Below are 57,671 nucleotides of genomic sequence, written 5' to 3'. Positions count from 1 at the left end.
CCCGCTTGCATCGGCGCCCGGCGACGCCAGCGCAGCCTGGGGCGAAGGCATTCCACAATCGGCTCGATGGAGAACATGGGCTTGGCGCGCCCGTACTAACTTAAAGACTGAGACGACCACTCAAGCCCCCGAGCAAACCAGCGCGCATCCGATCGTCACTGCGCGCCGGCCTACCCATCGCGCCAGACCCTCAACACCGAGAGGCAGATCGCGGGGGCAGGATTTGCTGGCTGAATACGCAAGTAAAGGTCCCCGTTCGCGGCATGACAAGATGTCCACCATCGCTGCAAATCAGTCGGTGCCCCTCGGCAGCCCGCGGCGCTCATTCCAAGCCACCACATAGCCTTGGTTGCTGACATAAACCTGACTTGCTCGCAACGTCCCAAAAGGGAAAACCGGTTTGCTTCTCTTCGGACGCTCAAATCACTGTTTAGGAAGTCGGCCGGAATATTGTTGGCGAGTAGCGCCGTCTCGGCATCAGGCAGGATTAGTGGCTCGTCTTCAACTACCAGAACCGCTCGATGTCGGAAACGTACGGCGCTGCCCATCCGTAGCAGGCCTATCCGAAAGCCTCGCTCCGGGGCGGGACTCAGGGATCATGCATAGAATGCATTCCTCAGCCCGGTTCACGACCAGCGTAATTGGTCATGACAGCTTAACCGGCAAATTGATCGGCCCTCGAAAGCCGAAGCCGCGCCACTGCACCACCTGAGGATCCGGCAGCGTCATATTTGGAAAACGCTCGAATAGCATGGGCAGCATGATTGCCCCTACGGTTTGACGCGAGATTTGCGCGCCTGCACAGTGATGCGGCCCCGAGCCGAAGGACTGATGCGAAATCTTTTGGCGGAAGACGTTGAAGCGCTCTCCGTCTTCGAAGAACTCTTCATCGCGATTGGCCGAAGCTTGGATGGTCATCACGGTATCGCCCTTCGAGATAAGAAAACCGCGAATCTCCGTGTCCTCCCGCACGAGGCGGGAACTCGCCTGAATCGGAGCAATCCACCGCACGCCCTCCTCGAAGGCCTGCCCCCAGCATTGCTGCCTCTTGACCTCCTCGAACTGTTCGGGGTTGGTCAGCAATCCGTAGACGATCGTACCGAGAGCGTCGCGGGGCTCGTTAATTCCCCCGCCAATGGCGATCTTGATGTTGGCATACATCTGACTCATGGGTATCGGATCAGGCGCGTTCACCATGATCGCGAATGCCGAGGGGTTCGGTTCCGCCCTGTGCTTTTCGATTAGGTTGTCGAAGAGCCTGTTCATCTCGGCATTGGCTTCGTCAGATCGCTCGAATGGCTCCGGTTGCCATCCAAAATTGCCCGCCCCGTCGATCAGCCGCTGCGACCAGCGTATCATCTCTGCGTCGGATGCTCCGCAAATCCCGAGGATATGAGCGAGAATGCGCGCGGCCACCGGGCCGCAGATCTCTGCAAACAGATCCACTGTGCCGCCGCGCGGAAGGCGATCCAGATACTCGTTCACGATGTCTCGATAGATTGGCGCCCAATGTTCCGCGATAGTCTTGGGGGCGAAAGCCTTCGCCATGGCCATTCTTTCGCGGGCGTGTTCCGCGCCATCCTTTCGCATCAGAGTATGGGCCTGAAAGGCCGGCTTCATCGGTGTGTTGGGATCATCCGAACTGAAGAGCTCGGGCTGGTCCTTCACCATCTTCGTGTCGGAGGCCTTAGTGAGAAACGTCCGCTTCACGGAGGCAACGTGCACCACGGGGGTCTGCGCGCGCATCCGGCGATAGATCGGATATGGGTCGAATGTAAGCTCGTCGATCGTGGATACCCGATCTACTGGCACCAGTCGCATGGCGGGACTTCTCCTCTTAGTTCATTTGATATCAGCCGATGTACGCTACATCCACGGCGGTTACCGCGATTGAGCACACCAAGCCGGGGGCCTTCGACCATTAGGGCGCGCACGACTGCGTGTCCGATGAAGCCTGATCCCTATCGCCATGGTTCAAACAGGGCTGCGGCTCTCCGGGTATGCCTCTAGTTTCGGGCGGGGAAAGTTCTGTCAGCCGCCCCAACCCATGGCCTCTTCCTCCGATTTGAACGCTCGCGTTAGATCTCGCGTATTTGGACAGCGCCGTCGGCAAACGCGATTTTTCAAACCGCCATGCCAGCCGGTGGCCTTATCACCGAAGAACGCTTGCAGATTCGTCACTTTAACCGCTGTCCGGGGATCGACTCCTGCATTCTCTGCGAGGGTGGCCTTGAAGTGTTATTGGCTTTCGCAGACTTCTCTGAACTCAGAAGCTCGCTCGCCTGCTCAATCTGCTTCAATTCATCGGCATCTGCTTCAATTCATCAGCCCTTTGGGCAGCACGCTCCTTCACGCGCGCCACGATCGCATCCAAATTCCTTTGTCACTCAGAACCAGGTATTTTTTCGGCCAGTTCAGATTCGCATTCGGCGCCGAGTGCTCTGACGCCACAGGTCTCGGCAGGCAAAAGACGCGAGCGGGGCTGCGCAAGCGCCGAGCGAACACTGAACACAACACGCAACGGCCTCGCATCATGTAGTGGTCGGAAGGAACATGCGTGGCAGGGCTTCGGCCAGGAGTCGCCAATCCTCGCGCTCGCCCTCGCCTTCATTGCGCTTGCCGAAGACCTGGATGATCATCTTGCCCTCGGAGTCATAGGCTTCGAGCGAGGTGACGTGGCCGTCCTTGGTCGGTTTGCGAACGGCCCAGACCTCGCGAATGTGATGGGTCCCCAGATGCAGGTGGAAGCTCTCGTCGAGCACATTTATGCACTGTCCGATCGGTTTGACCGACTTGATCGGGCCGGAATGGATCTGGGCGCATCCACGATTGCCGACTAGGCACATAATCGGCATCTCGTCTTCGGCCACCTGTTGAAACATGGCGCCAATGGCATTCTTATCGAGCGCCCAAGCGTAGTCCTCGCCGACCATACGCATCGCCTGGCAGCGTCTGAGCTTCAACGTCTTCAACATGTCGAGGAACTGATGCTCATCGTTCAGCCGGCTCCAGCGATCGCGCAAGTCCTCCCCCCTGGCGGCTTGATCCGGAATCTCTGCTTCGCCTTCTGCTCGGCTCCCCTTGACCAACATGATTGGTTCCTGGCTTGAGGTTTCGAGTTGCGCCAGCAGCTCCTTATATCGATGGAGGTCTGAGGCGGGCCCGAGATACACCTTGTGCACCGCCTCTCCGGTGGCATCAAAGAATTGCATGCTGCGCCGAATGTCGTCGCCATCGCGCTCCTCGATGCCAAAGCCGTATGCCCAAGCTTTCGGGAAGATGCGCAGCCCGATGTCGTTACCGAGCACCATGGCATGGTGACTGCCTGTGACGACCTTGTCGTAGACGCCGATCTTTTCATGCACGGCGCCTTCATTGCGGGTCTGCGCCATCACCTCGCCGACCGTTTCGAGGCCGATCAGAACAGTGTTTACGCTTGGCGCAATGCGCACCCCGCCAAAGCCACAATGCGCGCCGACCAGTTCCGCTTCCGTTATGCCCAATTTGGCGGCGAGATCGTGCGCGCGTATTTTCGGGTTGTCTTGCCGCGCTTGGCGGATTTCGTGCGCCGATCGTCTCTCGCGCTGGTCCATGTCCTGCCTCTGCTTTCACCTGCTTGTTGAGGATCGGTTGTCTGCCCGATGTTCAATGGACAAAGCACCCCGCAATGCTCGATGCCGACCTGGTGCTCGTCAGGAACAGCGTTTTGCAGGGGAGCGTGCACGATCGCGGTCCCGGCCGTGCCGTCTGAGCAGCAAAAGCGGATTCCGTCGACGCAGAGGACCTGACCGACATGACATGTTGTTTTCCTTCCTTCTTTCCATCGATCGCGAGCGCACGCGCGGGATGATCATGGTCTCTGCGGTTCTCGCCGCATCGCTAACTTGAGTTTCAAAAGTCATGCCAGTCCGGCTGAACCGCGCAGAAATCCTTCTGCCCACCCGTCAATGATCTTACCTGCGAGTTCAGCGGCAACCGAGGCCGGACAATCTGTGACGAACTCGACAAACCCGACATTGCGTGTCGGTTGCGCGACGTCTTTCCAGCAATGGCGCACAAGATTGATGGCTGCGTTTGAGAGATGGCGCCGTGCTGAAACGGTTTTTCCTTTTGGCACGGTTCATGCGGCGCGGCCCGCGAAAACGTCACAAGCTGGGGAGAAGTCTCGCCATGATTACGCTCACCGACAATGCTGTTGCCGCCGCCAAGTCCGCTCTTTCCCGCGCCAGCGAGCCGGCGGAGGGCTTTCGCATTATGGTCCAGGCCGGCGGCTGCGCCGGCTTCAAATACTCGATGGGCCTTGAGAGTGTCTCGCGCCAAGGCGATGTGATCACTGAGACAGATGGGGTCAAGCTGTTTGTCGACGCAGACTCCCAACCCTTTGTCGCTGGCACGACCGTGGACTTCGTCGCTGGGCTCGAAGCTTCCGGCTTTGTCTTCGACAACCCCAATGCGCGGGAGAAGTGCGGCTGCGGCAAGTCGTTCAGTTAACTGAGATCGTAGCTATGCGGCCTGTCTACCTCGACAACAACGCAACGACACGGGTCGATCCTGAGGTCGTGCAAGCGATGTTGCCGTTCTTCTCGGATGAATTCGGCAACCCTTCTTCGGCGCACGCTTTCGGCGCCTCGGTCGCGGCGGCTATAAAGAAGGCGCGGCGGCGGTTGCAAGCGCTGATTGGCGCGCAGTTCGACGATGAGATCACCTTCACCTCGGGTGGAACAGAAAGCGACAACACAGCAATTCTTTCGGCGCTTGAGGCGTTGCCCAACCGAACCGAGATCGTCACGTCGTCGGTCGAGCATCCCGCCGTGCTGTCGTTATGCGCGCATCTTGAGCAGACCCGCCGTGTGAAGGTCCACAGGGTCCCGGTGGACCGCTGTGGCCGGCTTGACCTCGATGCCTACAAAGCCGCGCTCACCCCACACGTGGCAATCGTCTCGATAATGTGGGCGAACAATGAGACTGGTATGATCTTCCCCGTGGCCAAGCTTGCGGAGTTGGCCAAGGAAATCGGCGCGCTATTCCATACCGATGCGGTGCAGGCGGTCGGCAAGATTGAGATAGACCTGAAATCGACGGAAATCGACATGCTGTCGCTCTCCGGCCACAAGCTTCATGGTCCCAAAGGGATCGGCGCACTTTGGGTAAAGCGTGGCGTGCACTTCCGCTCGCTGATCAAGGGCGGGCACCAAGAGCACGACCGGCGTGCCGGCACCGAGAACACTCCCGGCATAGTCGGACTCGGTATGGCAGCCGAGCTCGCCTTGAAATTCTTGGACGACGCCGCGACGCGGGTAAAATCGCTGCGCGACCGCCTAGAGGACGGGATCCTCCAGCGCATCCCAGATACTTGCGCCACTGGCGATCCGATGGAGCGGTTGCCAAACACAGCGAACATCTCATTTGAAAATACCGAAAGTGATGCCATCCCACATCTGCTCAGCCGCCTGGGCATCGCCTGCTCCTCCGGCTCCGCCTGCACCTCCGGCTCAATGGAACCGAGTCATGTCCTGAGCGCGATGAAGGCGCCACACGCTGCGGTCCGCTTCTCATTCGCGCGCGACAACAACGAAGCGGACGTCGACCGGGTGCTTGAGGTTATGCCGGCGATCGTGGAGAAGCTGCGTGGCTCTCCCAGTTCCGGCCCGCGTGGGCGGAGGCCAGAAGTCGTGCGAGCAGATCTAACCCTGAGCGGCGGCAGAACAGGACACTATTCATGAGCCGTGACGTCTTCCTCAACGATACGACCTTGCGCGATGGCGAGCAGGCGCCAGGCGTCGCTTTTACGATGGCGGAAAAGCTGGAGCTCGCCCGGTCTCTTGCGGCCGCCGGCGTCCCGGAGATCGAGATCGGCACGCCGATTATGGGCGCCGAGGAGATCGAAACAATTCGCGCCGCGGTCGCGCGGCGTCTCCCGGCTCGGCTCACGGCCTGGTGCCGGATGAAGTCGCGGGACCTCGAGGCAGCGATTGAGAGCGGCGTCGGCGCCGTCAATCTGTCGCTACCCGCCTCGGACATTCAACTTGCGGCCAAGCTCGGCCTCGATGAGGCAGGAGCGCTCCAGGTCATCGAGGATATGGTCCGGCGTGCAGCCGCTGCTGGCTTCTTCGTCGCTGTCGGCTGCGAGGATGCTTCGCGGGCTGATTTGGATCATCTTGGCCGAGTCATTGAAACTGCTGCGCGCGCCGGGGCAAGCCGCGTCAGGCTGGCCGATACGCTGGGAATTCTCGATCCGTTTTCGACTTTCGAACTTGTAGCCCAACTCATGGCGAAGTCTGAGGTCGACCTCGAATTTCATGCACACAATGATCTTGGTCTTGCTGCCGCCAACACGCTGGCCGCGATCCGCGCAGGTGCGAGCCATGCCTCCGTCACCGTCCTCGGGCTCGGCGAGCGTGCGGGTAATGCCGCGCTGGAAGAGGTGGCAGTCGCGATGGCCGTGATCGACGGCGCGGATACCGGGATCGACCTGACCGCATTGCCCGACCTCGCTGCCAAGGTGGCTTGCGCTGCCCGCCGGCAAACCGCGCCTATGAAGCCGGTCGTCGGGGCCGATGTTTTCACCCACGAATCCGGCACTCACGTCGCGGGGTTGCTGAAGGACTCGCGCGCCTATCAGGGGCTCGACCCGGCCCTTGTGGGCCGCTGCAATCGTATCGTCATCGGTAAGCATTCCGGCGCCACCGCGATTACCCGGGTGCTGAGCGACAACGGTCGCGATCTCGATCCGGATCTGGCAGCCGCGATGGTGGCCCGCGTCCGCCGCAAGGCGTCCGAGACCAAATCTGCCGTCACTGCAACTCAACTGGTTGAGCTCTACGATAGTCTGCACAGCGAGGCATGTTCAGAGGGCTCTGCGGATCCAGTTGTGGGACGAACGCACCACAGTTGCCGACGAGGGAGAATGCAATGAATTGTTCCGCTGACAGCCGCTCCATCGATGTTAGCGACATCCTCGCGCGACTGAAAGGCCTGTCGGCCGCGGAGGAGTTCTTCGCAGTCCTTGGGGTCTCTTATGATCCGAAGGTGCTGAATGTCTCCCGGCTTCATATCATGAAACGCGTGGGCCAATACCTTGCGGAAGAGGATCTATCCGATCTGCCTGACCAAGTTATCGCCGCGCGGGTGCGCGCTACACTGCAACGCGCCTACGAGGACTTCGCGACCTCCTCGCCGCTTACGCACCGGATTTTCAAGGTGCTCAAAGACCACGATCCGAACAAGCCTCCCACGTCGGACCGCACATTCGTCCCGTTCGACTCCGTCGTGAAGCGGTTCGCAGAAGAATGAGCGCGCGAGATGGTTGCAACGCGCCAATGGCGAGAAGCCTACAAATCCTGTCACCACGAAGGCGATCCCGGAAGGAACCAACCGAGTATCCAGGAAAAGGAGCACGAAAAGCGGTTGGCGCGAATGTTGCTACAAAGGATCAACTGCCAGGCTCAGATCCGGACAGAAGCCCCAAGAGACCGCCAATGCACACCGTAGTCTGCATCAAGCAGGTGCCGGACTCGGCACAGATACGCGTCCATCCCGTTACGAACACGATCATGCGCCAGGGCGTACCCACTATCATCAACCCTTACGACCTATTCGCCCTGGAAGAGGCACTCAGACTGCGTGACGATTATGGCGGCGAGGTCACCGTGCTCACCATGGGTCCGCCGATGGCAGAGGACGCGCTGCGCAAGGCGCTCGGTTACGGCGCCGACCGCGCGGTGCTCCTAACCGACCGCTATTTTGCCGGTTCCGACACGCTGGCGACCTCCTTCGCTCTTTCCCAGGCAATCGCGAAGGTTGGCGAGACGTTCGGCGCGCCAGATATCGTCTTCACTGGCAAGCAAACGATCGATGGCGACACAGCCCAGGTGGGGCCGGGCATCGCCAAGCGCCTCGATCTCCTGCAACTCACTTATGTCGCGAAGATTCCCCGCGTTGATCTTGCTGCGCGCGACATCCAAGTCGAGCGCCGGTGTGAAGGCGGCACGCAGATGCTGAAGAGCAGGCTCCCTTGTCTCGTCACCATGCTGGAAGGCACCAACGAGATTCGCCGTGGCTCGCTCGAGGATGCCCTGCGCGCCGCGCGCAGCCCGGTTTTGAGATGGAGTGCGGCCGATGCCGGCATTGATGACCTGACCAGATGCGGCCTGCGCGGCTCCCCGACGGTGGTCAAGCGCGTTTTCGCCCCTACTGCTCGGGCGCAAAAAGCGACACAAATTGACACCGCCGAAAAGCCCTTGCGCGATATAGCAGACGAGCTAATCGCCGCAATCTTAACCCGCCAACCAGCGCTGGAACATGAGCTGGCCTTCAACGGCGGCGCGTGAGGCAAGGAGAGACGATGTCGAGCGCGAACCGAGAAACCCCTCGCCCTACCGCCGGCCGCGCCGGCATAAAGAAGGAACTGCCCGAGCATTTCAAGGATTACCGCCACGTCTGGGTTTTCATCGAGCTCGAACGCGGCCAGGTCCATCCCGTTTCGTTCGAACTGCTCGGCGAAGGCCGCAAGCTTGCCGACAAGCTTAATGTGGAGCTTGCGGGAATCGTGCTCGGACCACCGGCCGAGGCCACTCAGTCTGCGGTCGCCGAAGCTTTCGCTTATGGCGCCGATCTTGTCTACAACGTCGAGGCGCCGCTGCTCGCCGACTATCGGAACGAGCCTTTCACCAAGGCCATGACGGAGCTCGTCAACACCCACAAACCCGAGATATTGCTTCTCGGGGCGACCACACTTGGCAGGGATCTTGCCGGTTCGGTGGCAACGACATTGCAGACAGGGCTCACGGCCGACTGCACCGAACTCGACGTTGATGCCGACGGTTCGCTCGCCGCGACCCGTCCGACTTTCGGCGGTTCCTTGTTGTGCACCATCTATACGCTCAATTACCGGCCGCAGATGGCGACAGTGCGACCGAGGGTCATGCCGATGCCGCAGCGGTTGAATAAGCCGGTCGGACGCATCATCCAGCACCAGCTGTCGGTAGCCGAGGAGGACATCGTCACCAAGATCCTAGGCTTCCTTCCCGATAGTCAGTCGGCAAAGGCAAATCTTGCCTATGCCGATGTTGTTGTTGCGGGAGGCCTCGGTCTAGGCGCGGCGGAGAACCTGCAGCTTGTGAAGGATCTCGCACGGGCAATCGGCGCCGAGCATGGCTGTTCGCGCCCGTTGGTCCAGAAGGGTTGGCTGTCGGCAGATCGGCAGATCGGCCAAACAGGCAAGACCATCCGTCCCAAGCTTTACATAGCGGCTGGAATTTCCGGCGCCATCCAGCACCGGGTTGGCGTCGAAGGGGCGGATCTCATCGTGGCTATCAACACTGACCCAAACGCGCCGATTTTCGATTTCGCCCACGTCGGGATTGTCACCGACGCGATCCGCTTTCTGCCCGCGCTGACAGAGGCCTTCACGCGGCGACTGTCGCCCCACAGTCGCGATAAAATTGCGAACTAGGGAGCTGGACATGACCAAGGAAAAATTCGACGCCATTGTTGTGGGGGCCGGCATGTCCGGAAACGCAGCAGCTCACACCTTGGCAAGCCAAGGCCTGAACGTGCTGCAGTTGGAGCGGGGAGAATATCCGGGCTCCAAGAATGTCCAGGGTGCAATCATGTACGCTAGCATGCTGGAGAAGATCATCCCGGATTTCCGTGATGACGCGCCTCTCGAGCGGCACCTGGTTGAACAGCGGCTGTGGGTGATGGACGACACATCCCACACCGGGATTCACTATCGGTCGGACGATTTTAACGAGGCGAAGCCCAACCGCTATACGATCATCCGCGCCCAATTCGATAAATGGTTTTCGCGTAAAGTGCGGGAGGCCGGTGCGACGGTTCTGTGCGAGACGACCGTGACCGAACTCGTCCGCGATGCCCAGGACAAGGTAGTCGGCGTCCTCACAGACCGGACCGGCGGAGCGATTTTCGCGGACGTTGTCGTCCTCGCAGAAGGCGTGTCCGGACTGCTCGGCACGAGGGCGGGCCTTCGCGAGATGCCGAAGCCGAAATCCGTGGCGCTCGCCGTCAAGGAAATGCATTTCCTGCCCGAAGAGGTCATCGAGCAGCGGTTCGGGCTCAAGGCCGGTGAAGGCTGCGTGATCGAGGCCGTGGGTACGATCTCTCGCAGCATGGCTGGGCTCGGCTTTCTTTACACAAACAAGGAGTCGATCTCACTGGGCATCGGCTGCCTCGTTTCGGATTTCGCTGCGACGATGGAGAGCCCATACGCCCTTCTCGATGCGTTAAAAAACCATCCTTCGATCCGGCCGCTGATCGCCGGCTCGGAGGTGAAAGAATATGCCGCGCATCTCATCCCGGAAGGTGGCTACAAGGCGATTCCGCAGTTGTTTGGCGACGGTTGGGTGGTGGTCGGCGATGCAGCGCAATTGAACAATGCGGTGCACCGCGAGGGTTCGAACCTCGCCATGACCTCAGGCCGTATCGCGGCTGAGGCGATCGTGCACATCAAGAGCCGCAAGCGTCCAATGACCAGACAGAACCTTGTCCTCTACAAGACCATGCTCGACAAGTCCTTCGTGGTCAAAGACCTAAAGAAATATAAGGATATGCCGGCGCTGCTCCACACCAATTCCCGAAATTTCTTCACGACCTACCCGCGGTTGATGTCGCAGGCGGCTCAAAACGTCGTGCGGGTCGACGGCACTCCGAAGATCGATAAGGAAAGGGCGACCACTGCTGCCTTCATCAAGGCGCGTTCGCGCTGGGGGTTGCTGAGTGACGCGGTCCGCTTGGCATTGGCCTGGCGCTAGGAGACACGAGATGACAATCACATCGGCACGCATTGAGGAGAAACTTTACCAGAACCGCTACCTGGTCGACTCGGGGCGCCCGCATATAAAAGTGCGACCGCACGAGAAACCAAGCACAAACCTGCTTGCGCTGACCCGCGTCTGCCCGGCCCAATGTTATGAATTGAACGACGAGGGCCAAGTGGAGATCACCGCCGACGGCTGCATGGAGTGCGGCACCTGTCGGCTATTGTGCGAGGCCAGTGGTGAGATCGAGTGGAATTATCCACGCGGCGGCTTCGGTGTTCTCTTCAAGTTCGGATGACCTACGAACCTACGCTTCGTTGCCATGGCCACAATTTCCGCAATTGCAGCCGGACAATTTGCAATTGAACAGGGGCTCGTCAATACTGAGGACTCACGACTCGGCAGACCAAAAGGCGCTTTGTGAGGAGCACCCATGCAACCCCTGAGATGTTTCTATGGCTCAAATAGTGCGGGAACGGGTGGATGAGATTGGGCTTCGCAATAGCCGCTCACCTATCGAAACCCCGCAAGGGATGAACATATCGCTCAGGGGAATCTATGAGATATCCGAGATCCTGACCGCACCCACGCGGCTGGAGATTACGCTTGCCAATGTCGTCAACATTCTCGGCTCGTATCTGCAAATGCGACATGGAGCAGTGATCGTCCTAGACGCGAAAGGAGAGGTGGAGATTGCTGCAACTACCGGCGATAACCTCGCACCTCAATCAGACCATCGGCGCGTCATACCGCAAGCCGTGGTAGACCGAATCCTCGCCACAGGGACGCCGCTCGTCATAGACGACGTCCGCAAGTCCGAATTATTTCCGGGTGACCTTCAAACGGCTTCGAGCGGCGCCACCGTGCCGGTCACCTTCATCGGAGTGCCAGTAGAGGCTGACGATGAGATTCTTGGGACATTGTCGATCGACCGTATCGGGGGCGGCGCAACCGGCGTGCGTTGCGACGAGGACGTACGCTTCCTGATGATGGTCGCCAACCTTGTCGGCCGGACCATCCGTCTCCATCGTATCCTAAGCACAGATCGCCTGCGGCTTATCGAGGAGCAACGGAGACCGGAGAAATCGCTCGACGAGGAAACCCGCCCTGCCCGGCATCGGCATGTCAAAATCGATGGGATCATCGGGGAAAGTCCCGCACTCAAGCAGGTGCTTGAAACCGTCGCAGTCGTAGCAAGGACCAACTCCACCGTGCTTTTGCGCGGTGAAAGCGGCACGGGCAAGGAATTTTTCGCGCAGGCCATCCATAAGCTTTCATCTCGCAGTAAGAAGGCCTTCGTCAAACTGAACTGCGCCGCGCTGCCTGAAAGCGTTTTGGAATCGGAATTGTTTGGCCATGAAAAGGGCGCCTTCACCGGAGCTGTCTCGCAGCGCGCCGGCCGTTTCGAATTAGCGCATGGCGGAACCCTGTTACTTGATGAAATCGGTGAGATTTCACCTGCTTTTCAAGCTAAATTGTTGCGCGTCTTGCAGGAAGGCGAGTTGGAGCGCGTCGGCGGCACCAGGACGCTCACGGTCGACGTCCGGCTTATATGCGCCACGAACAAGGACCTTGAGACGGCTGTCGTGAATGGCGAGTTCAGGGCCGACCTTTACTACCGTATCAATGTGGTGCCAATCGTGCTGCCGCCGCTCAGAGAGCGACCAGGCGATATTCCACGCCTTGCGAAGTCCTTCCTTGATCGATTCAATAGGGAGAACGATCGTGAGCTCGCGTTCGCGCCGTCAGGGCTTGACCTGATCTCGCAATGCTACTTCCCCGGCAACGTCCGTGAGCTGGAAAACTGTGTGCGAAGGACGGCCACGCTTGCGCGTTCGAGCACGATCGCCGCTTCGGATTTCGCCTGCCAGAATAGCCAGTGCTTATCTTCGCTCCTCTGGAAAGGAGCCCGCCGTCCAACTGGCAGCAACGCCAGCGATGAGTTCGGCCGCAACAGCACGCCGATTGCATCGCCGCTGGAGCCCGGGCGCATCTGCGCGTCAGAGGGCGAGGTGGTGCCCGTCAATGCCCCCCGTCCAAATGATCCTGCTTGGGGCGAGACAGGCATGCGTGTGACAGATCGCGCCCGGCTGATCGACGCGATGCAGAAGGCCGGCTGGGTTCAGGCCAAAGCTGCTCGCATCCTCGGCCTCACGCCGCGGCAAGTCGGCTATGCCCTGCGTCGGCATAATATCGAGGTGAAGAAGTTCTAAACGCCTTGCGATGTCAAAATCTCCTCGCTGTGTGTGGATGATGCCTTTGAGACGGCGCTGGCGGGTTCAAGTCGCAAGCCCGACAAAACTTGTGGCGTAGCGAACAGACGTAATCGCACATGAAATCCGACATGTTGAACTGAAACAGCCTTTTTCGAGCTGGCACAACATTTGCGAACTGAACTGCGACGTCCACCCACGAACGGAGCCGTTCAATGTCCATACCGGCGATTTCGCTTGAGAGTTTGGTCAGTACCAAATCCTTCGACCAGTCGTTGGCGACCGCGAAATCCGCCGGCTGCACATCTTCATGCTGCGGCTCGTCCGAAAAACCGACCGAGATGGACCCCGCCGTCTGGCAGAAGATCAATGACCATCCATGCTATTCCGAAGAGGCGCACCATTATTTCGCGCGCATGCATGTAGCGGTCGCGCCAGCCTGCAACATCCAGTGCAACTACTGCAATCGCAAATATGACTGCGCCAATGAAAGCCGGCCCGGAGTGGTATCGGAAAAGCTCGCCCCGGACCAGGCGCTACGCAAGGTTATCGCCGTCGCCAATGAAGTGCCCCAACTTTCCGTGCTCGGGATCGCGGGACCGGGCGACGCCTGTTACGACTGGCAGAAGACAAAGGCGACACTAGAACGTGTCGCCAGGGAAATCCGCGACATCAAGCTATGCATCTCCACCAACGGACTCGCGCTACCGGATCGTGTTGCCGAGCTTGCCGACCTGGATGTCGATCACGTGACGATCACCATCAACATGGTTGACCCAGAAATCGGGGCAAAGATCTATCCCTGGATCTTTTACAACCATCGCCGCTACGCCGGCATTGACGCTGCCAGGATCCTGCACGAGCGGCAGATGCTGGGCCTGGAGATGCTGACCGCGCGCGGCATCCTCACCAAGATCAATTCGGTGATGATCCCGGGCGTCAACGACAACCACCTGATCGAGGTCAATAAATGGGTCAAGGAGCGCGGAGCGTTCCTGCACAATGTCATGCCGCTGATTTCCGACCCGGCGCACGGTACGCATTTCGGCCTGACGGGGCAGCGCGGCCCGACGGCCTTGGAACTGAAGACGCTCCAGGATCGCCTCGAAGGTGGCGCCAAGTTGATGCGACATTGCCGGCAGTGCCGGGCCGACGCTGTCGGCCTGCTTGGCGAGGATCGTGGCCAGGAGTTCACGATCGACCAGATTTCGCACGACATCACCTACGACGCCAGCAAACGCACGTCCTATCGGGAGGTGGTTGCGAGCGAGCGCGGCGATCACGTTGCGGCCAAGAGCCAGGCGGTCGCGACCGTCAAGGCAGCAGGTTCCGGCAAATCGCTCCTCATCGCAGTGGCGACCAAGGGCGGCGGCCGGATCAACGAGCATTTCGGCCATTCGAAGGAATTCCAGGTTTATGAGGCCTCTCCGAGGGGGATCAGCTTCATCGGGCATCGCAAGGTCGAGCAGTATTGCCTCGGCGGCCGAGCCGCTGACGGCGCCCTCGACGGCGTCATAGCTGCCCTCAAGGGCGTCGACATAGTGCTGTGTGCCAAAATCGGAGATTGCCCCAAGGATCAGCTCGCTGGAGCTGGAATCCGGGCAATGGACGTTTATGGCTACGACTATATCGAAACCGCCATCGGCTCGCTTTACGTCGCCGAGTTTGGGAGCGAACCAATGGCGGCGACGGCCTGATCGTCTCGTCCTAACCGAATCAGGAGTTGATAAATGGCCTTCAAGATCGTTGCCTCCCAATGCACGCAATGCGGTGCTTGCGAGTTCGAATGCCCCTCGAGCGCAATCAAGTTCAAGGGCGAGAACTACGTGATCGATCCGGAGCAGTGCACTGAATGCAAAGAGGCCTTCGATACGCAGCAATGCGCCTCCGTATGTCCGGTGCCGAAGACCTGCGTTCCCGCCTGAGCTGCATCCCTTGTTGACAAACTGGAGACGCGGGAAAGGAAGGAAGGGGGATGGGCCTCGGACGCGAACAGGAGGTTGAGATCCGCAAGCCTCCACGATTTGTGCCGGGCGAGCGGGTCCGCGCCACACGACACGTAAAGAACGACGGTACCTATCCCGGTAGCGAGATAGGCGCAAACCTCGTGCGGAAGGGCGATGAAGGCTATGTTCGCGACATCGGCACTTTTCTCCAACAGTTCTACATCTATGCGGTCGAGTGGCTCGATCGCGGCACCGTCGTTGGCATGCGCGCCCACGAACTGATCAGCCTTGACAAATCCGGAGAACCTTGCAGTGCCGAAATCACCTGTGGTCACTAACAATGGAACAGCCCAATGAAGCTAATGATCCGCAGGACCGATGCCGGCCTATCGGCCTATGTGCCGAAGAAGGATCTCGAAGAGCCGATCATCAGCGCAGAGCATGAAGAGCTATGGGGAGGGTCCATAACGCTCAGGAACGGCTGGCGGCTCGTCCTGCCCGACCTGCCGCCAGATACACGTTTGCCGATCACCGTCGAGGCTAGGAAGATTTCCGACGAAGAGTGACGCCAACAGGTCGGCAATCTGAGAGCGTCAATGGGATACGAGCATGGAAACCATCCTGGCCTTGCGCCACCTCAAGATCAATCGGGACAGTCATGCCGCAAAGCAGCTTGCACTGCTGAAGAAAGCACTTTGCGCCGATGAGATCATCCCATACCTCGGTCCGGACCTGCTTCGGCTTAGGCACGGGGATCCACCGGTACCGCGCACGCCGCAAGCCGTCGCCTTGGCACTCAACGCGCGGGCGCCAGCTCCTTCGAAGATTCGTACCAATATGTGGTCGGTCGCTCAATTCATCGAACAGCGTCGGCATCGGCGGACGCTCCAGGCCTGGATGGCCGAGATATTCGCGGGGCCGGTGGCGCCGACCGTCTTTCATGCCTGGCTCGCGACCCTTCCGCTCTCCCTGATCGTCGATAGCTGGTACGACGGCGCCATGCGCGCTGCCCTGGTAGCGACCGGGCGAACTGATGTCGTGGAGGTTCAAGGCGTACCGCGCGCGGACGCAATTGGCGACATTTGGACGAGAACCTACCATTTGTCTGGAATGGAACTCCAACCAGACTCGACGGCAGCGACGGTCCTCTATACGCCGCACGGCAGCATCAAGCCGGCGGCAAACTTCCTCATCGCAGATTCGGATTACGTCGAAGCCCTAACCGAAATCGATATCCAGACGCCTATCCCTCAAGCCCTGAAGGAACGGCGCACCAAGCGCGGTTTCTTGTTCTTCGGGTGTCGGTTCGACGATCAGATGCTGCGCATATACGCCCGACAGGTGATCAAGCGCTCAAGCGGCCCACACTTTGCGGTTATCGATTCGGCAACGTTGACTAAGAACGAGCGCCGCTTCCTTGCAGCAAACGCAATTACGGTCATAGACATGCCCGCATGCGAAGCCGCCGCTCAACTGGTAGGGACAGGTATCTAGCAGATGGTGGCCAGCTTTGCACATCAGCGGCATTTGGTGGGGGAGTCGTGCGGTTCAAGGCCCTCCAAACGGCACAAGGCCGCTGAGCTGCCTCCTCCAACAGTAAGGCTATTCGTGGCGTGACGAAGCCCGAAAATTGGGCGGCGATCGGAGAAGTGGCCGGTTCAGTCCGGGACTGGAGCACGATCGCGCGCATTACCCGGATGAATTTGCGGCACCCGTGGCAGGTCACCGGAGCGATCGGCTCGACGCTCGTTGCGGCATCGCTCCAATTGCTCATCCCTGTGCTCCTCGGTAAGGCCATCGACCAGACCCAGACAGCCGTCGGCGGCGGACTAAGCGGAGCGGCAGCGCAAGAGGCGCTGCAGAACTCGGCCCTCCTGCTGCTCACCGTTAGCGTGCTGCGCGGCCTGTTCACGCTGGCTCAGAACTATCTTGCCGAAGCGGTCGGACATCACGTCGCGTATGCACTGCGGGTCGCTGTTTATGAGAAGATCCAGCGGCTCAGCTTTTCTTTTTATGACCAGGCGCATTCAGCCGATCTGATCACTATCGGCATGCTCGACCTGGAAGGCGTGCGTATGTACTTCGCTGCCTCTCTGGTTCGCGCGGTCCTGCTCGTCATGCTGATCGGGATTGGTGCCTACATATTGATTTCAACCAACGTGGTTCTTGGTCTTCTCGCGCTGAGCTTCGTGCCCTTTGTCGCGTGGCGCTCATCAATCACCCAGCTCAAGCTGCGTGCCACCTGGCTTGATCTGCAGGAGCGGCTTTCCGTCCTCAGCCGTGCGATGGAAGAAAATCTCGTGGGCATCCGGGTTGTCCGCGCGTTTGCAGCGCAGGCTTACGAGATGCTGAAGTTCGACCGCGCCTCTAAGAATGCGCTTGGTCTCATCCTCGAACGGGTCGAGATTTACGTGCGCAACATTTCCGCGATGAATTTCTCGTTCTTTCTCGCCATGGGACTGGTCCTGTGGATCGGCGGCAACAAAGTTACCGCAGGCGAAATCAGCGTGGGCAAACTTGCCACGTTCCTTTCATTTATGACGATCCTCCAGATGCCGGTTCGCCAGATAGGCGTGATAGTCGATGGCTTCGCCCGGGCCTCAACATGCGGTTCGCGCCTCTTCGGCTTACTTGACCTGGATGTTGCGATCAAAGACGCAGCAGACGCCAAACCGCTCGAAATCAGCGAGGGCACCTTGCGCTTCGACCATGTTTCATTCGCCTATCCGGCTGCCAAGGAACGCCCAATCCTGAAGAATATCAGTTTTGAAGCCCGCAAGAGCGAGACGGTTGCAATTGTCGGCCCGCCCGGCGCCGGCAAATCGACGGTGGCTCATCTGATCCCTCGTTTTTACGACGTCACCGGCGGTGCCATCACGCTTGACGGCCAGGATATCCGCGACGTCACCCTGGCCACGCTCCGCAGAGCCGTCGCGGTCGTGCAGCAGGATGCATTCGTTTTCACCACGACGATCGAAAACAATATCGCCTATGGCGATCCCTGGGCCAACGCACAGCGGATCGAGCGCGCGAGCGAGTCGGCTCAGCTTCACGACTATATTCTCCGGCTGCCGGCCGGCTATAAGACGGTCGTGCGTGAGCGCGGCGTATCCTTGTCGGGCGGACAGCGTCAGCGCCTGGCGATCGCCCGCACAATGATGCTGCGCCCCTCGGTCATTGTCTTCGACGACTCGACTGCCGCGATCGATGCAGCCACTGAACAGCGCATTCGCTCCGCCATGCGACTCTTTGCCAAGGATCGCGTGACCATCATCATCGGCCACCGGCTGAGTTCGCTCATGCATGCCGACGCAATCCTGTTGATCGAGAACGGCGAGATTGTCGAGCGCGGCACTCATGAAGAGCTTCTGGCGAAAGGCGGACGCTACAAGGCTCTTTACGACCTCCAAGTGCGCGCATTTGATGACATGCTGCCCGACCAGGAGGGGGCGAGCTGATGCTCCAGGCCGGCGAAGTCGAGGCGGAACGCAACGATGCTCGAGACGACGACCGGCGCCCGCCGCATGCCGTCGTCGGCTCGCACCGCTTCGAAGAAGAGATGTTCGGATCGGCGTTTGACAAGAATATTGTCCGGCGCATTTGGGCGTTCGTCAGGCCCTACCGCGCCAAATTGATCATCTCGGTTGCCGCGATGTTGATCCTCACCGGTTCACAGCTTCTCGTCCCCCTCATCATCCGCTTTGCGATCGACCATGGAATGCAGCCGGGAAGTGGGGATCGCTCAGCCCTGCTTGCGGCCGCCGGCGCTTTCCTTTTCACGATCTCAGTCAATTTTGCTGCCAGCTACACGCAGGAGATCATGGTCTACAAAACGGCGGAGAAGGCTCTGTCCGATATTCGCCGCGCCACGTTTGGTCATCTGCAAGACGTAGCGCTTTCCTTCATGGACAAGACAGAGGTGGGACGGCTGATGTCGCGCCTGCAGGGCGACGTCAATTCCATGCGGGAATTCTTCGAAACCGCGGTGTTTTCGTTGGGCGACATCGCCCTTCTCTTTGGCATCGTCTTCATCATGCTGTGGCTTGATGTTCGCTTGGGGCTCCTTACGTTCTCGGTATTGCCTGTTCTCTTCGTGGTGCGCCTCTTGTGGCTGCCGCGCGCCCGCGATGCCTTCATGGCCGCGAACGAGGCCAATTCGATTTCCAATGGCGCGCTGGCTGAAGCCATTCATGGCGTACGCGCAGTGCAGTCCATGGATCGGCAGCAGGTCAATTTGATGCTTTATGATGATAAAGCTCACGCCAATCTCAAGACACATCTGACCGCTGCCAAGTACGCACAGATCATGGTGCCGATCGTCGATGGCCTGACGGGCGTTGCCGTAGCTGTCGTCATCGTTGTCGGCGGTTCAATGGTGATGAACGACCGCATCGATGTGGGTGTGATAGTCGCTTTCCTCTTCTACATTCAGCGCTTCTTCGATCCGATCCGCTCGCTCACCTTGCAATATTCGATCATGCAACGGGCGATGGCGTCGGGAAAGCGGCTGATCGAGGTTCTTGATATCAAGATCGAGGTCCAGGACAAACCGAATGCCAGGGTGCTTTCAGCCGACATGGACGGCTCGATCGAGTTCAGGAACGTTACTTTCGGCTATGATCCCGAGCATCCGGTGTTGAACAACGTGTCGTTCCGGGCCGATCCCGGCGAAACCGTCGCCTTGGTCGGGCCGACGGGTTCAGGTAAATCGAGTGCAATGGCCCTGGTCCACCGCTTCTATGATGTCCAGAAGGGCCAGGTGCTGGTCGGCGGCTACGATGTGCGAGATATCACCCAGAAATCTCTTGGCCGTCAGGTTGCCATGGTGCTACAGGAGCCGTTCCTTTTTACCGGCACGGTCTTTGAGAATATCCGCTACCATCAGGCTGAAGCCACGCGGGAAGAGGTTATCGAGGCCGCCATGGCCGTTGGCGCGCACAGCTTTATCGTGCGCCTTCCTGGTGGATACGACGCCGCTCTAGGTGAACGCGGCGGCAATCTCTCGCTGGGCCAGCGCCAGCTTATCAGCTTTGCACGTGCGCTTGTCGCAGACGCCAAGATCCTGGTACTCGACGAAGCGACCGCCAATATCGACAGCTACACGGAAATGCTGATCCAGAAGGCACTCGTCACGCTTCTCGAAGGCCGAACTGGCCTCGTTATCGCCCATCGTCTTGCCACAGTGCAGGGCGCCGACCGTATTGTCGTTCTCCAGAACGGCAAGGTCGCCGAAAGCGGAAAACACGACGAGTTGATCAGAATGGGCGGTGTCTATTCCAAACTTTACAGGCTCAACCACGCCTCGTTCGACACCCCCGATGAGCAACTCGATACCTCCGAACCAGCGGGCTACAGATCTGAGGCGCGAAACTCCGAGGAGCCACCGCAATGGTGCAGGCGCATTGCCGAGCGGCGATAGCCCGCGCGTCGCCCCACCACCCATGACGAGCATTTGATTGTCCCGAAAAATCTCCCGCGATTTTTACCCATGCTACACGGTGTCCCCCGAGGTGCGCGTCATAGACAGGTGAACAAGCTAACGAGGAAGTGCCGGCGTCCTTCGGTTTCATCGGAGGCATTTGTTTTGGATGTTGGTTGTGGAGACGATTGCGAAGATACGCCGGCTTTCGCTGGTCCAGGGGAGGTCTATCAAGGAGATCTGCCGCGAATTGAGGATATCGCGGAAGGTGTCCGGAAGGTGCTGCGCTCGGACGCGACGGAGTTCCGCTACGAGCGTGAGCATCAGCCGATGCCGAAGATCGGCCCCTGGCAGGATCAGCTCGACGGGCTTTTACGTGGCAACCACGGCAAGGCGGCGCGCGAGCGGCTGACTCTGATCCGGATTTACGAGGAGCTTCGCGGGCTCGGATATGAAGGCAGCTACGATGCGGTCCGTCGATACGCAAAGGGCTGGGCGAAGGAGCAAGGATCGGCAACGGCGGAAGCCTATGTGCCGTTGTTGTTCGCGCCGGGCGAGGCCTACCAGTTCGACTGGAGCCACGAGATCGTCCTGATGACGGCGTGACAGTGACCGTGAAGGTCGCCCATGTCCGGCTCTGCCACAGCCGCATGATGTTCGTCAGGGCCTGTCCGCGCGAGACGCAGGAGATGGTGTTAGACGCCCACGACCGGGCCTTTGCCTTCTTCAGCGGCGCCTGCACGCGCGGCATCTACGACAACATGAAGACGGCGGTGGAAACGATCTTCGTTGGCAAGGACCGCCAATACAATCGCCGCCTCTTGCAAATGTGCAGCCATTATTTGGTGCAGCCGGTCGCCTGCACGCCGGCATCGGGCTGGGACAAGGGTCTGGTCGAGAACCAGGTCGGGCTGGTGCGCGAGCGCTTCTTCACGCCGCGACTGCGCTTCAAGACCTATGAGGAACTGAACGCCTGGCTGCAGGACAAGTGCGTCGCCTACGCCAAGGCGCACCGTCACATCGAACAGCCGGAACGAACGATCTGGAACGTGTTCGAGGAAGAGCGCGGCAAACTGATCGAGTATCGCGGCCCCTTCGACGGATTCCACACGGTGACGGCCTCGGTGTCGAAGACCTGCACGGTTCGCTTCGACACCAACAAATACTCGGTCCTGTCGACGGCCGTCGGCCGCCCGGTCGAGATGCATGCCTATGCCGACAGGATCGTCATCCGCCAGGACGGCGTGGTCGTCGCCGAACATGCCCGCTCCTTTGGGAGGAACGAGACGGTCTACGATCCCTGGCATTAGGTCGCTGTACTTGCCCGCAAGCCCGGTGCACTGCGCAATGGCGCGCCATTCCGGAACTGGGTTCTGCCACCAGCGATGGAGCGAATCCGACGCCGATTAAAAGCGGCGCATGACGGCGATCGGCAGATGGTGTCAATCCTGGCCACGGTGTTGACCGACGGCATCGATGCCGTGGAGGCTGCCTGCCAGGACGCGCTCGATCAGAATGTCTGCTCATCCGCCGTCATCATCAACATCCTGGCGCGGCAGCGCGATCCGGCGCCGGCAGTCACCATTCTCACCCCGGACACTCTTCGCCTGCAGCACGAACCGCAAGCCGACTGCGCCCGCTACGACAGCCTCAGGAGGGCAAGCTGATGGAACGCACGCAGGTTCTGGAACTGATGGGGACGCTGAAGCTCCGGGATGCGCGGCGCCTATGACGAGGTCATGGCGACCAGCATCAAGCGCCAGCACGAGCCGCCGAAGATCGTCGGTGATCTGCTGTCGGCGAGATCGCCGAGAAGCAGGCCCGCTCCATCAAATCCAGCTCACTGTCGCCAAGTTGCCGATCCCCAAGGGATGAGTTCGACTTCGACGGCACGCCGGTCAACGAGGTGCTGGTCCGGGACCTTGCCAACGGCACCTTCGTCGCCGATCAGCGCAACGCCGTGCTCATCGGCGGCACCGGAACCGGCAAGTCGCATCTGGCAATCGCCATCGCCCCGGGCCCCGATCCGCAACGGCTCACGTGGCCGCTTCTTCAACGTCGTCGATCTCGTCAACCGGCTCGAGACCGAGCACCGCGGCGGCAAGCAGGGCCGTATCGCTGACTACCTGACCAGGCTCGACTTCGTCGTGCTCGACGAACTCCAGGCCGGTGGGCAGTTGCTCCAAAAGCGCTTCACACTCTCAAACAAATCATCCCAACAATGGCACCCGCGACAGAACAAACGCCCAATTCTTTGGATTTTTCAGTAAACTGCTAGGCTCGTCATCCAGTGGATCGTTGCCACTGTCTCAGCAGGCTGTTGTCATCCGAAAGACGGCAAACCCGGGCGCGGCCCGCCTTTCTCCTTGAGCTCGTCAGCTTCTCGAAAGCCAACCTTCCTAGCATTCGCACCCGGTCTCCTAGATGCCAATGCCGCCTATGCTGAACTAGGGTACCCGCTGGGCGGATCTGCAGGAGACTTTGTTATCATAATCGAAAGGAGAGCTTTATGTATTCCAATCGGATAAATGGTGGCGGCGCGCAAGGGTTCCCTCCGGGGTACGTCCGGACACAGGAGGATCATGATCTATTTAGGCAGGCCGCGAATGAAGCCGGGTCATTATCACCTGCCGCGCTTGTATCGGCGCAGGCTCCGATTTGGAGTTCGAGCGCTCCATACGGAAGCTTTTCACGCGATGGCTACTCTTGGAACAACGACGTATGGGGTCCGCGCCCTGGGCCTCAGACGATTTCGGTGAGTGGCGTCAACCGGTGGAGCGTATGGTCGAACCAGCCTAATACGCCGGGCATCAAAAGCTATCCGCACGAGGCTTTTAGTATCGGGAAACCGCTCAGTTCAATCAACACTCTGAGCTCGAGCTTCAATCAGGAGGTTCCTACTGGCGGCGCCTGGGATGTCGCCTACGATATCTGGGACAGGTCAAACCAGCATGAGATAATGCTCTGGACAAACTACACCGGAAACTCGGACGGGAGTGGCAACGTTAAGCCCATTTCATATCATTATGCCCCTTCCGGTGCGGCGATTCCGGTCTACAGCAATGTCAATGTAGGCGGAGCGACTTGGAACGTGTTTGAAGGTGAAGGCCCCGACGGTCACAAGGTCATCTCATTGCTGCGCACTTCGAAGACCAACAGCGGGACAGTGGACATCAAGAGTATCCTGGAGTGGATCAAGTCGAAGGGGTACTTTGGCGACATAAACGTCGGTAGCGTTCAATACGGCGTCGAGATTACCTCGTCCCCGGGGGGAAAGAACTTCAATTTCAACAACTGGTCTGTGACCTCGAAGTGAAGATTCGTGTGCGGGCGGCAAGTTGAGCTGCGCTTATGCCAATGAGCCACGCTGGCTCACGGCCTAGGTGTCGTGGACAAAGGGCATCCAGAGCTTGATTGACGCGAGCGCAACAAAGCCCGAGATATGACTCGCTGGTCTTGTCATATCGAGTTGCGACGCGCCGCCAGTTCTTGAGCTTGTTGAAGAGCCGCTCGATATGATTGCGCCATCTGTTGCCCGGGCGTCAGCACGAAGCCAAGCGGGCGGCCTTTGGTATCGCATCGGGCACGAAGTTTTGTGGTGAAGCCGCCACGCGATCGGGATCTCGTCAACCGGCTCGAGACCGAGCACCGCGGCGGCAAGCAGGGCCGTATCGCTGACTACCTGACCAGGCTCGACTTCGTCGTGCTCGACGAACTCGGCTATCTGCCATTCGCACAAGCCGGTGGGCAGTTGCTCTTCCACCTGATCAGCAGGCTCTACGAACGGACCTCGATCATCATCACCACCAACCTGGCGTTCGGGGAATGGCCCGCCGTCTTCGGCGACGCCAAGATAACGACAGCGCTGCTCGACCGTCTTACCCATCATTGCGAAATCATCGAGACCGGAAACGAATCCTGGCGCTTCAAGAACCGCGCCTGATCACGCCACCAAGCCGATCCGCGTTCGCCGGGCTGCACAATCCCGACCAGTTCCGCCCGGCGAACGCTGACCGTCGTGCGCCAAAAACGCGCCGATCCAGGGTCCCAATTGCGGGCCGATTGACAGTCTCGCCTTTCGCCATGATGCCATCACCTTGAGAAATTCTGGAACCTCTCTCTAATGATTGCGGTACTCGACCATTACAATGATCGGACCACTTCGTGGTCGCAGGTCTGCAGGGGCTGGTTCGCAAAACGTGTTAATCGGAAAACACCGCGCTGCGGCTTTTGACGCTCAGGCATTCCGAGCCGAATGCACCCACGCCCGTTGCGTTGCCGCCCTTCTCCTCGCGCGGCGGGTGTACGCTCAGCCCGCTTGAGAGCAGTGCCGTGACCGATGTCACTTGCTCGTCGAACGACTATTACGATAAAGCTCCGCGCTAATCAGGAAGCGCTGGGAATTCGAGCGGCGACTTCATTCTTCCACTCGTTTTTATCAGACGGGAACTATGAGGCGGCAAACGCGACCATTCACCGTGGAAGTCAAACAGAAGCGCCGTTATCAAAAAAACGCGCGTTCCGTCTGGGGCGATTTCGACATGGCCGCGGCGAGGGCCGAAACCACAGAGGAACTCCAGAAGAGCCGGCAGCCAACTCGTCAGCTTGTTGACCCTACTGTTGTAGCCCTCAATGCTGAACCTTTGCAAAAACCACAGATGGAGAATTTCATGGCAAATCGCCTGGCAACCGAAACAGTAATTCCTATCGAAACGGCAGCCGAGGCGGAGACGTCAAAACCGGGGGCGAGAACGCCGCGGACGCGGAAGCCAAAGGCTGAGCCGAGCGCGCCGGGCCGGAAGAACGGCGCCAAGCCGATATCCGCGACCACTGAAGCACCGCCATCGGCAGCGATAGGCCGCAAGGTCCACTCTGCAAAGGAGCGCGGCCAGAAGTTTGCTCAAATCGAGACGTTGATTGGTGGCGGCGCTACTCTCAAGAGCGCGGTGAAGCATGCTGGCATCTCGGAACAGACATATTATGTTTGGAAAAAAGCAGCGACGCCTGCAGCGGACAGTGACGAGCTGAAGAATCTCGTCGCGCTCGAAGAAGAAAACAAGCGACTAAAGAGCCTGCTTGCGGATCGTCTGCGCAAGGAAAATGCGGAACTGAAGAAAAGGCTTGGGCTAGATTAATCAGACGAGCGTGCGGCTTTCTATATGGCACGCTCCCGGGCGTTTCCATCCTTCGCTGCTGGGCTGTGAACGACTGGTTTAGGCTACTGGGTTCACCGTCCGCCGGCGGCGGTTGGAACGATTGAGATTGTCCTCGAGGCGGCCAGTTTTTTTGCGGCAGTAGACTGGCAAACGATCGGGTTCCTCCCGAGGATGAATGCCGCTTTTCCTTGAAGTGTCATAAGGCTGACAACGCATTCTGCAATGGTCGGCGGTGTCGATGAGGCAGCATTGCGAGTCGGCTGTTCAGCAGGTCGGGAGTAGACGAGATGAAGGCGAAGGCCTTCGGCAGCCCTATTTTTGTGAAGCGTGCCGCTTATGTCGTGCAAGAGATTGCAAGTCTCGAGGACGCTATCGATTTTCTCGATGAGTGGCCCGAGGATCGCAGAGACCTGATCCACGAGACTGCCCTAAAAGCATGTTTTGACGCCTACGATGGGCACAAGCCCTTAAGCACCGCCCGCGCTGCATTCTACGGCTTCGCGAAGCGGGCCGCCATATTGGAAGATCCAACCTCGGCAATGCAGTGGATTGCAGCGGGCAGAGTCACACGGTCGGTGTGAACAGCCGGGACGCGCATCCAGGCGTAGCGTGGAATCCCCACCTGTGGACCATGCGCTGCCAGGCTATGTCTGCCAGCGGGCTTGGCGCTGGCGTAGGGCGACTCCTTGGAAGCGCCCTACGCCACGGATTCACGCTCAGGCAAATCGGGCCATGATTTCGGAATGAATCGTCACTGCAGTGTATAGGGACGCTTCCAGAGGTAAGTCTCCAAACGCGAGCTGGCAAAGAAGATAATTGGCGCCAGCCATTTCCAATTGACCAAGAAGGGTGTCCCGCACGAACGCTGCCGTTCCCGCTACGCATAGCTCACTTTCAATCGCCGCTTCGAAGGTCAGCGGTAGGTTTGGCGGGGTCGGGATGCCATTGAGGACGTAAAGAAACTTGAAGCTCTTGAGCCATGTTTCATAAGCAGGTGCCGCGATCGAATAGGCATGCGCATCAGAACGACCAATCACGACCATGCGCAGCAATCCAAGAAACGGCACGGGATCATCTTTGTCCATAGTCTTCTTCCGGCTGGCGCGGAAGGCATCGGTTACTTTGCGGACGGAGGAGCTATGTCCTACGCATGCGAGATTTGCGCCGTTCGCGGCGGCCCAACTTGCAGATTCGGGTCGATTGGTGGCGACCCATGTCGGCGGATGCGGACGCTGATGGGGGCTAAGCGTCAAGGGAACCTTATTGAGCTCAAAGTGACGGCCTCGATACGATAACTTCCCGCCTTTCATGGCAGCGATTAGGATTTCGCAGGCTTCCGAATAACGGCCCGGCACTGTGTCCGTGCCAATCCCAAAATAATTCAATTCGGCCGGGAGAGAGCCTCGGCCTAGACCGAGCTCCAACCTGCCACCACTCAGCTGGTCGAGCATACAGATCTCTTCGAACGCACGAAGCGGATGGTACAAGGTGAGAAGCATGACGAGCGGCCCTATACGCAGCTGGCGGGTGCGCTGTGCGACGCTCGACAAGAAGAGATTTGGCGACGAACCTCTCCCATGTGGGGTGCAGTGGTGCTCTGCGAGATGATAACCATAAAAACCGAGATGATCGCACGCCTCCGCCAGCTTCAGGCGATCGGCATATTGTGGGCCGATGTCGCGACCGTCGTCATCCAGGTGATCGAATATGCCGAAGGTCGGCTTCGAAAGAACGTTTTTCACTCTATTTTCTCCAGGATTTTGACGCGGAAAATCCTCGCTCCAGACCAAGGCCTAAGCGTCAGGTAAACTAAGTACTTTTAGATATAACGTTTTCCGCGATGTAATTATTACTTAAATAGGTCTCGTAGCCCTATTCTATTTCCGACGGCTTTATCAGAATACTTGTGATCTCATCTAGAAATAAGTCCATCTGCTGCCGTGTGCCTATGCTTACTCTTATGCAATCTTGCAGAAATTCTTCGGAAGGGACGGTGACAAGTACTTTACGCCGCTCTAGCGACTGCTGCCACCATCTACCGTCTTGTCCTGTCGGCACGCGGGCCAGCAAGAAATTTGCATGGGAGGGGGTTACGGAAAAACCCAGTTGCGAGAGCGCGAAGGACACGCGCTCCCGCTCCTGCTTGATTTGCCGGTGGTTCTCTTCATAGGCGGCGCGATGCGCAAGGATGCTGATGCCAACCGCATGGCCGATCACGTTCATGTTGAAAGCATTTTGGATGTTGCGCAACCTTCCAACGATTTCAGGATGACCAAATCCAAAACCGATACGAATACCGGCGGCGGCATAGCTTTTGGAAAATGTCCGTAGGAGCAGAATATTGGGACAACTATCGATAAGGCGCAGGCCATTATCCGGCGCGAAGTCGACATAGGCCTCATCCAAAACGATCAGATGATCCGATTGCAACGCGAGGCGTTCGATCTCGGCCACCGGAACGAATGTTCCAGTCGGATTGTTCGGATTGGCTAGAAGAATGAACTTGGCGCCTTTTGCTGGACCAGAGAGCAATTCCTCTACTGGCAGGGTATTAGATTGACCGCACTCGATTTCGATAAATTGAGCCTCCTGCAACATGGCGAGTTTGCGGTTGAACCAAAAGCCGGGCGATAGCATTGCCACGCTGTCGCCAGGGGCAAGGAAGGCCTTGTAGATGAGTCCCAAAAGTTCGGAGGATCCGTTTCCGACAATCACCTGATCCTTGGTGAGGCCATAGGTGTCGGCCGCGGCTTCCCTCAAGCTGATGTTGTCGAGTTCTGGATACAGATACTGCCGTTCAAGGGCGGCAATTCCACTTTGCATTACGACTTCCGGTAACGGAAATGGATTCTCATTCGAATTTAGCCTGACGTAGCTATCGTTCAGCGAAGGGCGACTGGACGGTAAAGGCTCTAGTTCCCTTGCCACCTGCGAAAACGACGAAAGCACGCTTTCCAGTTTTGGTTCCAACATATCCTCTCCTTTTTTGAGGGCGAAATTATACCCTCTGCTTGCTAAGGTTTATCCCCGCCGATTTCGCTGCACTTAACGTGCCGATTCCAGTATCATTTCATCTAAAGTCATTTCAAAATGGGCTTATACTTTCTGGGTGAGGCGAATTATTGTTATTCTTGCTGTAGGTAAGGTTCATCGGCCCGCGCGGCCTGTTTTAGGCAGCGCATAGAATACCCTCTCTTCCCGACGCAATGCTTCGGTCACGCGTGCCTCGTCATTCTTGGGCCGATGTATTGCAGGGTTGCGATCCGGTTGATCTGCGCCAGACTGTTTTTCGCTCACGGCTAACGAGGCGCCACGATATCGCTACGGAGCGCGTCAACAGCCGACCAGGACCTCCCGATCCTTGTGCTGGATTTGCCAGGGTCAACTCGTTTGAATCCCTCTGGTCGAGACCGTACCGGTGAGCAGCGCTCCAAACGAAAACCCGGCGCGTATTGATGCTCGTTGTTGGCTCAGGCGCGGTGGTGCTGCTTTCAGCGCTTTGGGTTGCTCAATCCGCAAGTCCTCGCTTGGTGTCTGCGGGTCGACCTCGCTGTGTTTGCGACCGACTGGGCGGATGGACGAGTCGCAACGATGCGGCGTCACTCAGTGGCGGTGAGACGGGCGGTTGATCGGCCAGGGTCTCGGCAAGATGATGCCCCGCAAAGGCAGCTTCCAACCGCGCCTGATCCAATTCGCCTTCCCAACGGGCGACCACGAGCGTTGCCACGGCGTTGCCGATGACGTTCGTGAGGGCCCGGCACTCGGACATGAACCGGTCGATACCGAGGATCAATGCCATGCCAGCCACCGGAACGGACGGCACCACAGAAAGTGTGGCGGCCAGCGTAACGAAGCCGGCGCCGGTGACTCCCGCCGCTCCCTTAGAGGAAAGCATCGCAACGAGCAGCAACAGGATCTGATCGCTGATCGAGAGATCGGTATTCGTCGCCTGGGCGATAAAGAGGGCCGCAAGCGTCATATAGATGTTGGTGCCGTCCAGGTTGAAGGAATATCCGGTCGGAATGACGAGCCCTACGACTGAACGATTGGCGCCAGCCTTCTCCATTTTCTCCATGAGAGTAGGCAGCGCGGCCTCCGAGGAGGACGTTCCAAGGACCAAGAGCAGCTCTTCCTTGATGTATCGGATGAGAGAAAGGATCGAGAATCCGTTGTAACGGCTGACAGCGCCCAGAACTAAAAACACGAAGAGAAAGGCCGTGATGTAGAACGTCCCGACCAGCATCGCGAGATTGACGACGGAGGCGATGCCGTACTTCCCGATTGTGAAGGCCATGGCACCGAACGCGCCGATCGGGGCCGCCTTCATCAGAATGCCAACCAGCGCGAAGACCGGCACGGTGAGTGCCTGGAGGAAGGAACTGATCGGCTTTCCCATCTCTCCGACCATCGCAAGGGCAATGCCAAACAGCACCGAGAAGAAAAGGACCTGCAGGATGTCGCCGTCAGCGAATGCGGCCACAATCGTGGTCGGAATGATATTCATCAGAAAGCCCGTCACGGACTGCTCATGGGCCTTCGCGGCATAGGGATTGATGGCCTGAACGTCGAGCGAGGCCGGATCGATGTTGAGGCCGGCGCCCGGTTGGACGACATTGGACACGATGAGGCCGACGATCAGTGCCAGCGTCGAGAAGGTGAGAAAATAGACCATCGCCCTGCCGGCTACCCGGCCGACCTTTTGAAGGTCGTGCATGCCGGCGATGCCGGTCGCGACGGTCAAAAAGATCACCGGTGCGATGATCATCTTGACGAGCTTAATGAAGGCGTCACCAAGCGGCTTCATGTTTTCGCCGGCTTCGGGGTAGAAATGGCCGAGCGCGACGCCCATGGCGATGGCGGCAATCACCTGCACGTACAGCCGTGCATAGAAGGGCTTGCGAGGCGCGACGTTCACGCTAGCGTTCTGTGGGTTCGACATTGATCTCTCTCCCAGACCCGGAAGTTGGCACTGCCTCTCCTCCCCGGGCTTTCTTGATCGCTGCGCTCCGGTCGAACGCTGCTGCGGTGTTTTCCGCAAGAGCCATGCCAAACCGACAGGCCGAGCGGATGGCGCGGTTTCGGTTCTTGTCGGGCGGGTCGCGCCATGTAAGTGTGTGGATTTCCGCACTTTTGGGTTTCATCTGGCGAAATCCGGCACTAGTCTGGAGCACTCGGTAGAAGACGACTGCATCAGCGAGGGTGGCTTGCAAAAGGCCCCATTAAACTTCCTTGGCAGATTGAGCGCCGGCCGATTTCTCTGGCTTGCGGCTTTGTTTGCACTTCTTGGTCCGGGCATCGGGTTTTTTGTTTTTGCAGCCGGCAGGATTGCCGGCACCAAAGCTGAGGCGGACCTACGCGACCGCGCTCTTGCGGCGCGCCCACTTGCAGCCGACACTTTGAAAGGAGACGTCGAGAAGCAACGACTGATTCCGCGGATCCTGGCTCGTGACGGTGCGGTTCAGGAGATGCTTCGCAGTCCGAGCACCGGTGGGGAAGCTGCGCTGGATGACAAGCTGCGCGCCGTCGCGCGCGACGCCGCCTCTTCGGTCATTTACGTCATCAACAGTGAGGGAACGACGGTTGCTGCGAGCAATGCCGGCGAGCCCACCAGTTTTGTCGGCCGGGACTTGCGTTTCCGTCACTATTTCGTTGAAGCGATGGCGAGCGGCATGGCCACGCAATACGCACTTGGTACCGTCAGCAAGCGCCCCGGCCTCTTCTTGTCGAGCCGAATCGATGGACCGGAGGGACCACTCGGTGTCGTCGTGGTGAAGGTCGAGCTGGACCGTGTGGAGTCGAGCTGGCGCGAGAGCGGTTTCGTGGTCTTCACGAGCGATGAGCACGGCGTCGTCCTTTCAACCGGCGTGCCTCAATGGCGTTTTAGCGCTCTCTCCCCGCTGTCCAAGAAAGAGGCGGAAATCGCCCGCGATCATCTGCAACTGCCTGGCGCGATGTTCGAGCCCGTCCCGCTTTCGCACCGCGGCGGCACGCTGGTTACCGCAAGTACCGCGGACAAGGCGGCAGGCTTTATCGCGGTTTCTCAGGATCTCGGCAAAGTGGTCCCTGGTTGGCGGCTGTCACTGCTCATTCCTGCCGATGTAGAGATTTCCGCGGCGATGATGACAGCCCGCACGACAACACTGCTTGCCCTCATGCTCGTGGCATTTGCTGTTTCCGTTATGGTTCGACGGCGGCAGGCGATCCGGCAACGCCAGGACGCGCTTGCGAGCATGAACGCGGAACTGGAACATCGCGTCAACTTGCGTACCGCAGAGCTCCGCCGTTCGAACGAAACCCTCGCAGCTCAGATAGCCGAGCGGGAGAATGCCGAGGCAAGAGTGCGCCGGTTACGTGATGAACTCTCTCAGGCGAACCGCCTCTCAATTCTTGGACAGATCGCAGCCGGAGTTGCCCACGAGATTAACCAGCCGGTGACAGCAATTCGCACCTATGCCGAAAATGCTACACGTCTTCTCCAAGGCGAGAGGCCGCAAGAAACCGCGGGGAATTTGAAATCGATCATTGCCATAACGGGACGCATCGGGGCGATCACCGAGACGCTGCGGTCGTTCTCCCGCCGCGCAACAGGTTCTGTGGGGCCAGTATCGGCGGAAGAAGCGATCGACGGGGCGCTTTCGCTGCTTTCGGGCCGAATCCGCGAATCTAGCGTGACGATCGAACGGAAGCGGACAAATCCGTCTCCGATGGTGATGGCAAGTTGCGTTCGGCTGGAGCAAATCCTGGTCAATCTTCTGCAGAATTCGCTCGATGCCCTAAAGGGCCTGCCGGAGCCGCGGATTGAGATAGCGCTTGCCCAGAACAGAGAAACGGTCACCCTATCGGTTCGAGACAACGGTACCGGCCTCGCCCCTGAAATTCGCAAGAGCCTCTTCATGCCATTTACCACAAGCAAGGAAAAGGGGCTGGGTCTTGGCCTGGTTATTTCAGCTGAGATCGCCCGGGAGTTCGGCGGCTCGCTGCGACTCGATGCCAGCCACAAAAAGGGGACTTCCTTCACCATCGAACTGAGGCGTGCTGAATGAGTGACGAAAAAGGGAACGTCATCTTCGTTGACGACGATGAAGATCTGCTGCCCGCTGCCGCGCAGATGCTGGAACTTGCCGGCTTTAGCCCTATCGTCCTCAACTCCGCCGAGGCCGCACTCGCCAAAATCGACGAGAACTTCAATGGTACCGTCGTCAGCGACATCCGCATGCCTAGAATGAATGGCCTTCAGCTCTTTGAGCGGGTGAAGGCAATCGATCCGAACATCCCTGTTGTCCTTATCACTGGGCACGGCGACGTCGAACTCGCCGTTGCCGCCATCAAGGACGGCGCTTACGATTTCATCGCTAAACCATATGAGACTGACCGGCTTTTGGTGACGCTGAATCGCGCTTCCGAAAACCGGCACCTGGTCTTGGAAAACAGGCGCCTTAGGGATGCGGTCGTCCGATCCGCGGGTGATATGCCCCTCTTAGGCAACGCACCGAGTATGACATGGCTGCGCGAAACGCTCCGCCAGATCGCCGATACGGATGTGGATGTCCTTGTCGAGGGTGAAACCGGCGCGGGTAAGGAGGTGGTCGCGGACCTGCTTCACCGCTGGAGCAGACGAAGCACGAAGCCGTTCGTGGCCTTGAACTGCGGGGCGCTGCCCGAAAGTGTTATCGAAAGCGAACTTTTCGGCCACGAAGCAGGCGCGTTTACCGGCGCGCATAGGCGCAGGATCGGTCGTCTCGAATACGCGAATGGCGGCACCCTATTTCTCGACGAAATCGAGTCCATGCCGCCTGCACTCCAGATTAAACTCCTAAGGGTACTGGAGACCCGGCAGGTCACGCCACTCGGTACCAACGAAACCCGCAGCATCAATGTTCGTGTCGTGGCTGCGACGAAGGTCGATCTGGGCGACCCGAACGCTCGCGGTGACTTCAGGGAAGATCTATATTTCCGCCTAAACGTCGTCACGGTCCATATCCCGCCGCTTCGCGAGCGGCGCGAGGACATCCCGATCCTCTTTGCGCATTTCTTGGAACGCGCTTGCAAACGCTTCGGCAAGCCAGTGTGGGAGATAACCGCGGCCGTGCGTAATCATCTCATGGGTCACGACTGGCCCGGCAATGTTCGCGAACTTGCGCATTTCGCCGATCGGGTCGCGTTGGGACTTGAAGGCGCGTCGAATTCGCTTCCTGGAAAAAGAGAAGCCGAATTAAGTCTCTCTCTTTCCGAAAAGGTTAGCATTTACGAGGCGACCGTGATCCGCAACGCATTGCGGGAGTGCGATGGCGACGTGAGGAGGACGACCGAGTTTCTGCAGGTGCCCCGCAAAACCTTCTACGACAAGCTGAAACGTTATGGAATAATCCCGGGCATGTATCGAAGCAGCAGCGATTGTTTGAAATCTTCTTGAGCTCGCTCGACGCGGAAAGGGTGCTATGGGCTTCTTGGGACCGGGAAAATGAAAGCTGCTTGCGCCCAAGAGAATACACTTCCCCTTTGCGGGTACGTCAGTGGCGCGCCCTGCGGTATGCGGATCGGGTCGTCAAAGGGGCGCCTGATGATCGTGCCGTTTGGGATCAGTCCTTTCTGGTTCAGAGGCCTGAGAGACCTCGTGCTGCATATCTGTTCTTTCGGTCAATGCGTGCCACGGAGCTGCGTCGAAGTGCCAACGGGCACGCGCCGTTACCGCCGAGTTCACCAAGAATCTGCTGCGACATTGGCGACATCAAACCGGGCTGACACATTCTGTCAAATTCCGTAACCCGTCCTCTATGTTCCCCATCACGTCCTGTTAGATTCGATCATGACTAAGCGCCCCACAATTGCAGATCTCGCCCGCGAAGCAGGGGTTAGCGTAGCGACGGTCGACCGGGTATTGAACGGTCGCCGACTGGTGAAGGAAGAGACTGCACGGCGGGTCTGCGAGGCGGCCCGCGCCATCGGCTACAACGCAGCTGGTCTGATGCAGCAACGCACGCAGCGAATTTTGCCAGAGTACCGGCTAGGTTTTATTCTCAGAATGCCAGCCGAACATTTCTATCAGGATTTCGCGCGCGAGATTAAAGCTGCTGTCAGCGCGGCACAGTCCTTCCGGGGCATTCCATTCGTTGAATTTGCGCCGTCGCATAGGCCTGGCGACCTGGTCTCGCTGCTCGAGGACATGGGTGCACGCTGCCACGCGATCGCGATGATGGCGCCGGATCATCCAACCGTCACGGCAGCTGTCGAAGAACTCAAATCGAACGGAACCCCGGTTTTTTCGTTGCTTTCTGATTTTGCAGCTGGCGTGCGCGAGGGCTATCTGGGCCTCAACAACCGCAAGGTTGGGCGGACAGCAGCCTGGATGTTTTCCAAGGTTGCAAAAAGGCCCGGCAAGGTGGCGGTGTTAGTCGTCAGCCATCGTTTTCACGGACCAGAATTGCGAGAAATCGGCTTTCGCTCATACTTCCGTGAGAAGGCGCCAACGTTCGAGGTGTTAGACACGCGCGTGAATCTCGACACGCGGCAAACCACCTACGACGCTACGCTCGATGTTTTAAGACGCGAACCCGAACTTGTCGGCTTGTATGTCGCCGGCGGAGGCACGGAGGGCGCCATCGCTGCGCTCCGGGAAGAGGGCGAAGGTCGGAATCTCCTTGCGATCGTCAATGAGATCACGCCGGAGTCGCGGGCAGCCCTCGCGGACGACGTCATTACCATGGCGGTTGCCACACCCTTGCGCCCGCTTTGCCAGGAGTTGGTAACGCTGATGGCCAAGGCAATCGAGACAGGCACTGCCGGGGCGCCATGGCAGACATTCTTGCCGTTCGAGATCTATCTGCCGGAAAATATTTGAGGCGAGATTCGCTTTCTCTGAGCGGTTCGGTCGCGCAGCGGAACTGAAGGACGTCGGTGATCAAGCTCCGATGCGCGGGTTAGCTACCGCATTCCCGATTGTGCGTCCGGGGCTGCCTATTTTACTGCGGGCGTCGGCAGTTTGCCGGCCACAAAGCGTCTGACGGCATTCCCCTGCCGTGGTCCCGCCTCCTCCCATGCGCGACATGTGCGCCGTCGCGGCGAGCGATCAGGTGACGCGCGCCTCCCCTGCGACTGCCCAGACGAACTCTTCGATCACACGCTCCAGCCGGTCGACCCGTTCTTTCGAGACGCGCACCGCCTCGACCATCTCCTGGAGTGCGATCTGATGCGCGGGATGATCGAACCGCTGTTCCTGAAGCCAGCGTAGATGCGCATCGTTCAGCGCTTCCTTCGCGGATGGCTGCGGCCGTGCTTGTGCACGAATGCGCTCGCCTGCTGGCGATGGACCCGCAGCGCCTCGACCGCGGCCTCCCGCGAGCGAATAAGATCCCGTATGGACTCATGTCCTTCATCGGGAGCCCACACCGCGGTCAGCTCGCCGGCGCGCAATAGCCGGGCAAGGGAAATGGCGTCTCGGCGGTTCGTCTTCACCCGATCGCTGGCTTCCTCGGGGTCAATGACGCTGCAACCACGGCGCACTCATGCCCGAGCGACCGGATCAGGCGATAAAGGCCGTACCCGGTCGGACCAGCCTCGCAGCGGAAATGCACGTAATCAAAGCGGCTAGCGATCCGGCCTATGACCCGCCGCATGCTGGTCGCCGACGCGTCGACCTCACCGAAGAACCGAACCTTTCCTTCCGGCCTGCCTCCGCAATCGCAATAGCGTTCTTCAGCTTCGCAACGTCGATTCCGACAAATTCTCTATAATCCGCCACGGCTCATCCACCTGTAGTGAGAATCGGCTCGGCCCGCCCGAGCAACCCTGCGACGAGCAGTGTAGGGCGAGCCACCTCATCGGCAGAAGCGGACAGACAGTCTTACGATAAATCCCCGCTTTGTGCGTCCATGAGACCGGCGGCGAGCCGGATGGTGCGCCTTCGGAGCTTGACGGGGAAGATGATTGAATTATACAGCGACGCAAGCAGTTAGGAGAATGCCATGCCTGCTTTCGGCCAGCGCCTTCACTACTGTTCGGTCTGGCTCGCTTGATGAAACGGGCCATCCCCTGGGCATTGCCAAATTGAGCCTGCCCTCGCGGATACCGTTCACGATCGCGGTGGCGGGCTGCCCGATTCTGGTCCTTGGAAACCGTTAAACGGCCGCCGCGAGATTTGTCACCGCAATCCTCAGACTGGCAACCTCGAGCACAACGATGTTCTTTTTGTTCGACGGACGCTTGCTGATGAGATCGCGCCAATGTCGCAGGAGGATATCGAACAACGTCGATGGTTAGGTTGTCGCAGAGCCAATTGAAGAGCAGTCTGTCTCTCGTCGTGGTTCCATGATTAGGCCAGACCTGCCGTCGAGGGAGCGAAGGAGAAGGCTCCACAGTTCGACTGCAGCCAGATATTAGGCTGGAGGAATGTTTCCTTCGGCCGCTCGGAGCGTTTTTCACGATGCAGTCCAATAACGACGGCAAGATTGTTCCGGTCATCATGGCGGGTGGGGCAGGCACGCGCCTGTGGCCGATCTCGCGCGAGAAGATGCCGAAGCAGTTCGTCGCCCTGATGCAAGACGGACTGTCAACCTTTCAGGCAACCGTGAAGCGGGTTTCGGGACCGGAATTCGCGCGGCCGATCGTCATCACCGGCAATGACTTCCGCTTCATCGTCGCCGAACAGATGCAGGCGATAGGCATTGAAGGGCAGATAGTGCTCGAACCGGAACGGCGCGATTCCGCCGCTGCTGTGGCAGTTGGCGCATTGCTGACCGAAAGCACCGGTGGGGACGCGGTCTGCCTCATCCTGGCATCAGACCATGTGATTTCAGACGAAGCCAGTTTTGCGGCCGACTGCGTACTGGCAGCCCGCGCCGCTTTGAGCGGCCGCATCATGACGCTCGGCATCGCACCAACCGCGCCGGCAACCGCCTATGGTTATATCGCCGTTGGTGAGCGGCTGAAGGAAGAAAACGCCTTTGCGGTCGACCGTTTCGTGGAGAAACCTAACGCCGAGACAGCTGCCAAATACATTTCCGAAGGCATGCTCTGGAACAGCGGCAACTTCCTCTTTGCGCCGGCAGTGATGCTGCAAGAACTCGAGGCGAACACGCCGGAAATCCTGGCTGCCGCCAGAGAGGCGGTGGAGAAGGCCGTGGTTGATCTCGACTTCCTGCGCCTCGACCCCGAAGCGTTCCGCAAGGCGCCGACGAACTCCATCGACTATGCCGTGATCGAGCGCACGCGCAACGTAGGCGTGGTGCGCGCTTCGTTCGGATGGTCGGACGTCGGCGCCTGGGATGCGCTCTACGATATCGCGACGCGCGATGAAAATGGTAATCTGCTGGAAGGTCCGGTTGTTGCCATGGACACGACCGGCAGCCTCGTGCGCTCCGAAGGCGCGCTGACGACTGTCGTTGGTCTGGACAACGTCGTCGTCGTGACCACCTCCGACGCCGTGCTCGTTGTGTCGAGGAACAAGGCGCCCATGGTCAAGGATCTCGTCGCCGGCCTAGTCAGGCTGGGACATGCGGCCGCGACAGAACACCTGCGCATCCATCGCCCCTGGGGCTGGTATCAGCGCATTGACATCGGCGCCCGCTTCCAAGTCAAACATATCTGCGTGAAGCCGGGCGGTACGCTGTCGCTGCAGCGGCACCATCACCGCGCAGAGCACTGGGTGGTGGTGCACGGCACTGCCGAAGTTTCCATCGACGGTGTTGTCAAGCTATATCACGAGAATGAAGCGGCCTACCTGCCGATCGGTTGTGTGCACCGCATGCGCAATCCGGGGAAGATCGATCTGAAGATCATCGAGGTGCAGGTCGGATCTTACACCGGCGAGGACGACATCGTGCGCATCGAAGACATCTACGCGCGGGTCTGATGTCCAGCCTTAAATTCGGCACCAGTGGCCTGCGCGGCCTCGTCACCGAGCTCGCCGGTCAACCCGCGCGCGACTGGACAAAGGCGTTTCTCGCCTATGTGGACGACGCCGGGCTGGCAGGCCCCAGGGCCCTCTATGTCGGGCGCGATCTGCGGTCATCCAGCCCCGGCATTACCACCGACTGCCTGGAGACCGCCCGCCAGGCCGGCTGGCACCCGGTCGATTGCGGCGCGCTGCCGACACCGGCGCTGGCGCTGGCCACAATCGCTGCTTCGGCGTCGGCAATCATGGTCACCGGCAGCCATATCCCAGACGACCGCAACGGCTTGAAGTTCTATGTCGCCGGCGCGGAAATCAATAAGGACGACGAGACCGGCATCGCTGCCAGGATCGGCGCTCTCGCCGAGGCCGGCGGGCCGACAATCGCGGGGAGCAATCTGCCGGTCACCTCCAAAGCCGCCGAGGCGCTGGACGGATACAGGCGGCGCTATCTCGACTTTTTCAAGGGTGACAGCCTGTCGGGCCTTACCGTCGGCCTCTACGAGCATAGCTCCGTGGCGCGTGACCTGTTACGCGACATCCTGGAGGCGCTCGGCGCGAAAGCTGTTTCCTTCGGCCGGTCCAGCGAATTCATTCCGATGGACACGGAAGCACATCGTCCGGAGGATCTGGCGCTGCTGCTCGAGTTTGCGGTGCGCAACAAGGTTGACGCGATTGTCTCTACCGATGGCGACGCCGACCGACCTCTGGTGGCCGACGCTGACGGCACTGTGGTTCGTGGCGACGTGCTCGGCCTGCTCTGTGCCGAGTTCCTGGGCCTGCGTACAATCGTCACGCCGCTGACGTCCAGTTCAGCGATCGAAAGTTCCGGCATCGCAAGTTCCGTCATGCGCACGAAGATCGGATCGCCGTTCGTCATCGCCCGCATGAAGCAGGCGCAAGAGAGCGGCAAGGCCGACGTGATCGGCTTCGAGGCGAATGGTGGCGTGGTTCAGGCGAGCCCGGTGTCGCGCGACGAGTTGACGCTCGACGCGCTGCCGACACGAGACGCCGTCCTGCCGATCGTCTGTGCCCTGGCCCTTGCCCGTCGTGACGGGCTGTCCGTGGCAGAAACGGCGCAGCGGGTGGGGGTGGGGCATGTGCTGGCTGACCGGTTGAAGGAGATCCCGTCCGAGCGGAGCGCGGCGCTCATCAAACGCCTTGTCAGCGAATCAGACTTTGCCGCTACCTTCCTGGCCGAAGCCGGCACAATTTCCTCAATCAACACGCTCGACGGGATCCGCTTCGTGCTAACCGATGGATCGGTATTGCATTTTCGTGCTTCCGGAAACGCGCCGGAGTTCCGGTGCTATGTCGAAGCATCGACACTGTCTCGAGCCCAGCAACTTCTCCATTGGGGATTACGAACTGCAGAATCTTCGCTGGGATAACCTGCAACCAGGTGATGAGGTCATGTGACCTCATCGGCAGAAGCGGGCATACGGTCTTACAGTGGATTAAAACTGGAGCCGCATATCACCAGACTACTACCATGCTGATGTGGCAGCTTGCCCACAAAGATGCTCCACGATCATATGATTGTAGCGAAAGCAGAAAGACGATCCGAAGCCGCCTTTCGGCGGCCTGGGTCGAATGGAGCCAACGGTCTTCGAATTGCCCAGGCCATCACTTCTGTACTCGGTGACCGAAAGGATCGTCTTCAATCGCTCAACCGACCTACAATTCATGCCGTGGATGAGTTGTATCGAAACAATTGATTTTTGGAATTTTTTGAATGGGGCAAATTTCCGTCTGGTTGATTTGAAGGCACGGTCGAGCGCGCCTAGGCAAGCTCGCCTGATACGATTTGCCGAAAGGCTGATTGCGGCTGCTCGTTAGGGTCGTCCCATCGTTCGAAAGCTAGAGGGCGAAGCTTCGGCAGCTGGGGCCCAGTGTCGGGGCTTTGATCAACCTCGCTGGATCGAATGTGTCTGTCGTCGAACTGCACTTTCTTTCAATTGGAAGAGCATCAGTTCGCGTAAGGAAGGGAAAGCAATATGCATCGTCGTCACCTGATCAAAGGGTTCGTTGCACAGGGCGCCTGCCTCATCTGTGCCGCTGCCGCGCGTGCGGATGAGGCCCATTGGGGATACACTGGCCAGGTGGCGCCCGAGCACTGGGCTGATATGGACAGGGAAAATTCCGTCTGTTCGGCGGGCACGCAACAATCACCCATTGATATCACCGACGCCGTCAAGGCCGACATACCGCGTATCACAGTGGATTGGCACAAAGGCCGCGGCAAGATGGTGAATAACGGCCACACCATTCAAATCAATATGCCGCAAGGCAGCACGCTGACCCGCGGGAATCGCACTTTCGAATTGATCCAATTCCATTTTCATGCGCCAAGCGAGCATCGCCTAGCTGGCATGAATTTCCCGATGGAAGCGCATTTCGTGCACAAGGACACAAAGAGCGATAGCTTTGGCGCCCTGGGCGTTTTTCTGATACCGGGCGCGACAAATGCCAGCTTTGCAGGGCTGGCAGCGGCCTTCCCCCCGCAGCCTGGTGCGGCAATGGCCCTCGATATCGATCCCAGTGGGCTTCTCCCGGCCTCGCTCAACTACTGGACTTATGAGGGATCATTGACCACGCCGCCCTGCACCGAGAACGTCGAATGGATGTTGGCAAAAGAACCGGTAGAGGTCGATGCTGCAGATATCGCGCGATTTGCCTCCCTCTACCCCCAGAACGCGCGGCCTATCCGTTCACCTAGCCGGCGCTTCATCCTAGACTTCAACTGAGGCCACACAATGTGGCAGTAAAGAACGTTGGCCGCAGCGGAGGTGGCCGCAGACCGCGAAAGGGGACCGCCTTTGTTGTCGCTCCCGATAAAGATGAAAGGGGGCGGACCATTGCGGCCGAGATAGCCGCAATGCAGGCCGGTTAATTCGCCAGCGGCGTGTCATCGGCACCAGAGCATTTCGCCCATATGATCTTCGGACCGCAGACTTCAGGAGGCAGGTCTGCACACCCTATTATTTCCGTTGGCAAGCCAACCTGAGGATCCTGATATCGCTCGAATACCGCCTAACGAGTGCGTCAGTAATCTCGGGAGACGGCATCGAACCCAGGGCTGGTCGAATCCTTAACAAAGAAAAAGCCCGCTGCCGAGTAAGGGGGCAGCGGGCTTGATTTGGCAGTGCCGGCGAAGAGGGACCGCATTCAGCTCCGGGGTCGTATCTGCGAGGAGCAGATTGCTGCGCAAACTAAACGGCAAGGGCCCATGGCTTACACGCCCTGCCGCCCTCTCATCCCAACAGCTTCCTTCAGGCGAGCAGCTTCCGGTTGGCTGCGGGCGTCATAAACATGGGATGGTTCGCCCGTCCTCCTCGCTCAAGAAGCCGCTTCAGGCGTCCTCACTTGATCCCCGCGAGCAACGTGTGGGGGATGGAGCCGAACAAGACGCTTCTCCCATAATTCGCGCAATTCTTGGAGGAGTGCTTCATGCCTGACCACATCGTGCGCAATCATGTCGAGAAGATCTGCGAGCACCGCTTCGCCTTCGATACGCATCAGCAGATCGAACACGTCATGTGAAATACGAACACCGTCACGGCTGGAATGATTTGCACGGATTTCGCAGACCGTCTCTTGGCGATCTGGGGCTGTGAATGCGCGGGTTCGGTGCAGCGATACATAAGCTGGCAATGAAACCGCGAGCGCAGTCCAATCCTGCAGCGTTGCAGCCCGCTTTTTGACGAGGAACGACCCGACCACAAGTCCGTCCAGATCTGTCGTTAGAAACGTGGTTATTGCGTCTGCAACCGAGTCCACGATCGGCTCTGCATTGTTATTGAAGGACGTGTTGAGCAGGATTGGGACGTCGGTCCGCTTTTTGAATGCATTAATAACATCCCAGTAGGCCGGATTGGTGTTGCGCGACACTGTCTGCAGCCGAGCTGTACCGTCGACGTGCGTGATGGCACCGAGCAAGTCACGTTTTGAGTCACGCACCCGAACGACGAAATTCATAAACGGAAATTCGCTTGTACCATCCGGCAGGTCGAAAAATTCGCGCGCATTCTCCTCGAGCACCGATGGCGCGAAGGGTCGATAGCCTTCCCGCTTCTTGACCATTGCGTTGATCCGGTCCTTATTCGCGGCCGGTCGCGGGTCAGCAAGGATGCTGCGGTTACCGAGCGCACGTGGGCCGAACTCCGAGCGACCCTGCACCCATCCGATCACGGCGCCATTGACCATCCAGTCCGCTGCACTGTTTGCCACGTCATCAGTACGTTCAATATCGAGGTGACCGACCCATGCACTAAGTTCCTGCTCCACCGCGCGGTCGCCCCCGAGATCGGGGCCCCAATACACTTCCTGTAATCGCTTACGTGGCGCAGGGTGGCCGACTTCGTTAGATATCATTAATGCGGCGCCCAATGCGCAGCCAGCGTCATGCGATGCTGGTTGAACGAAGATGTCTTCGAAGAGCCCTGAATACAGCAGTTTACCGTTCACGGTGCAGTTGTGCGCTACCCCTCCGGCCAAGCACAGCCGCTTCATACCGCTCGTCTCACGATGATGCCGGAGAATATGAAAAACGATCCGCTCCAGCGCTTCCTGCAATGATGCACTTACATCCCGATGCTGCTGGGTAAACGGCATTCCCTTTCGCCTAACCTGGATGTTGCGGAGCAACGTCGGCCCGATACGGTCGAGGTGGACACGGTAACCCCCGTTGGCGGAGAGCTCGTAGAACTGCTCGAAGAGTTTGCGATAGGGAACGGGATCCCCGTAGGGGGCGAGCCCCATGACCTTGTATTCGTCGAATAAGCCATAGCCGAGATACCGGATCGTCTCGAGATAAAATAGCCCGAGCGAGTTATTGTCCGGGAATGTCTCGATTTGCGTAACGTCGGTTCCGTCCCCCAGAGCCAAGAGCCCGGAGAGAAAATCACCACCGCCATCAATCGAAAGGATCAGGCTTTGTTCGAAGCCGGACATTGCAAAAGCGCTCACAGCGTGCGCCTGATGGTGATTCACGAATGAGATACGCGAAGCATCGACCTCGAAATCGAACTCCTGCGCCAATAACCTCTGCAGCAACAGTGTAGCATCCAACGGCATGGAGATGTCCGGCTGGGAAACGACCAGGTGTTCGAGCACAGAATTGCAATAGGCCTCGGTAGAGTAGTACCCGATTCGATCGATTTCGCTGAGCTGAACGCCAGCGACTGAGAGACAGTATTGAATCGAATTGCTGGGCAATTTGTTGGAGTGTTTAATCCGATTGAGGCGTTCTTCTTCTACAGCTGCTATTACCTCTCCGTCCCGGACTAGAACCGCAGCGCCGTCATGCATAAATGTATTCGAAAGTTCGAGTCGGCTTTCGTGGACTCTCTCAAGTCCGCCACTCAATCCTAGACACAGCATCTCACTCTCCATTCATCATAACAAGGGACCTCATTGACCTGGCTCAAGACCATTTCCAAGTACCTATGCTGCATTTTCGCTGGTTGCCGCGATGAGTAGCTCGGCCACTTTGTGTTCAGAGGTTCTGGAAATAGCCTGCAATCGCGCATACCCTTCGAGATGCGCGACAGCGGGCACTTTGTCCGCCATTCCTCCCGTGTCTGGTGGTCGAACAACATGTAAGGATCCGGCGTTCCTGGGCTGAATATTTCAGGCGCGCGATCCTCAAGGCAGATCGGTGCCACGGGGCGGAAGTGTTCGCGAAGCTTGACGTTGCTTAGATGGTCCGTCATCTCCGGCGAGGTCGCAGCCGCGAGAATGCTTCTGCCACCAAGTGCGCGTGGTCCGAGATCGGCTCGCCCAGTAAGGAAAATGACGGGTTTGTTGCTGGCGAGAATGGAAGCGAGTTCTCGCATACCGCAAGGTGCGGAATTCCATCCAGAAGGAAGTTGGCTATCTAGCAGAGCCGGCCCGCTGTAGACCGAACATTCCAGAGGTACGAAGCCATCTTGCGCAACCATTGCGCTGCAAGCGGCATCGATTGCCGAGCCGGTGTCATTCGGAAATGGGGGCACCCAGACCGCATCGAAGAGCACCGTCTGACGTGAGGCACTGTTCCATTTAATATGGAGACCGCAGCCGCCGGCGATACACAAGTTTCGCGCCCCCGAAAAATGTGCGTGCCGCTCCATAGCGGTCACCATTTCGCTGACAAGAAGACGCTCGAGAAGAAGGTGAAAGGATGCGAGCACATCTTCGGAGGCCTGATCCCTCAATCGGAGGGCACTGGCTTCGAAGAAGTCATTCACGGACGCAAGCGAGGGCTCAGCGGCGTTGATATCCGCGCGGTAACGGCTGGCCAGCTCTGTGTCGCCCGCAAATCTCTCCTGATAAAGTTCCTGAAACACCGCCACGATGTCTTCGGCGACCGCCCCGAGTGCGATGTAAGCCATCAGCTTGCCGGCAACACCGAGGTCCCAGTCACTGGGACCCGACCGCTTATAGGGCCCGAAGTGATGGCCCGCTGCTGCATAAACATGGCCTATCACTGGGAACAGGCAATCCAGGAGCCGGGCGCCGTGGCGTTCTAAATAATAGAGGCGTGGAAAGATGCACCCGTCCCAGACCAAGCAGAATGCGGGCTCTCCGGTTTTGGTGAATGGGCTGGTGCAGTATGCCGAGGTCACATGGCCGGTAACATGCGGGTAGCTTCTATAAGAGAAAAGCCGGCCATCGATCGAAGTGAGGAGGCCATCGGCATGACGTTCGACGTAGGGGGCCCCTCTGAGAGTGATCGGAGCCGCCCCGCTAAGGACGTGGAACTGCGACTCCACATGCCCGTCCCAGCCGTCGATAACGAACTGATCAACGTCCCGCGCATCCAGGCCGTGCTCCGCCAAGGCGGAGGCAACGGACTCCAGATCATCGATGGCTTGATACCGTCGGTTATTGTCCCGCTTCTCCTGACTCCGAAAACGGGCTAGCAAGCAGTCTTGGTCGGGGGCGTCGCCTTGGCAGTGCATATGATCGACAGCGATCAACATCTCGTTGAGCATAGCCATGACAGTCTCGGCACCAGCGGCGTGACCCCAGCGCCGACAAGTGGCATCACGCGCCGATCCGAATACCAGGTGCCCCCCTGGGGCAAGCATCCGCACAAGGTTGCGGATGGCAGCGCGCATCTCGGCTATGCCATTGAGGTAGTACAGGACCTCCGCCACGACGATCAGATCGAACGGTTCCTCAGTCGAGAACTGTCGAACATCGGAGACTAACCAGGTGATGTGGGTAAGCTCCTTCATCCGACGGCGCGTTCGATCAATCGCGCGCGGCACGAGATCGATTACCGAGAGCCATTGGCAATGGGGCGCTAGCCGTTCGGTGAATGCACCTGCAGCACACCCGACTTCAAGTGCATTTGTGATGGATCCCTGGGAAAGCGACAGCCGGAGCATTTGCGTGTGACGCTCCCGCTCGAACGGACTGGCATCGAGCAACCACGGATCGTCTGCGGCCAATTCCCGATCTAACAATCGACGACTATTATCCAGACCCAAGATTCATCTACCTCGATAACGCAACCAACACTCGTCAGAAGTCGCCAGGGCTGAACAATGCCGTGCAAGATGGCGGATACGATTCTGCACCGCGTCTCGCGACAATCATGCCCTCCACGCCCGGCCAAAAACCGGAACTGGCTACGCCGCCCGAGACCGAAAAACGCTTGCCCGCACGCATAGGCGGCTTGCATTCTTTTACCTGCGGTCCAAAGCAGCGCATAACACGAGACGCTGACAGTGCTGACTGCGCCAAGACGGTCCATGAGATTTTGGTTCGTTGTGTTGTCCGAGAAGCGAGCGCATTACAAAATAGGGGTCGTGCAATGCGGGAGTGACTTCGCGAGCCGGTATCACTGCCCGGGTTCATTTCGCTGGTAGGGCACTCGTCGTGCAAACGGCGCCGCAAGGACATATATCCCGGAACACTTGAGTCATACGCGATCGCAACGAACCCAGGTCTCGCTCCGGTCCAGTTCCGGCTGCCTTCGAGGGCTTGATGTTAGAGGTCCCAGTACGTCCGTCGGTCCTTCGAAAGAACTCGGCGAGTTCGACATTTGCAGTTGCAACTCGTTTTCCCAGCACAGCTTCCACCGCACTTGAACGCATACAAAGACTCCTTTTCTGATGCTTTTCGAGGGTGCCCATCCGCGATCGACGCGGCGTGACTTGGCGGGCATCAGGCGCTATCGTCGGCTATCGCGATGCCAGGCAATTGGACCGAGAGAACCTCGTACGAGGGGACTTTTGCGTTGATGGGGTTCTCTCAAAAGTTGCCGTCGTTCCCGAGCCCCACCTTTCATTTCGGGTTTCTAATGCAGCATCCCCCCGGATTGGTAAAATCCATTGTTTGGATAGCAAACATTCATTTCGGGTATAGGCTCCGTCCGTTTCAATGTTCTCGATCAAATCTACTCGTTCGCGCGCGATGCTTCTGCTGGTCGCGGGACTTCACGGTGGCGAACAGTTCAGTCTGCCGGCCATGTGGCATCGTTCATCAGGTTGCGTAGCGATTTCGGTGACGAGCAGAAGCACCTCGCCGAGCCAGTAGTGCCCCAAGCCGGCCGGCGCGGGAACACGTCCCGAGTGCGGCGCGGCGACAATCGCCATTCACGTGCGGATTCGTCCGTCGGCGGTGCGCTCCCGATACCATCTGACCAACGCGGCCTATTTCTGGGAAGACAAGAACCCGCCAGGCCGGCTGAACCATGACCCTGCGGAGCCAGGTATTGTCCGCAGTCGATAGTCCGCGCTCGCGTCGGCGGCCCCGCTCTCGTCGGGCGACCCGGTAAGTCCAGCTCGGGGCAACGGCTCGACGGTCGTTCAAATCGCGAAGCAGTATCTCGTGCGCCAACATGTCGGCCGTTTGCATGCCAACGCCACGTGACGCTAGGGCGATCTAGTCTTCGTCTAGCCGCAGCCGCGAGCGCGGATGAGATCGCTCCCACGCAGGCGGTCCTACGCAAGCGCGAACACCACTTCGACCCAACCGTTCCAACGCAGACATGCTTCGATCCTCGCGATCGACCCCGAAGAGAACCCTGGTTCGGCAGGCGCTGCGCCAACGAGGAGAACGGAGCCCATTGACGAAGGCGATCAAAGACTTCCTGAGACACGATCGCAGGCCCATATGAGCCGCGAGCCAAACCGATCGCTACGCAGTTCAGGTGTCGCGCCGCCCGGATTCGACCGGTTTGCATTGAAGGCTCTTATCGGTCCCCAGGTCTCTACAAAAGGATTTTGCGAGGTTAATGCTCGACTGCTCCAACCCAAGATCGGCGCCTGCAATCATCTCCTTCCATTGCCGTTTCCCGACGCCCCGATCGTGGTCGAGCCCATACCGCCCGGGCTGCCGCCTGCTTCCTTTTGCCGCTCCGATTTGATTCACAGCTAAGGCACTTTTCAAATGCAGAGCGTCTTGTGACATTTGCAAAACCTATTGTTTGGATATAATGCATCCATAAGCCAGATTGGAAAGAGAAATGCGGTTTAAGGGACTAGATCTGAACCTCCTCGTCGCGCTCGATGCGCTGATGGCTGAACGCAACCTCACGGCGGCGGCTCGCAGCATCAACCTTAGCCAACCAGCCATGAGCGCGGCTGTTGCCCGGTTGCGCGGCTATTTTGGCGATGAGCTGTTTACAATGAGAGGCCGCGAACTCATCCCGACACCGCGAGCCGAGGCGCTCTCCTCCCCGGTTCGCGAGGCGCTGCTACATATTCAGCTCTCGATTATTTCTTGGGAAGAATTTGATCCCAAGAAATCCGACCGCCGGTTCAGGATTATAGTTTCTGATTACACGACGATCATTTTCTTCCAGAAAGTGGTTGAGCGTGTTGCGCAAGAAGCCCCTTTCGTCAGCTTCGAGTTCCTGCCTCTGACTGACAACCCGGAAGAACTTTTCCGGCGCGGTGAAGCCGATTTTCTGGTCCTTCCGGACTTGTACATGTCAGACGCACATCCCAAAGCGAAGCTTTTCGACGATTCATTCGTCTGTGTCAGCTGTTGGACAAACAAGGAACTGACTAGGAAGCTCACATTCGAGAAATACATGTCAATGGGCCACGTCGTGGCCAAATTCGGACGCTCGCTCAGAGCATCCGTTGACGAGTGGTTTTTGATTGAGCATGGCCTCAAGAGGCGTGCCGAGGTGGTCGTGCAGGGGTTCAGCATGATCGCTCCTATGCTACCGGGCACCAGTCGCCTGGGGACCATGCCGTTGAGGCTGGTTGAGCATTTCGCAAAAACGCTACCGCTGCGGGTCGTCAGACTTCCGTTCTCGTTGCCCCCGTTGACTCTGACGATGCAGTGGCCTGCGCTTCACAATGGCGACCCAGCAAGCATCTGGATGCGGAAGACTTTGTTGGAGGAGGCATCTCGCCTAGCGCCAGCGCCGGACCCTGCCATTTGACTAGCGCGTTTGCGGCGAGTGGCCACCTGTCATCTAGGCCAGGAGGCGCAACGTGATACTCGCCATCGCCTGCGCAGCGCCAACCCACTTGACTATTTCCTTCTGCTATCTGGCAGTGTGATCGGCAGATACTGGTCGAGCGGCTCGCGGCTGCCGGTCGACATCGATTTCGATTCCGAATTCCGCTGGTGCAACTTCGCCTCGCAGGCGCCGCCGCAGCATCTCTAAACCGTGACCGCCCGGATCTCGGGAGCGACCTCGGCATTAAATACAGGGCTCGAGTGCATCGCGGACGGCGCTACTGGGCGGCTTCCTCAGCGAGGGAAGTCGGAGACCGTGCCCGGTGCGGTAGGCTGTCACCCGGCCGATCGACGCCTTCGCGGCGGCCACTTCGACCGAGGATTTGGTCGTATTAGTAAGATGCGCATCTCGCTCTGGGAGTTGACAGGTCGGCTTCGGATCGTCCAACCTGCGCGTCTCACCAGGGGAGTCCCGGCAAGGGGCTGAGATACTGCTAGAGTGCGCAGTGACCCGTTGAACCTGATCCAGTTCATACTGGCGTAGGGACGGTGCGAGGCTTCGCGGGTCGGCAATCCGGCTCCGGCATTCGGGCAATGCCCATTTTCCAAGCGAAGTCACGTCGTCCTCATCGCGTGGACTGGATCTCCGTTGCGCTCGAGCGAGGAGGCTCACCCATGAATGCCCATACTCCGACTGTCACAGTCGGCGAACTTCCCGCTTCGAAAAAGGTCCACAAGCCCGGGCAGCTTCACCCGGCCCTTCGGGTGCCGATGCGCGAGATCTCGGTGCACCCGAGCGCCGGCGAGCCGCCGGTCACGGTTTACGATTCGTCGGGTCCCTACACCGACGCAACGGTGAAAACCGATATCGAGCGCGGCCTGCCGCGGCTGCGCGAGACATGGATAGAGGCACGCGGCGATGTGGAGCGCCACGAGGGCCGCACGATCAAGCCAGAAGACAATGGCTTTGTCTCCGCCGATCGCCTGACGCCAGAATTCCCGGTACGCAACCGGCCATTGCGCGCCGCCGGCCGCGCCGTGACCCAGCTCGCCTATGCGCGCGCCGGCATCATCACGCCGGAAATGGAATTCGTCGCCATCCGCGAAAATCTTGGCCGAGAGCAGTTGCGTTCGAAGCTTCAACGCGACGGTGAAAGCTTCGGCGCCGTGATTCCGGATTTCGTGACGCCGGAATTCGTGCGCGACGAGGTGGCGCGAGGCCGCGCCATCATCCCTGCCAACATCAACCATCCCGAAAGCGAGCCGATGATCATCGGCCGCAATTTCCTGGTGAAGATCAACGCCAATATCGGCAATTCCGCCGTCACTTCCTCGATGGCCGAGGAGGTCGAAAAGATGGTGTGGGCGATCCGCTGGGGCGCCGACACGGTGATGGACCTGTCGACAGGCCGCAACATCCACAATATCCGCGAATGGATCGTGCGCAACTCACCGGTGCCGATCGGCACGGTGCCGCTCTATCAGGCGCTGGAGAAGGTCGGCGGCATCGCCGAAGACCTGACCTGGGAGGTCTATCGCGACACGCTGATCGAGCAGGCCGAACAGGGCGTCGACTACTTTACCATCCATGCCGGCGTGCGCCTTCACTACATCCCGCTGACCGTCGACCGCGTCACCGGCATCGTCTCCCGTGGCGGCTCGATCATGGCCAAATGGTGCCTGCACCACCACAAGGAGAGCTTTCTCTACGAGCATTTCGACGAGATCTGCGACATCTCCAGAGCCTATGACGTTGCCTTCTCGCTCGGCGATGGCCTTCGTCCAGGCTCGATCGCAGATGCCAACGACGCGGCGCAATTTGCCGAACTGGAAACGCTTGGTGAGTTGACGAAGATCGCCTGGGCCAAGGACTGCCAGGTGATGATCGAGGGTCCAGGCCATGTGCCGATGCATAAGATCAAGGAGAACATGGACAAGCAGCTGGCGGTCTGTGGCGAAGCGCCATTCTACACGTTGGGGCCGCTCACCACCGACATCGCGCCGGGATATGACCACATCACAAGCGGCATTGGTGCGGCGATGATCGGCTGGTTCGGGACGGCGATGCTTTGCTATGTCACGCCGAAGGAGCATCTCGGCCTGCCGGACCGCGACGACGTCAAGACCGGCGTCATCACCTACCGAATAGCCGCTCATGCCGCGGACCTCGCCAAGGGCCATCCGGCGGCCAAGGTCAGGGACGACGCGCTGTCGCGGGCGCGCTTCGAGTTCAGGTGGGAGGACCAGTTCAACCTCTCGCTCGATCCTGAGACGGCACGCGCCTTCCATGACGAAACGCTTCCGAAGGAGGCGCACAAGGTGGCGCATTTCTGCTCCATGTGCGGACCCAAGTTCTGCTCGATGCGGATCTCGCACGACATCCGCGCTGAAGCGCAGAAGGAAGGGCTCGCGGCCATGGCGGCGAAGTATCGGGACGGGGGCGATCTCTACATGCCTGTCGATGGCACCGCAGAGCGCATGGACACGCCATGAAGGTACTGATTCACGGCGCGGGCGTTGCCGGGTTGACGCTCGCGCACGAGCTGGCAACGCGCCGCGCTGATGTGATCATCAGCGAGAAACGTGAGAAGATCGCCGGCAATGCCTCATGGCAAGCCGGCGGCATGCTCGCGCCATGGTGCGAGCGAGAGAGCGCCGAAGAGATGGTTCTCACGCTTGGGCGCAGCGCGGCCGATTGGTGGGATGCGGCATTACCCGGCCATGTCTCCCGCAACGGCACGCTGGTCTTGGCGCCGGCCCGCGATACCGGCGAACTGGACCGGTTCGGCCGCCGCACGTCCGGCTTCAAACAGCTCGACGCTAGCGGAATCGCAGCACTCGAGCCAGTGCTCGGAGGCCGGTTCGGGCGCGGGCTGTACTTCGCCCAGGAAGCGCATCTCGACCCGCGCAAGGCGTTGCTTGCCCTTCGCGATAAGCTGCTCGGCATGGGCGCGCACCTCGAGTTCGGCGGTTGCGCGGGATCCGGACCCGCGGATGTCGAGGTGGACTGCACCGGCATGGCCGACAGGCGCATCGCGTTGCGCGGCGTGCGGGGCGAGATGCTCATCCTGAGAACAGATGAGATTTCGCTCGCCCGGCCGGTGCGACTGCTTCATCCGCGCATCCCGATCTATGTCGTGCCGCGCTCTGAAAACCTCTTCATGGTCGGCGCGACGATGATCGAGTCCGATGCCACGGGCCTAATCACCGCACGGTCGACCATGGAGCTGCTCAGCGCCGCCTACACGTTGCATCCTGCTTTCGGCGAAGCCGAGCTGGTCGAAACGGGCGTCGGCGTGCGCCCCGCTTTTGCCGACAATCTGCCTCGCCTCGAGCGGGACGGGAGGAATATTCGCATCAATGGCCTCTACCGCCATGGCTTCCTGCTCGCGCCAGCCATGGCACGCCAAGCAGCCGACATCATCCTTGGAAACCGTGCAGCAAAGGAGTTTGCCCTTGAAGCTCACCGTTAACGGCCAGCGCCATGAAGTCGCGGCCGAGACGCTCGCCGCGTTGCTTATCGAACTCGACTTCCAGGGTAGCTGGCTCGCCACCGCACTGAACGGCGACGTCGTGCCGGCCAAGCAGCGCGATAGCTGCCGACTGGCCGACGGCGACCTCATCGAAATCCTGTCACCGATGAAGGGGGGCTGATCCATGCTCGAACTCTACGGACAGAAACTCTCGTCCCGCCTCCTGCTTGGCACCGCACTCTACCCCTCGCCTGCCGTCATGGCCGAGGCGGTGCAGGCGTCCGGCACCGAGATCGTCACCGTTTCCCTTCGCCGAGAGAGCTCGGGCGGCAAGGCGGGCGGCCAGTTCTGGTTGCTGGTCCAGTCGCTAGGTGTTCGCATCCTGCCCAACACCGCCGGCTGCCATTCGGTCAAGGAGGCCGTCACGACAGCACGGATGGCGCGCGAGGTGTTCGGCACCGACTGGATCAAGCTTGAATTGATGGGCAACCACGATACTCTGCAGCCTGATGTCTTTGGGCTGGTTGAAGCCGCAAAAATTCTCGCTGCGGAAGGCTTCAATGTCTTCCCGTATACGACCGACGACCTTGTCGTTGCCGAGCGCCTGCTTGACGCCGGCTGCACGCTGTTGATGCCCTGGTGCGCGCCGATAGGTTCCGCGCGCGGGCCTCAAAATCCCGATGCGCTGCGAAGCCTGCGTGGCCATTTTCCCGGCATTCCGCTGATCGTCGATGCCGGCATCGGCCGGCCCTCGCACGCTGCGGCCCTAATGGAGCTCGGCTACGACGCGGTGCTGCTCAACACGGCAATAGCCAAGGCAGGCAATCCCGTCGCCATGGCCACGGCCTTCGCCAAGGCGGTGGAGGCGGGCCATGAGGCATATCGCGCCGGTGTGATCGAACCGCGCGACATGGCCGTCCCCTCCACCCCCATCATCGGCATGGCGGCGTTCTCATGAAAATCGACCCATTCTATCTGATCGTCGATTCCGCCGCATGGATCGAACGTCTGGTGCCGCTCGGCATTAAACTGGTGCAACTGCGCGTCAAGGACCGGGACGAAGCTTCGCTGCGCCGGGAGATCCGCACTTCAAAAGCGGTATGCGAACGCCACGGCTGCCAGCTCATCGTCAATGATTATTGGCGCCTCGCGATCGAGGAGGGTTGCGATTTCGTCCATCTCGGCCAGGAAGACCTCGCCGAAGCCGATGTGAAGGCTATCCGCAAGGCGGGCCTGCGGCTCGGCCTGAGCACCCATGACGACGCCGAACTGGAAACCGCGCTTCACGCCGAGCCGGACTATGTCGCGCTTGGCCCAATCTACCCGACCGTCCTCAAAGCGATGAAATGGACCCCGCAGGGACTGGACCGCATCGCCATTTGGAAGCAACGTGTCGGCGACCTTCCACTCGTCGCCATTGGCGGGCTTACCGTCGAGCGCGTTGCCGGTGTCTTCGCTCAAGGGGCCGACAGCGCCGCGGTCGTGACCGACATCACGCGCAACGCGCATCCCGAGGCACGTGCGCTGGAATGGCTGGCGGCAACGGCGCAATGGCGATGACGCCGTATGTGCTGATCGTCGCCGGCTCGGATTCGAGCGGCGGCGCCGGAATAGCCCGCGACGTGGAGACCGTCGCCGCCTTTGGATTGCGCAGTTGCCTCGCCGTCACGGCCGTTACCGTCCAGACGCACGAAGCCGTGGAGCGGATCGAGCAGATGCCGTCGGAGCTGATCGCCGCGCAGATGCACGCGGCCTTTGCCGCGAACACGGTCGCGGCGGTCAAGATCGGCATGCTGGGGACGAAGGCTGCGATCGAGGCGGTCGGCGCTGTCTTGGCAGACTACAGCCGAGTGCCAGTGGTCCTCGACCCGGTATTGGCCTCAACTTCGGGACGAGTGCTTCTTCAAGACGATGCCATCGGTGCATTGCGCCGCGACCTGATGCCTGCCTGCCGGCTCGTCACGCCCAACCTGGTCGAACTGGCGAGACTGAACGGTTCGGACTTGGCGCCTGATGAAGAAAGAGCCCGCCTTCAAGGCGAGGAACTGTCGGCTGCCGTACGGACCGCTGTGCTCGTCAAGGGAGGCCACGCGCAGGACAGACAGTCTGTCGATATCCTGGTGCAGCCGAACTGCTCAACGGTTCGGTTCGCGGCGCCTCGGCTGGCCAAAGGCATGCGAGGAACAGGCTGTATGCTATCCAGCGCCGTCACCGCCTCTCTTGCTCTCGGCGCCTTTCTTGAAGCAAGCGTGCGCGCAGCCAAACAATACGTGTTCGATGCCCTTGCTCGATCCGCATGACCAAGCGTCTGAGGCGTGGAGGCTAAGCGCTTGGCCGCTGAGGAGACAAAGGAATTGGAGCACAGCGCGAAGATGACGAGAGATCGAACCCGGCCAATTCGACGCCCATTGGTTCTGTTCGGAAGATGCTGCGCGCGCGGCTGGCTGGCGGAAGGCCATGCGCTAAGCAGCCATTTTTGGTCTAGTGACTGCTACCTAATACCGCGCATGCCTTCTAAACCTTCCTGAATGCCAGAACTGCGTTCATGCCGCCCATGGCGAAAGCATTGCTGAGTGCCACGCGCACCTTGCGCTCTCGCGGGACGTTGGGCGTGACGTCGAGATCACAATCGGGGTCTGGCTCGCGATAATTGGCGGTCGGCGGCACGACCCCCTCCTGGATCGCCATCACGCAGGCAATCATTTCAAGTGCGCTCGCTGCGCCAAGGCAATGCGCGTGCATGGATTTGGTGGACGAGACAGACATCGAATAGGCATGGTCTGCGAAGACTCGCTTGATTGCCGCCGTCTCGGTCTGATCATTGGCCTTGGTGCCGGTGCCATGGGCGTTGAGGTAGTCCACGTCCTCGGCATTCAGCCCCGCGTCGGCGAGGCAAGCGTGCATCGCCGACGCCGGCCCCTCGATAGACGGCGCGACAACGTGGAAGGCATCGCTGGAAAGGCCGATGCCCGCGATCTCGGCAAGCATCGTGGCACCGCGCGCCGCTGCATGTTCATAGCTTTCTAGGACGGCTATGCCCGCACCCTCGCCTAGCACCACTCCCTTCCGGTCGGCAGAAAAGGGCCGGCAAGTATCTGGAGCGAGCGCGCGCATCGCTTCCCATGCCTTCACCATAAACCATGCGAGTGGCGCTTCGGCGCCTCCGGCAAGCATCACGTCGGCGCGCCCCAGCCTAATCTGATCCGCCGCCGAAGCGATCGCATGGTTGGCTGAAGCGCATGCGGAAGCGACGCCAAACACTGGCCCGCGCAGGCCGAGGCTAATGCTGACCTGGCTGGCAGCGGCGCGCTGCAACCTCTTTGGTGCAGAGTAGATGCCAGCACGCTTCGCGCCGTCCAAAAGGAGCGCTCGGTAGGTTTCTTCGACCGTTCCCCAGCCCCAGCCGCAGACGCCCACTGTCGCACCGAAGCGATAGGGATTTCCCTCGCCGCAGGAAAGCCCAGCGTGTTGCATGGCTTCGCGCGCCGCAAGCACAGCGAGCAAGCCTAAGCGGTCCATGGTGACCAGCTGCTTGCGCTCAATGTCGTGCTCGGGCAGCACCTTGATCTCGGTGCCGACAGTGCCCTTCAGCCCACGAAGCTCGGGAGTGGCTATCGGACCGATGGCGGAGCGGCCTTCGCGCATCTCTTTCCAGATGGAGGCGGCGTTGTTGCCTAGCCCGCAAAGCCCGCCCATCCCAGTAATAACGACTCGCCTGTCCATATCAGGCCTCCTTGGCGAGCAAGCCGCAGAAGGGTTCCACCACGTCGCCGACATTCTTCAGGTTCGACCAGGCGTCGGTCGAGTTCATTCCGATCTGGATGCCGTAGGCCTGCTCCAAATCCCACAAGACATCAGTCAGACCCAGCGAATCGACCCCGAGCCGGGTCAGGTCCGTGGCAGTCGTTATTTCCCCGGTGAGGGACGCAGTCGTTACCTCGCCGCGCTCCGATTCGACGCGGTTCTTGATAGTGGCATTGACTCCCGTTGTGAATTGATCAGCCATTCTATCTCCTTTCCTTGATAACGCCTTTTGACGTGGTCGCGCACCCTTCTTCCAGCCAGACGGCAAGCGAAATCGTCTCTAACCCGCCTTGTGCCACTCACCAAAACCAATTGGATTTTTGATTACAGAGACGAGATGAGTTCCGGCGGGTCTGCGACGGAAGATGGAGAAAAACGTCGGCCGGCAACTGAGTTTGCGCCAGCACATCGAAACTCGGTGTGCAACGTGGATCGTCGTCAAACGTCTCAACCGCCAATGGCTTTGCGTCGAGGTAGTCGGTCCTAGGTCCTTCGGAAGATGTCGGAGAGTTCGAAATGGTCTGCCAGATGCAATTCATTTTCCCAACACAACCTCCACCGCACCTCTGAGCTCATGGGCGCTTCCATGCGAGATTGAGGCAGATTGATAAAATCATTTGTTTCGATGAGACCCATCAGCGCTTTGGATGTTCGAAGCACCTTGTCACCGGCGCACGATACGCATGTATCCATGGTGCGCATGCGTTCCATCAACACAATCGATTTTACCAAGCATCTAGAATAGCGGATATGAAACCGTCGGCCGGGGACCAGGTCCACCCCGGAATGCGAGCTGCCTATCGCCGACCATGTCAAACTGTCTGATTCTTCAGGAAGGCTTATGGACCTACCGATGGCAGGATCCTTGGAAAGCAATCGAAGTTGTCCGGTGTCAGCCCTGAACTCCGGTTGATCTACCAGGCGGCGGGTTGAGACGACGTTCAATGGAAATATTTCAGCTTTCTGGGGAAACCTTTCGAAGGCCGATGCAACCGCTCTCAGGCTTTGCCAGGCGCTCCTGTCGTGCGCGAACCACTAGATCCAAAGCGGAAAGTAATGACGGAAAAAGATAGGCTGGCGAAATGACGCTTAATCACATAACGGTCGGCGCCACGGGGCGCGACTCGCGCCCAGAAGGGACGAAATTCCGAGACGTAAGCTTCGATTTCGCCAAAGGCGTGCTCATTATCTTGGTGATAATTGGGCACCTATTGCAATATCTGATTTATCGCGGCACTGATGCCTTTTGGCTGTCGCCATATTTCATGTCGATCTACATGTTTCACATGCCACTATTTATGGCGATAAGCGGATATCTTTCTTTGGGAGCTGTTCTGCGCAAATCGTTTCGTCAAGGTGTCAGCGATCGAGCGGTGCAGTTAGTATTGCCAATGCTTTTTTGGTGCGGGTTGATTTGGATATCGAAGGCCGCCGTAATTTCGCCGGCGAATAATTTAACTGGCGGAATGTTGGATTTTTCGAGGGAATTCATTGGGACATACTGGTTCATCTGGGCAGCATTCACTTCCTTCGTGGCCGTTAAATTACTTATGACTTTCAAACGCTTGTCGGCGTGGATCATAGGC

Annotated in this window: 40 protein-coding genes, 8 pseudogenes and 1 riboswitch (1 of these 49 running past the window's edge); of the genes and pseudogenes, 36 read left to right on the top strand and 12 right to left on the bottom strand. The window is 59.2% G+C overall.

What is annotated here, in order from left to right; genetic code table 11:
• Positions 1-645: 645 nt before the first annotated feature.
• The gene (locus tag AC04SG_RS05620) at positions 646-1,821 is read right to left on the bottom strand and encodes a cytochrome P450 (protein WP_488550229.1); all 1,176 of its coding nucleotides are present in this window, start codon (positions 1,819-1,821) and stop codon (positions 646-648) included.
• A 710-nt stretch (positions 1,822-2,531) separates the two neighbouring features.
• The gene (locus AC04SG_RS05615; protein ID WP_488550228.1) at positions 2,532-3,593 is read right to left on the bottom strand and encodes a hemin-degrading factor; all 1,062 of its coding nucleotides are present in this window, start codon (positions 3,591-3,593) and stop codon (positions 2,532-2,534) included.
• A gap of 577 nt (positions 3,594-4,170) precedes the next feature.
• Between AC04SG_RS05615 and AC04SG_RS05610 the strand changes: the two genes are divergently transcribed.
• From AC04SG_RS05610 to AC04SG_RS05520, 19 genes and pseudogenes are all read left to right on the top strand, one after another.
• On the top strand, positions 4,171-4,491 hold the full coding sequence (locus tag AC04SG_RS05610; protein ID WP_488550239.1) for a HesB/IscA family protein: 321 nt from the start codon (positions 4,171-4,173) through the stop codon (positions 4,489-4,491).
• Between the two features lie 14 nt (positions 4,492-4,505).
• Positions 4,506-5,723 carry a cysteine desulfurase NifS gene (gene nifS / locus AC04SG_RS05605; protein ID WP_488550227.1) on the top strand — a complete coding sequence of 406 codons (1,218 nt, stop codon included), beginning with the start codon at positions 4,506-4,508 and terminating at the stop codon, positions 5,721-5,723.
• A complete protein-coding gene (nifV, locus tag AC04SG_RS05600) occupies positions 5,720-6,916 on the top strand; it encodes a homocitrate synthase (RefSeq protein WP_488550226.1) in 1,197 nt (398 codons plus the stop codon). The genes nifS and nifV overlap by 4 nt, the downstream gene beginning before the upstream one ends.
• Positions 6,913-7,293 (top strand): nitrogenase stabilizing/protective protein NifW, encoded by a 381-nt coding sequence (gene nifW, locus AC04SG_RS05595; RefSeq protein ID WP_488550225.1) that lies wholly within the window; start codon positions 6,913-6,915, stop codon positions 7,291-7,293. The genes nifV and nifW overlap by 4 nt, the downstream gene beginning before the upstream one ends.
• Before the next feature lie 185 nt (positions 7,294-7,478).
• A complete protein-coding gene (locus AC04SG_RS05590; protein WP_488550224.1) occupies positions 7,479-8,330 on the top strand; it encodes an electron transfer flavoprotein subunit beta/FixA family protein in 852 nt (283 codons plus the stop codon).
• A gap of 14 nt (positions 8,331-8,344) precedes the next feature.
• A complete protein-coding gene (locus AC04SG_RS05585; protein WP_488550223.1) occupies positions 8,345-9,454 on the top strand; it encodes an electron transfer flavoprotein subunit alpha/FixB family protein in 1,110 nt (369 codons plus the stop codon).
• 10 nt (positions 9,455-9,464) lie between these two features.
• The gene (locus AC04SG_RS05580; protein ID WP_488550222.1) at positions 9,465-10,772 is read left to right on the top strand and encodes an FAD-binding protein; all 1,308 of its coding nucleotides are present in this window, start codon (positions 9,465-9,467) and stop codon (positions 10,770-10,772) included.
• 10 nt (positions 10,773-10,782) lie between these two features.
• Positions 10,783-11,076, top strand: a complete 294-nt coding sequence (locus tag AC04SG_RS05575) for a ferredoxin family protein (RefSeq protein WP_488550221.1) — start codon at positions 10,783-10,785, stop codon at positions 11,074-11,076.
• A 157-nt stretch (positions 11,077-11,233) separates the two neighbouring features.
• On the top strand, positions 11,234-12,991 hold the full coding sequence (nifA, locus tag AC04SG_RS05570; RefSeq protein WP_488550220.1) for a nif-specific transcriptional activator NifA: 1,758 nt from the start codon (positions 11,234-11,236) through the stop codon (positions 12,989-12,991).
• A 215-nt stretch (positions 12,992-13,206) separates the two neighbouring features.
• A complete protein-coding gene (gene nifB / locus AC04SG_RS05565; protein WP_488550219.1) occupies positions 13,207-14,688 on the top strand; it encodes a nitrogenase cofactor biosynthesis protein NifB in 1,482 nt (493 codons plus the stop codon).
• A 33-nt stretch (positions 14,689-14,721) separates the two neighbouring features.
• The gene (locus AC04SG_RS05560; protein WP_488481347.1) at positions 14,722-14,916 is read left to right on the top strand and encodes a 4Fe-4S dicluster domain-containing protein; all 195 of its coding nucleotides are present in this window, start codon (positions 14,722-14,724) and stop codon (positions 14,914-14,916) included.
• 50 nt (positions 14,917-14,966) lie between these two features.
• Positions 14,967-15,275: a nitrogen fixation protein NifZ gene (locus AC04SG_RS05555; protein ID WP_488550218.1), complete on the top strand. Its 309-nt coding sequence runs from the start codon at positions 14,967-14,969 to the stop codon at positions 15,273-15,275.
• A 15-nt stretch (positions 15,276-15,290) separates the two neighbouring features.
• Positions 15,291-15,503, top strand: a complete 213-nt coding sequence (gene nifT / locus AC04SG_RS05550; protein WP_488550217.1) for a putative nitrogen fixation protein NifT — start codon at positions 15,291-15,293, stop codon at positions 15,501-15,503.
• Positions 15,504-15,546: 43 nt separating this feature from the next.
• Positions 15,547-16,431 (top strand): SIR2 family NAD-dependent protein deacylase, encoded by an 885-nt coding sequence (locus tag AC04SG_RS05545; protein WP_488550216.1) that lies wholly within the window; start codon positions 15,547-15,549, stop codon positions 16,429-16,431.
• Positions 16,432-16,634: 203 nt separating this feature from the next.
• Positions 16,635-18,395 carry an ABC transporter ATP-binding protein gene (locus tag AC04SG_RS05540; RefSeq protein ID WP_488550238.1) on the top strand — a complete coding sequence of 587 codons (1,761 nt, stop codon included), beginning with the start codon at positions 16,635-16,637 and terminating at the stop codon, positions 18,393-18,395.
• A complete protein-coding gene (locus AC04SG_RS05535) occupies positions 18,395-20,356 on the top strand; it encodes an ABC transporter ATP-binding protein (protein ID WP_488550215.1) in 1,962 nt (653 codons plus the stop codon). Before AC04SG_RS05540 ends, AC04SG_RS05535 begins: the two co-directional genes overlap by 1 nt.
• 169 nt (positions 20,357-20,525) lie before the next feature.
• Positions 20,526-22,017, top strand: a pseudogene (gene istA / locus AC04SG_RS05530) (IS21 family transposase); the annotation flags it as partial.
• Positions 22,018-22,022: 5 nt separating this feature from the next.
• Positions 22,023-22,539: pseudogene (locus tag AC04SG_RS05525) on the top strand (ATP-binding protein); the annotation flags it as partial.
• Positions 22,540-22,865: 326 nt separating this feature from the next.
• Positions 22,866-23,672 carry a glycoside hydrolase family 12 protein gene (locus AC04SG_RS05520; protein ID WP_488550214.1) on the top strand — a complete coding sequence of 269 codons (807 nt, stop codon included), beginning with the start codon at positions 22,866-22,868 and terminating at the stop codon, positions 23,670-23,672.
• Between the two features lie 63 nt (positions 23,673-23,735).
• Here AC04SG_RS05520 and AC04SG_RS05515 read toward each other — a convergent pair.
• A pseudogene (locus AC04SG_RS05515) lies at positions 23,736-23,880 on the bottom strand (IS5 family transposase); the annotation flags it as partial.
• Positions 23,881-23,975: 95 nt separating this feature from the next.
• On the opposite strand from AC04SG_RS05515, the pseudogene AC04SG_RS05510 reads away from it, so the two are divergent.
• From AC04SG_RS05510 to AC04SG_RS05500, 3 genes and pseudogenes are all read left to right on the top strand, one after another.
• A pseudogene (locus tag AC04SG_RS05510) lies at positions 23,976-24,299 on the top strand (ATP-binding protein); the annotation flags it as partial.
• A gap of 535 nt (positions 24,300-24,834) precedes the next feature.
• Positions 24,835-25,491, top strand: coding sequence for a transposase (locus AC04SG_RS05505; RefSeq protein ID WP_488550213.1), 657 nt, complete (start codon positions 24,835-24,837; stop codon positions 25,489-25,491).
• Between the two features lie 308 nt (positions 25,492-25,799).
• Complete coding sequence (locus tag AC04SG_RS05500; protein ID WP_488550212.1) at positions 25,800-26,093, top strand: DUF982 domain-containing protein; 294 nt, start codon at positions 25,800-25,802, stop codon at positions 26,091-26,093.
• A 135-nt stretch (positions 26,094-26,228) separates the two neighbouring features.
• Here the strand turns inward: AC04SG_RS05500 and AC04SG_RS05495 are convergent, their stop codons facing one another.
• The 3 genes from AC04SG_RS05495 to AC04SG_RS05485 all read right to left on the bottom strand — a co-directional run bounded on the left by AC04SG_RS05495 (position 26,229) and on the right by AC04SG_RS05485 (position 30,451).
• Positions 26,229-27,254 (bottom strand): LLM class flavin-dependent oxidoreductase, encoded by a 1,026-nt coding sequence (locus tag AC04SG_RS05495; protein ID WP_488550211.1) that lies wholly within the window; start codon positions 27,252-27,254, stop codon positions 26,229-26,231.
• Positions 27,255-27,384: 130 nt separating this feature from the next.
• Entirely contained in the window at positions 27,385-28,485 is a 1,101-nt protein-coding gene (gene hisC, locus AC04SG_RS05490) for a histidinol-phosphate transaminase (protein ID WP_488550210.1), read from the bottom strand.
• 535 nt (positions 28,486-29,020) lie between these two features.
• Positions 29,021-30,451: a dicarboxylate/amino acid:cation symporter gene (locus AC04SG_RS05485; RefSeq protein WP_488550209.1), complete on the bottom strand. Its 1,431-nt coding sequence runs from the start codon at positions 30,449-30,451 to the stop codon at positions 29,021-29,023.
• A gap of 250 nt (positions 30,452-30,701) precedes the next feature.
• Between AC04SG_RS05485 and AC04SG_RS05480 the strand changes: the two genes are divergently transcribed.
• The 3 genes from AC04SG_RS05480 (at position 30,702) to AC04SG_RS05470 (ending at position 35,350) form a co-directional block, all read left to right on the top strand.
• Positions 30,702-32,555 (top strand): ATP-binding protein, encoded by a 1,854-nt coding sequence (locus tag AC04SG_RS05480; RefSeq protein WP_488550237.1) that lies wholly within the window; start codon positions 30,702-30,704, stop codon positions 32,553-32,555.
• Positions 32,552-33,925, top strand: coding sequence for a sigma-54-dependent transcriptional regulator (locus tag AC04SG_RS05475; protein ID WP_488550208.1), 1,374 nt, complete (start codon positions 32,552-32,554; stop codon positions 33,923-33,925). Before AC04SG_RS05480 ends, AC04SG_RS05475 begins: the two co-directional genes overlap by 4 nt.
• Positions 33,926-34,318: 393 nt before the next feature.
• Entirely contained in the window at positions 34,319-35,350 is a 1,032-nt protein-coding gene (locus tag AC04SG_RS05470; protein ID WP_488550207.1) for a LacI family DNA-binding transcriptional regulator, read from the top strand.
• Between the two features lie 237 nt (positions 35,351-35,587).
• Here the strand turns inward: AC04SG_RS05470 and AC04SG_RS05465 are convergent.
• Positions 35,588-36,250, bottom strand: a pseudogene (locus AC04SG_RS05465) (IS110 family transposase); the annotation flags it as partial.
• Positions 36,251-36,931: 681 nt separating this feature from the next.
• Here AC04SG_RS05465 and AC04SG_RS05460 point away from each other — a divergent pair.
• From AC04SG_RS05460 to AC04SG_RS05450, 3 genes are all read left to right on the top strand, one after another.
• Positions 36,932-38,359: a mannose-1-phosphate guanylyltransferase/mannose-6-phosphate isomerase gene (locus AC04SG_RS05460; RefSeq protein WP_488550206.1), complete on the top strand. Its 1,428-nt coding sequence runs from the start codon at positions 36,932-36,934 to the stop codon at positions 38,357-38,359.
• Entirely contained in the window at positions 38,359-39,789 is a 1,431-nt protein-coding gene (locus tag AC04SG_RS05455) for a phosphohexomutase domain-containing protein (RefSeq protein ID WP_488550205.1), read from the top strand. Before AC04SG_RS05460 ends, AC04SG_RS05455 begins: the two co-directional genes overlap by 1 nt.
• 606 nt (positions 39,790-40,395) lie before the next feature.
• Positions 40,396-41,145, top strand: coding sequence for a carbonic anhydrase (locus AC04SG_RS05450; RefSeq protein ID WP_488550204.1), 750 nt, complete (start codon positions 40,396-40,398; stop codon positions 41,143-41,145).
• A 592-nt stretch (positions 41,146-41,737) separates the two neighbouring features.
• Here AC04SG_RS05450 and AC04SG_RS05445 read toward each other — a convergent pair.
• Positions 41,738-43,780: a carbamoyltransferase family protein gene (locus AC04SG_RS05445; RefSeq protein WP_488550203.1), complete on the bottom strand. Its 2,043-nt coding sequence runs from the start codon at positions 43,778-43,780 to the stop codon at positions 41,738-41,740.
• 90 nt (positions 43,781-43,870) lie between these two features.
• A pseudogene (gene nodS / locus AC04SG_RS05440) lies at positions 43,871-45,816 on the bottom strand (nodulation methyltransferase NodS); the annotation flags it as partial.
• Between the two features lie 2,042 nt (positions 45,817-47,858).
• Between nodS and AC04SG_RS05435 the strand changes: the two are divergent.
• From AC04SG_RS05435 to AC04SG_RS05405, 7 genes are all read left to right on the top strand, one after another.
• A complete protein-coding gene (locus tag AC04SG_RS05435; RefSeq protein WP_488550202.1) occupies positions 47,859-48,788 on the top strand; it encodes a LysR family transcriptional regulator in 930 nt (309 codons plus the stop codon).
• Between the two features lie 473 nt (positions 48,789-49,261).
• Positions 49,262-49,373, top strand: a riboswitch (TPP riboswitch).
• A gap of 110 nt (positions 49,374-49,483) precedes the next feature.
• Positions 49,484-51,301 (top strand): phosphomethylpyrimidine synthase ThiC, encoded by a 1,818-nt coding sequence (gene thiC, locus AC04SG_RS05430; protein ID WP_488550201.1) that lies wholly within the window; start codon positions 49,484-49,486, stop codon positions 51,299-51,301.
• A complete protein-coding gene (locus tag AC04SG_RS05425) occupies positions 51,298-52,281 on the top strand; it encodes an FAD-dependent oxidoreductase (RefSeq protein ID WP_488550200.1) in 984 nt (327 codons plus the stop codon). The genes thiC and AC04SG_RS05425 overlap by 4 nt, the downstream gene beginning before the upstream one ends.
• A complete protein-coding gene (gene thiS / locus AC04SG_RS05420) occupies positions 52,265-52,462 on the top strand; it encodes a sulfur carrier protein ThiS (RefSeq protein ID WP_488550199.1) in 198 nt (65 codons plus the stop codon). Before AC04SG_RS05425 ends, thiS begins: the two co-directional genes overlap by 17 nt.
• A 3-nt stretch (positions 52,463-52,465) precedes the next feature.
• Positions 52,466-53,239, top strand: a complete 774-nt coding sequence (locus AC04SG_RS05415) for a thiazole synthase (protein ID WP_488550198.1) — start codon at positions 52,466-52,468, stop codon at positions 53,237-53,239.
• Positions 53,236-53,841, top strand: coding sequence for a thiamine phosphate synthase (locus tag AC04SG_RS05410; protein WP_488550197.1), 606 nt, complete (start codon positions 53,236-53,238; stop codon positions 53,839-53,841). The genes AC04SG_RS05415 and AC04SG_RS05410 overlap by 4 nt, the downstream gene beginning before the upstream one ends.
• Positions 53,811-54,581 (top strand): hydroxymethylpyrimidine/phosphomethylpyrimidine kinase, encoded by a 771-nt coding sequence (locus AC04SG_RS05405; RefSeq protein ID WP_488550196.1) that lies wholly within the window; start codon positions 53,811-53,813, stop codon positions 54,579-54,581. The genes AC04SG_RS05410 and AC04SG_RS05405 overlap by 31 nt, the downstream gene beginning before the upstream one ends.
• Before the next feature lie 214 nt (positions 54,582-54,795).
• Here AC04SG_RS05405 and AC04SG_RS05400 read toward each other — a convergent pair whose 3' ends face one another.
• The 3 genes and pseudogenes from AC04SG_RS05400 to AC04SG_RS05390 form a co-directional block, all read right to left on the bottom strand.
• Entirely contained in the window at positions 54,796-56,004 is a 1,209-nt protein-coding gene (locus AC04SG_RS05400; protein WP_488550195.1) for a beta-ketoacyl-[acyl-carrier-protein] synthase family protein, read from the bottom strand.
• Between the two features lies 1 nt (position 56,005).
• Entirely contained in the window at positions 56,006-56,287 is a 282-nt protein-coding gene (locus tag AC04SG_RS05395; RefSeq protein ID WP_488550194.1) for an acyl carrier protein, read from the bottom strand.
• Positions 56,288-56,571: 284 nt separating this feature from the next.
• A pseudogene (locus tag AC04SG_RS05390) lies at positions 56,572-56,661 on the bottom strand (acyltransferase); the annotation flags it as partial.
• A gap of 506 nt (positions 56,662-57,167) precedes the next feature.
• Here AC04SG_RS05390 and nolL point away from each other — a divergent pair.
• A pseudogene (gene nolL / locus AC04SG_RS05385) lies at positions 57,168-57,671 on the top strand (nodulation factor fucose acetyltransferase NolL); its annotated part runs 558 nt beyond the window's last position; the annotation flags it as partial.

This window comes from Mesorhizobium sp. CNPSo 4684 (assembly GCF_057784315.1).
The sequence above is the reverse complement of the archived record's forward strand: the minus strand, read 5'-3'. Positions and strand labels throughout refer to the sequence as shown.

What these genes read in the sequence shown, in the direction of transcription:
- AC04SG_RS05620 (WP_488550229.1), bottom strand. Translation starts at nt 1,821, where the DNA reads ATGCGACTGGTGCCAGTAGATCGGGTATCCACGATCGACGAGCTTACA.
- AC04SG_RS05615 (WP_488550228.1), bottom strand. Translation starts at nt 3,593, where the DNA reads ATGGACCAGCGCGAGAGACGATCGGCGCACGAAATCCGCCAAGCGCGG.
- AC04SG_RS05610 (WP_488550239.1), top strand. Translation starts at nt 4,171, where the DNA reads ATGATTACGCTCACCGACAATGCTGTTGCCGCCGCCAAGTCCGCTCTT.
- nifS (WP_488550227.1), top strand. Translation starts at nt 4,506, where the DNA reads ATGCGGCCTGTCTACCTCGACAACAACGCAACGACACGGGTCGATCCT.
- nifV (WP_488550226.1), top strand. Translation starts at nt 5,720, where the DNA reads ATGAGCCGTGACGTCTTCCTCAACGATACGACCTTGCGCGATGGCGAG.
- nifW (WP_488550225.1), top strand. Translation starts at nt 6,913, where the DNA reads ATGAATTGTTCCGCTGACAGCCGCTCCATCGATGTTAGCGACATCCTC.
- AC04SG_RS05590 (WP_488550224.1), top strand. Translation starts at nt 7,479, where the DNA reads ATGCACACCGTAGTCTGCATCAAGCAGGTGCCGGACTCGGCACAGATA.
- AC04SG_RS05585 (WP_488550223.1), top strand. Translation starts at nt 8,345, where the DNA reads ATGTCGAGCGCGAACCGAGAAACCCCTCGCCCTACCGCCGGCCGCGCC.
- AC04SG_RS05580 (WP_488550222.1), top strand. Translation starts at nt 9,465, where the DNA reads ATGACCAAGGAAAAATTCGACGCCATTGTTGTGGGGGCCGGCATGTCC.
- AC04SG_RS05575 (WP_488550221.1), top strand. Translation starts at nt 10,783, where the DNA reads ATGACAATCACATCGGCACGCATTGAGGAGAAACTTTACCAGAACCGC.
- nifA (WP_488550220.1), top strand. Translation starts at nt 11,234, where the DNA reads ATGGCTCAAATAGTGCGGGAACGGGTGGATGAGATTGGGCTTCGCAAT.
- nifB (WP_488550219.1), top strand. Translation starts at nt 13,207, where the DNA reads ATGTCCATACCGGCGATTTCGCTTGAGAGTTTGGTCAGTACCAAATCC.
- AC04SG_RS05560 (WP_488481347.1), top strand. Translation starts at nt 14,722, where the DNA reads ATGGCCTTCAAGATCGTTGCCTCCCAATGCACGCAATGCGGTGCTTGC.
- AC04SG_RS05555 (WP_488550218.1), top strand. Translation starts at nt 14,967, where the DNA reads ATGGGCCTCGGACGCGAACAGGAGGTTGAGATCCGCAAGCCTCCACGA.
- nifT (WP_488550217.1), top strand. Translation starts at nt 15,291, where the DNA reads ATGAAGCTAATGATCCGCAGGACCGATGCCGGCCTATCGGCCTATGTG.
- AC04SG_RS05545 (WP_488550216.1), top strand. Translation starts at nt 15,547, where the DNA reads ATGGAAACCATCCTGGCCTTGCGCCACCTCAAGATCAATCGGGACAGT.
- AC04SG_RS05540 (WP_488550238.1), top strand. Translation starts at nt 16,635, where the DNA reads ATGAATTTGCGGCACCCGTGGCAGGTCACCGGAGCGATCGGCTCGACG.
- AC04SG_RS05535 (WP_488550215.1), top strand. Translation starts at nt 18,395, where the DNA reads ATGCTCCAGGCCGGCGAAGTCGAGGCGGAACGCAACGATGCTCGAGAC.
- AC04SG_RS05520 (WP_488550214.1), top strand. Translation starts at nt 22,866, where the DNA reads ATGTATTCCAATCGGATAAATGGTGGCGGCGCGCAAGGGTTCCCTCCG.
- AC04SG_RS05500 (WP_488550212.1), top strand. Translation starts at nt 25,800, where the DNA reads ATGAAGGCGAAGGCCTTCGGCAGCCCTATTTTTGTGAAGCGTGCCGCT.
- hisC (WP_488550210.1), bottom strand. Translation starts at nt 28,485, where the DNA reads ATGTTGGAACCAAAACTGGAAAGCGTGCTTTCGTCGTTTTCGCAGGTG.
- AC04SG_RS05485 (WP_488550209.1), bottom strand. Translation starts at nt 30,451, where the DNA reads ATGTCGAACCCACAGAACGCTAGCGTGAACGTCGCGCCTCGCAAGCCC.
- AC04SG_RS05475 (WP_488550208.1), top strand. Translation starts at nt 32,552, where the DNA reads ATGAGTGACGAAAAAGGGAACGTCATCTTCGTTGACGACGATGAAGAT.
- AC04SG_RS05470 (WP_488550207.1), top strand. Translation starts at nt 34,319, where the DNA reads ATGACTAAGCGCCCCACAATTGCAGATCTCGCCCGCGAAGCAGGGGTT.
- AC04SG_RS05460 (WP_488550206.1), top strand. Translation starts at nt 36,932, where the DNA reads ATGCAGTCCAATAACGACGGCAAGATTGTTCCGGTCATCATGGCGGGT.
- AC04SG_RS05455 (WP_488550205.1), top strand. Translation starts at nt 38,359, where the DNA reads ATGTCCAGCCTTAAATTCGGCACCAGTGGCCTGCGCGGCCTCGTCACC.
- AC04SG_RS05450 (WP_488550204.1), top strand. Translation starts at nt 40,396, where the DNA reads ATGCATCGTCGTCACCTGATCAAAGGGTTCGTTGCACAGGGCGCCTGC.
- AC04SG_RS05445 (WP_488550203.1), bottom strand. Translation starts at nt 43,780, where the DNA reads ATGCTGTGTCTAGGATTGAGTGGCGGACTTGAGAGAGTCCACGAAAGC.
- AC04SG_RS05435 (WP_488550202.1), top strand. Translation starts at nt 47,859, where the DNA reads ATGCGGTTTAAGGGACTAGATCTGAACCTCCTCGTCGCGCTCGATGCG.
- thiC (WP_488550201.1), top strand. Translation starts at nt 49,484, where the DNA reads ATGAATGCCCATACTCCGACTGTCACAGTCGGCGAACTTCCCGCTTCG.
- AC04SG_RS05425 (WP_488550200.1), top strand. Translation starts at nt 51,298, where the DNA reads ATGAAGGTACTGATTCACGGCGCGGGCGTTGCCGGGTTGACGCTCGCG.
- AC04SG_RS05415 (WP_488550198.1), top strand. Translation starts at nt 52,466, where the DNA reads ATGCTCGAACTCTACGGACAGAAACTCTCGTCCCGCCTCCTGCTTGGC.
- AC04SG_RS05410 (WP_488550197.1), top strand. Translation starts at nt 53,236, where the DNA reads ATGAAAATCGACCCATTCTATCTGATCGTCGATTCCGCCGCATGGATC.
- AC04SG_RS05405 (WP_488550196.1), top strand. Translation starts at nt 53,811, where the DNA reads ATGGCTGGCGGCAACGGCGCAATGGCGATGACGCCGTATGTGCTGATC.
- AC04SG_RS05400 (WP_488550195.1), bottom strand. Translation starts at nt 56,004, where the DNA reads ATGGACAGGCGAGTCGTTATTACTGGGATGGGCGGGCTTTGCGGGCTA.
- AC04SG_RS05395 (WP_488550194.1), bottom strand. Translation starts at nt 56,287, where the DNA reads ATGGCTGATCAATTCACAACGGGAGTCAATGCCACTATCAAGAACCGC.